Below are 57311 nucleotides of genomic sequence, written 5' to 3'. Positions count from 1 at the left end.
GTTCGTTCTCCGTGTTCAGCACGTCCAGCAAGGTCCGTTGGCCCAGGCCGAATTGCTTCTTGTACGCCTGTACGGTGTCATAGCTGGCGTCCACGTGCTCTTTGAGGAAGACTTTTTGCTTGGCCAGCGACTCTTTGGCGTTCCAGGCGAGGCGGGTCCCCTCTTCCACCTGACGGAAGGCATTCATGTGAATGTCTTTGGCCTGGGAATAGAGCGCTGAGGTTGCCTTACTTTCTGCCAGATCGGACCCACCGCGGAACAGGTTGTAACGCATCCGGACCATGGCGGTGAGATCGTCGTTACGGCCTTTGACCGCATCGATGTCCTCGTTCCAGTTCTGATCCACTTCAAAGGCTACGTTCGGGTAGAACCCTGACTTGGAGCCTTCATGCTGGTACTTCGCCTCTTCGATGTCCTGCAGGGATGACAGCAGGGTCGGGTGAACCTCTGTTGCCGTCTTCAGCGCATCTTCCAGTGTTGCGGGCAGGAGCTGGGTGTTCGGTACTGGCTGAACGAGATCCTTGGGCACTTCATTGACGACACGGATAAACTCGCTCTCGGCATCCCGATAGTTGTTCTCCGCTGCCGCCTGATTGGAGTAAGCCCGAGCCACACGACCGTCGATCTGGGTCTGGTCAGCGGTCGACCCAAGACCGGAGTCGGTCCGTTTCTGGATGTCACTGCGGATCTGCTCGTGGGTTTCAAGGTTCTGCTTGGACAGCTCCAGGATCTCCTGCTGACGCAGCATGTTGAGATAGACCTCGGCCACGCGCAGGGCCGTGTTCTCCGCCTCGGAGATCATCGCCAGGCGCTGGGCCTGGGCGGCGGCATCGGTCCGTGCCACGTTGCTGCTGACATCAAAGCCGTCAAACAGCATCTGGCGAAGGCTGATCCCGGCCTCCTTGCGCGTCATGGAGTCATCGATCGTCTGTGAATTGGGACCTGCGGCACGGGTCGAGGGACTGTCAGTCTTCTCGTAACCGACGCCACCACGCAGATCAATGGTGGGGTAATAGCCGCCCTTGGCTCCATCATGCTGATACAGTCGTGCCTGATAGAGATCAAAAGCTTCCTTGATTTTCGGATGGGTAGCCAGTGACTGCGCCACTGACTGTTCCAGCGTCTGTGCCTGGCTCAGGCCCGGGAACAGTATGGTGCCACTAACCAGCATGGCAACAATCGTCTTCTTCATGGTATCTCCAGTCATGTTGTTTTTAGATTGTTGGCTTATCGTTCTCTCAGTGCCGACTGCTTAGCCCTCAAGATGGGTTTCAGCAAGTAGTCTAGGACACTTTTTTTACCAGTAATAATATCTGCACTGGCTAACATACCGGGGATGATGGGAAGTGCGTTAAGCTCATCGCCCAGATAACTCTTCTCGGTTCGTACTCGCACCAGATAGAAGGAATTACCCTCCTCATCCTGGATTGAGTCGGCACTTATCTGTTCAACCTTGCCATGTAAACCTCCATAAATAGTGAAATCATAGGCAGTTATCTTGACCACGGCCTCCAGTCCGGGTCTGAGGAACGCGATGTCCTTTGGCGACACCTTGGCTTCAACCAGCAGGGTGTCTTCCAGCGGCACTATCTCCATCAGGTCCATGCCCGGCTGAACGACCCCACCCAGCGTATTAATCTTCAGCTTTTTGATGGTCCCCTTGAGAGGCGCGATCACACTGGTACGATCGACTCTGTCCCTGAGGCCGACCTGACCCTCCGACAACTGGCTCAACTTGCCTTGACGTTCGTTTAGCTCGGTCTGGGAGTCCGCCCGGAATTTCAGGGCGATATCATTTCGCTTCGAGATGGTCTCCCGCAGTACCGAGTTGAGCTTGGGCACCAGCAGGCGGTTCGCCTCCAGCTCCCCTTGCATTTCGTTGACCTGCCGCTCCAGTTTAATTAGCTCCACTTGAGGAACTATACCCTCTTTTGCGAGAGGACGGCTGATGTTCAGCTCCTGACGAGCCAGATCAACGCTGCGGCCCACGGTCCGGATCTTGGCATTGAGCTCTATGGTCTCCTGCTCTTTCTGCTCGATCTGCTGTCCCAAGATGTAGAGCTGGTTCTTGAGGTTGTTTAACCGCGCCTCCTGCACCGATCTTTCACGGGCGGCATATTCGGCAAATACATTCTCGTACCCTTCGGGGAACTCGATGGCTTGTTTGTCGATGGCTACCTGTTCGCGCCAGCCCAGATTGGGCTCGTTCTTGACCACCACGCTGCGAATTTCGGCGCGCAGGCGGGCGATATCCCCCTTGAGGGTGACCAGCTCCTGCTCCCGTTCGCGAAAATCCGACTTGAAGCGGGTATCGTCGATGCGCAGCAGTGGCTGTCCCTTCTCGACGATGTCCCCCTCCTTGACGAAGATCTCCTTGACGATCCCCCCTTCCAGGTTCTGGATCACCTGCAATTGGCGCGACGGTATCACCTTGCCCTGGCCGACGGTCACTTCATCCAGCTCTGCCCAGGCTGCCCAGACGATGGCGCTGACAAAAAACAGGAAGCAGGCCCACAGCAGGACTCTGGCACGGGTGGGTGTCGTCAGCAGCACGGCGGCGGCGCCGTCATCCACGTACTCGAGATGCTCGGGTGCAGGCAAGACCGTATCTGAGGGCGTTTTCTTGAACCAGTGGTTAGCCATTCGCCGTCTCCTGCACCCGCACCTTGCCTTCCTTCAATTGCTGCAACACCACCTCTTTGGGACCGTCCGCCACTATCTTCCCCTGCTCCACGACGATGACCCGGGAAGCGACATCCAGCATGGAGGTCTTGTGAGTGATGAGGATAAGGGTGGTTTCGGGGCCGAGCCGTGCCAGCTCCTGCTTCACGTGCATCTCTGACTGGTTGTCCATGTTGGAGGTCGGCTCGTCCATCACCAGAATGGGGGGATCGTTGAGCAAGGCGCGAGCCAGCAGGATGGACTGACGCTGGCCACCGGAGAGCTGACGTCCCCCTTCACCTATCTGTCTGTCGAGACCGTTGGGATCCCGGTTGGTAAAGTTGGTGACCCCGGCCCGCTTGGCGGCGCGCAAGACACGGGCATCGTCCACCAGGGGATTACCCAGCATGATGTTGTCCCGCACGGAACCAAAGAAGAGGGTCACATCTTGCGGCACACAGCCGATGTTGCGGCGAATGATGGTCGGCGGCAGTTGGTCCAGCTCAAAGCCGTCCAGACGCACCAGGCCGTCAGTCGGGCGATAGAGGCCCATCAGCAATTTCTCCAGCGTGGTTTTACCCGCACCGATGCGTCCGATGATGGCCACCTTCTCACCCGGCTCGATGCGCAGGTTGATGTTGTGCAGGGTACTGCTCTCCATGCCCGGATACTTGAAGGAGACATTTTCAAACTCGATGCGCCCCTGGATGACCGGATGGTGGATGTACTGCCTGCCCTCCTCCTGCTCACCCGGCGTCATCATGATCTTCTCCAGGATCTCGAGCGCCGACTTGGCCTGGTTGTAGCGGGTGGAGAGTACCGAGAGCTGCACCATGGGGGCGATGGCCCGGCTCGACAGCATCACGGCCGCTATCATGCCCCCCATGGTCACCAACCCTTCCGAGATCTGGTAAACACCGACGATCACCAGTCCCACTGTCACCACCTGCTGGATGTAGCTCGCCAGAGAAGACATGGAGTTGGTGATGCGCCGGGTCTGCACGCCCCAGGTCGAGATATGGGACACCGCCTGCTCCCAGCGGTGCTGGAACATACTCTCGGCCCCGAAAATCTTCACGGTCTCAAGGCCCGAGATGCTTTCGATCAGATTGGCGTTCTTCTGGGAGGCGAGTCGGGAGCCCTCCTCGATGGATTGCTTCAGCGGTGCCTGAATGTAGAAGCTGTAGGCCACCAGGATCAGGATGGCGATGATGGGCACCACCACCATCACACCGGCGAAAATCCAGATGATGAAGAGGAAGAAGATGGCAAACGGCAGATCGATCAGGGTGGAGACGGTGGCCGACGTGAAAAACTCGCGCACCGATTCAAACTCCTGCAAGTGCTTGGCAAAGGCACCGGTCGACGCAGGCCTGGACTCCATCTTCATGCCCATCACCTTGGCAAAGATTTTGGCCGACAAGAGCACGTCGGATTTCTTGCCTGCAATATCGATGAAGTAGCTGCGCAGCTGGCGCATCACGAAGTCGAAGGTGAACACCACCATGGCTCCAACCGCCAGCACCCAGAGGGAGTCGAATGCCAGGTTGGGCACAATCTTGTCATAGACGTTCATGGTGAACAGGGGGCTGGCGATGGCAAACAGGTTGATAAGGATCGAGGCCACCAGCACATCCCGATAGATACCGCGGGACTCGAACAAGGTGCTCCAGAACCAGTGACCATCACGGGTCTCCAGCACTTTGGGCGAGCGCTCATCAAACTTGAACTGCCGCTTGACGTAGAACAGACGACCATTGTACTCGTCACCAAGCTGGGCAAGACTGACCCATTGGGCCGCGTCTCCGGCCTGGGGAAAGATGACCCTCGCCTGGGTCCGTTCTTCATTCCATTCAAGCAAGATGCAGGCGCCGCCATTGCGCGTCTGCAAGACGCAGGGCAGCAGCAGGGAGGAGATCTGTTCAAGGGGCTGGATCACTTCGCGGGCAGAGAGACCGCCCCGCTCGGCGGCACGACTGAAGAGCGCCGTGCTGAGACGCCCGGAGACCAGTGGCAAGCCGGTGGTGAGAGCATCCTGACTGTTGGGCACCCCGTAAAAGCGGGTCAAAAAGACCAGGCACTCCAACAGTTCATCTATATGGCTGGTTTCTGCTTGCATAGCATCCCATCAAACATGATTCAGAAGGTTGTCTCGGGGCCGAATATCCAAAGCCCGGCGGCGATCCGGAAAAACAGAACAGACCTCGCCACCCAGACCCACAACCCGATTAGCGCACAGAGCCGGGACACTGCATGTCTCGCCTCCCTCACAGATTTTCATGCCGGAAACGGAGGGGACATGCCGGGCACCTGATGTTGCCAAGAAATATGCCACCCGGTATGAAGAAAGCCCGCCCGGTATACAAACTGCAAAGAGTTATTGATAACTATATCTTTTTTCAAGCCGACCATCTTATCAAGGTGACTTGAACGAAACTATACTCCAAAGACTGAATTTCATCTAATAACCCACTGTTTTTTTTGACGAAATTAGAGTTGGCACTCGCCTGTGGAAGGGAGAGAAAAAGGGCGTCCCAGGCAGTGTCCCTGAGGGCCTGAGCGTGCCAGCGCCGCGGCAATGGCGGTCATGGCGCTCCAGCGATTCTCGCACCAGGCGGGGGCCAGCAGGGTCGGGCGGCGCGCCGACGCCGAGACCCTGTGATAGACCACCTCGGGAGGCGTGTACTGGATCATGGCGACCGCCGCCGCCACATACTGCTCCATCGTCAACACATCCAGCCGTCCCGCCTGCCACGCCTTGCCAAGAGTGCTCCCCTCCACCACATGCAGTGGGTGAAGCTTGATCCCCTCGACGCCGGTCTCCACGATACGGTGCAGGGTTTCCAGGCTGTTCATCGGCGCCTCGCCGGGCAGGCCGACGATGAGGTGGGCACACACCTTGATGCCCCGCAGATGGGCTCGGGCAACGGCATCGGCATAAGCGGCATAGCCGTGGCCCCGATTGATGCGTTGCAACGTCTTGTCGTTGGCGCTCTGCAGCCCGAGCTCCAGCCACACCTCATAACCTCTGGCCTGATAACCTGCCAGCAGATCCAGCACCGCATCGGGTACACAATCAGGGCGAGTTCCGACGCAGAGCCCCACCATGTCGCTCACCGACAAGGCTTCTTCATACATGCGCTGAAGGTACTCCACTTCGGCATAGGTGCTGGTATAGGCCTGAAAGTAGGCCAGATAGCGCCTGGCCCGGGTCACCTCGTCCCGGCGTGCCAGCAGTTGCTGCACCACGGAGAGTTGCTGGGCCGACTCGTCGGCAAAGGAGGAGACATTGCAGAAAGTGCAGCCACCCCGGCCCAGGGTGCCGTCCCGGTTGGGGCAGGTAAAGGCCCCGTGGATGGAGAGCTTGTGGATCTTCTGGCCGTGGCGCTGCTTGAGATCCTGGCCAAATGTATTGATGAGTTCGTGTAACTGCATGACACCTCCGAAATGAGGTGTCATTCTAGCGACGCAGCCCGGCGGGCAGGCTGCGCTGGATCAATCCCGCTCTCTACCCAAAAATCATATAAATATTCACGTTAGATGCGATAAATACCCAACAGTCAGCATTCACGGTCACTTTTGACAACCTGTCACTCCTGCCACCTGGAGAAAAGTGTCATAACCTCTCGCCCATAACCGGCTGTAACTACTGAAAAAATCCTGTTTAGTCTGCTTATGGACAAATGCAAGACGCAGGATCCTGAAATGTGATCCCCGCCAAGCACACCAGAGATGACTTTGTAAAATTACTACAGTTTCCCGCCACCATGCAGTCAACCACTAAACCGTCCATAACCAGAATATAAATCCAACAAATAAATAAAAAGCAGTTATAAATACACAAAAATGCTGATTGAGTCTCAAAAACCCACATTTTGTTATGGCGATGTAACATTGCAAACAAGCGGGATGTCCAATTGACCTTGCCCGAAAATCCCATTAGTTTGGAGATTCGCCACCTCAGGCGGACGGAACCACAAGAGCCAATCGCAATTTATGCAGTCTGTTGATGACAGTGCGATGGAAGGCCGAGCAAGGGAGAAATGCAATGTCACTATATGATCCAAAGCTGGAGAGGGATAACTGTGGCTTCGGCCTGTTGGCCCACATGGAAGGGGAAGCCAGCCACAAGCTTGTCCGTCTCGCGATGTCAGCCTTGGCTCGCATGCAGCACCGCGGCGGTATCTCCGCCGATGGCAAGACCGGCGACGGCTGCGGCCTGTTGCTGCAAAAACCCGACAGCTTCTTCAGAGCTGTCGCCGAAGAGAAGGGATGGCACCTGGGCCGCAACTACGCGGTCGGCATGCTGTTCCTCAACCCGGACCCCATCCTGGCCCAGGCCACGCGCGACATCATCGACGAGGAGCTGGAAAGAGAGACCCTGAGTCTGGTCGGCTGGCGCAAGGTGCCCATCGATACCAACGTACTCGGTTCCATCGCCAAGGCGTCCCTGCCCAGTATTGAACAGGTCTTTGTCAACGCGCCTCCGGGCTGGGTCGACAAGGATCTCGAGCGCCGCCTCTATATCGTGCGCCGCCGCATCGAGAAGCGCATCAGCGACGACTACTTCTATGTGGTCAGCCTTTCCAACCTGGTCACCGTCTACAAGGGACTGTGCATGCCGGTGGATTTGCCGCGCTTCTATCTGGATCTGGCCGACATCCGCATGCAGGCCGCCATCTGCGTGTTCCACCAGCGTTTCTCCACCAACACCAGCCCACGCTGGCCGCTGGCACAGCCGTTCCGCTACCTCGCCCACAACGGCGAGATCAACACCATTGCCGGCAACCGCCAGTGGGCCAAGGCGCGCAGCTACAAGTTCGCCACCCCGCTGATCCCGGATCTGCAAGAGGCCGCCCCCTTCGTCAACACCACGGGGTCGGATTCCTCCAGCCTCGACAACATGCTGGATCTCTTCCTGGCCGGCGGCATGGACCTGTTCCGTGCCATGCGCCTGCTGATCCCGCCTGCGTGGCAGAAGCACCCGAACATGGATGACGACCTGCGCGCCTTCTACGACTTCAACTCCATGCACATGGAGCCCTGGGACGGCCCGGCCGGCATCGTCATGACCGACGGTCGCTACGCCACCTGCGCACTCGACAGAAACGGTCTGCGTCCGGCACGTTACGTCATCACCAAGGACAAGTTCATCACGCTGGCCTCCGAAGTGGGCACCTGGGACTACACCCCGGACGAAGTGCTGGAGAAGGGCCGTGTCGGCCCGGGGGAGCTGTTCGTGGTCGATACCAGCAACGGCAAGATCTGGACCAGCTTCGAAATTGATGACGATCTCAAGAGCCGTCACACCTACAAGCAGTGGATGGACAAGCACTGCAAGCGCTTGGTGCCCTTCGAGCAGATGGACGATGCCAGCACGGGGTCGCGGGAATTCCCGGATGACCGGCTCAAGACTTACCAGAAGCTGTTCGGCTACTCCTTTGAAGAGCTGGATCAGGTGATCCGCGTGCTCGGCGAGAATGGCCAGGAGGCAGTGGGCTCCATGGGGGATGACACCCCGATGGCGGTGCTCTCCTCCAGCCAGCGTACCCTGTACGACTACTTCCGCCAGATGTTCGCCCAGGTGACCAACCCGCCCATCGATCCCCTGCGGGAAAATCACGTCATGTCCCTGGCCACCTGTATCGGCCGCGAGCAAAACGTGTTCAACGAGACCTTCGGTCACGCCCACCGGGTGCTGTTCCAGTCGCCGATCCTGCTCTACTCCGACTTCCATCAGTTGCTGGCCCTGGAAGGTGAGCACTACCGCCATGCGGTGCTGAGCCTCAACTACCAGCCCGAAGAGGGGCTGCAGGCTGCCCTCGAGCGCCTCTGCCACGAGGCAGCTGAAGCGGCCCGCAGCGGCGCGGTGCTGCTGGTCCTGTCAGACCGGGACATCAGCCCGGATACCCTGCCCATCCCGGCCGCCATGGCGGTGGGTGCGGTGCAGCGTACCCTGGTGGACAACAACCTGCGCTGCGACGCCAATATCCTGGTGGAGACCGCGAGCGTGCGCGACCCGCACCACTTCGCCGTGCTGCTGGGCTTTGGCGCCACCGCCATCTACCCCTACCTCGCCTACGAGACCCTCGCCAAGCAGGTAGAGGAAGGCGTGCTCAAGATGAGCCTGCGCCAGGCCATGCTCAACTACCGCAACGGCATCAACAAGGGCCTCTACAAGGTGATGTCCAAGATGGGCATCAGCACGGTGGCAAGCTACCGCTGCTCCCAGCTGTTTGAGGCGGTGGGCCTCTCCAAGGCTGTTGTCGAGCTCTGCTTCCGCGGCGTATCGAGCCGCATCCAGGGTGCCGACTTTGCCGACATCCAGCAGGATCAGATCAATCTGTCCCGTCTGGCCTGGCTCGGCCGCAAGCCGCTGACCCAGGGCGGCCTCTTGAAATTCGTCCACGGTGGCGAGTACCACACCTACAACCCGGACGTGGTGCAGACCCTGCAAGTGGCGGTGCGCTCCGGCAACTACGCCGATTACAAGGAGTATGCCCGTCTGGTGAACGAGCGGCCGGTCGCCACCCTGCGGGATCTGCTGTCGCTCAAACAGGGCACCACCCCGGTGGCGCTGGATCAGGTGGAGCCAGCCGCCAGGCTGTTCCCCCGCTTCGACTCCGCGGCCATGTCCATCGGCGCCCTCGGCCCTGAAGCCCACGAGGCCCTGGCCATCGCCATGAACCGCCTCGGCGGTCAGAGCAACTCCGGTGAAGGTGGCGAGGATCCCAAACGCTTCGGTACCGAGAAGAACTCTCGCATCAAACAGGTGGCTTCCGGTCGCTTTGGCGTCACCCCGCACTACCTGATGAACGCGGACGTGGTGCAGATAAAAGTCGCCCAGGGCGCCAAGCCCGGCGAAGGGGGCCAGCTGCCCGGTGACAAGGTCACCGCGCAAATCGCCCAACTGCGCTACTCGGTGCCCGGCGTGACCCTGATCTCCCCGCCGCCGCACCACGACATCTACTCCATCGAGGATCTGGCCCAGCTCATCTTCGACATCAAGCAGATCAACCCGAACTGCCTGGTGTCGGTGAAACTGGTGTCCGAACCTGGCGTCGGTACCATCGCCTGCGGCGTGGCCAAGGCCTATGCGGACTTCATCACCGTCTCCGGCTACGACGGCGGCACTGGCGCCAGCCCGCTCACCTCGGTCAAATACGCTGGCTCCCCCTGGGAGCTGGGCCTGGCCGAAACCCAGCAGGCGCTGGTGGCCAACGGCCTGCGCCACAAGGTGCGCCTGCAGGTGGATGGCGGTCTCAAGACCGGTCTCGACATCATCAAGGCGGCCATCCTCGGCGCCGAGAGCTTCGGCTTCGGTACCGGCCCCATGGTGGCGCTCGGTTGCAAATACCTGCGTATCTGCCACCTGAACAACTGCGCCACCGGCGTCGCCACCCAGGATGAGAAGCTGCGCCGCGAACACTTCACCGGCCTGCCGGAGATGGTGATGAACTACTTCAAGTTCATCGCCGAGGAGACCCGCGAGCTGATGGCTGAGCTTGGCGTCACCCAGCTCACCGACCTCATCGGTCGTACCGACCTGCTGGAAGCCCTGCCCGGCCTCACCGCCCGTCAGGCCAAGCTGGACTTGTCCGGCATCCTGGCGGCCCCGGTTGCACCGGCAGGCTCCAGTCTGTTCAGCCAGCAGCACAACCCCACCTTCGACAAGGGGCCCTTGAACCTCAAGATGGTGGAAGACCTGCTGGACGCGGTGGAAAACATGAGTGGCGGCGAGTTCCGCTACGACATCCGCAACACCGACCGCTCCGTGGGTGCACGTCTGTCCGGCGAAATCGTCAAGCGCCACGGCAACCAGGGTATGGCGGCCGATCCGGTCAAGGTGCACTTCAACGGCACCGCCGGCCAGAGCTTCGGCGTCTGGAACGCCGGTGGCCTTGAGATGATCCTCACCGGGGATGCCAACGACTACGTGGGCAAGGGGATGACCGGCGGCAAGCTGGTGATCAAACCCCACGTCGGCGTGGCGTTCAAATCCCACGAGGCGGCCATCATCGGCAACACCTGCCTCTATGGCGCCACCGGCGGCAAGCTCTATGCCGCAGGGACCGCAGGCGAGCGGTTCGCGGTGCGCAACTCAGGGGCCTTGGCGGTGGTCGAGGGGATTGGCGACAACGGCTGTGAATACATGACAGGCGGCATCGTCACCGTGCTCGGCAAGACCGGTGTCAACTTCGCGGCGGGCATGACAGGCGGTTTCGCCTACGTGCTCGACGAGTGCGGCAACTTTGCCAAGCGCACCAACCCCGAGCTGGTCGAACTGCTGGAGGTGGCGGATCTGGCCATCCACCAGGAGCACCTGCGCGGTATCATCACGGCGCACCTCAACGAGACAGGCAGCTCGCGTGCCGAGGAGATCCTGGCCAACTTCGACTCCTATGTGCCCAAGTTCAGGCTGATCAAACCCAAGTCCAGCGACGTCAAATCGCTGCTTGGCCACACCAGCCGTTCCAGTGCAGAACTCAGAATCCAGGCGCAATAAGGAGGGAACCCTATGAGCCAGAACGTATTCCAGTTTATCGATGTCCAGCGGGTCGACCCGCCCAAGAAGCCGCTCAAGATCCGCAAGATCCAGTTCGTGGAGATCTACGAGCCCTTCAACCAGGCCCAGGTCGGCATGCAGGCGGATCGCTGCCTCGACTGCGGCAACCCCTATTGCGAGTGGAAGTGCCCGGTACACAACTACATCCCCAACTGGCTGAAGCTGGCCAACGAGGGACGCATTCTGGAGGCGGTGGAGCTCTCCCACCAGACCAACAGCCTGCCGGAGGTATGTGGCCGCGTCTGCCCGCAAGACAGACTGTGTGAGGGTGCTTGCACCCTCAACGACAGATTCGGCGCCGTGACCATCGGCAACATCGAAAAATACATCACCGACAAGGCGTTCGAGATGGGCTGGCGCCCGGATCTCTCCAAGGTGGTCAAGACCGGCAAGCGGGTCGCCGTCATTGGCGCGGGCCCCGCGGGCCTTGCCTGTGCCGACGTGCTGGCACGCAATGGCGTCACCCCTGTGGTGTTCGACAAGTACCCGGAGATCGGCGGCCTGCTCACCTTCGGTATCCCCTCCTTCAAGCTGGAGAAAGAGGTGATGCAACGCCGCCGCGAGATCTTCGAGGGGATGGGGGTGGAGTTTCGCCTCGAGACCGAAGTGGGCCGTGACGTCACCTTCGCCGACCTGCTCGGCGAGTTCGATGCGGTCTTCCTCGGGGTCGGCACCTACAAGTACATGAAGGGCGGCTTTGCCAACGAAGAGGCGCCGGGGGTCTACGACGCCCTGCCCTACCTCATCTCCAACGCCAATCGCTTGCTGGGCTTTGAGAAGGCGCAAGCCGATTACATCGACTTCGCCGGCAAGCAGGTAGTGGTGCTGGGGGGCGGCGACACCGCCATGGACTGCGTGCGCACCGCCATCCGCCAGGGGGCCGATCGGGTGATCTGCGCCTACCGCCGGGATGCCGAGAACATGCCGGGCTCCAAGCGGGAGGTGAAAAACGCCCAGGAGGAAGGGGTGGAATTCATGTTCAACCTGCAACCTGTCGGGGTCGAACTGGACGCCCACGGCCGCACCTGCGGCATCAAGGTGGTGAGCACCGAGCTCGGCGCCCCCGATGCCAATGGCCGCCGCAATCCTGTGGTCATTGAAGGCTCCGAGCAGGTGCTGCCCGCCGATGCGGTGGTGATGGCGTTCGGCTTCCAGCCCAACCCCCAGCCCTGGATGGCAGAGCACGGCGTCGAGCTCGACGGCCGGGATCGCATCAAGGCGCCCGAGAAGGCCGAGTACGCCTTCCAGACCAGCAACCCCAAGGTGTTCGCCGGTGGTGACGCGGTGCGCGGCTCGGATCTGGTGGTGACCGCCATCTATGAGGGTCGCAAGGCGGCCGAAGGGATCATGGACTACCTGGCCGTGTGATCTGCCGCCATAACCAAGCAGCCATGCAAACAGCCCCGCTCGTGTGGGGCTGTTTCTTTATCTCGCCTTCGTGGGCAGTCGCGGCTAGATGCTCCAGTTCTCCGGCTGCCGTTCGGTCAGGGTGGAGATGTACTCGAAGGTACGGGCCCGCCTGGGGGTCGTGAACATCTGGCGCGCGCTGCCCGCCTCCACCACCTCCCCCCCTTCCAGAAAGATCACCTGCTGGGCTATCTGGGCCGCGAGGCGCAGGTCGTGGGTGGCGATCAGCATGGTGGTACCTTCGCGCGCCAGCTGGCGCAGCACGGCCAGCACCTCCAGCGCCAGCTCGGGATCCAGCGCCGAGGTGGGCTCGTCGCAGAGCAGCACCTTGGGGGATGGCGCCAGCGCCCGGGCAATGGCGACCCGCTGCTGCTGGCCGCCGGAGAGGGTGGCGGGCAACACGCCGGCCTTGTGGCCGAGCCCCACCTTGTCCAGCAGCGCCAGGCCCCTCGCCCTCGCCTTCTCCCTGGGCCACTTCAAGACGGTCACCAGCCCCTCCATCACGTTCTCCAGCACCGTCATGTGCGGGAACAGCTGAAAGTTCTGGAACACCATGCCGGTCTGCTGGCGCAGGGTCAGCACCTGCTGCCGTGACAGGTGATGGGAGAAGTCGAGCTCGCTTCCCCCCAGCACCAGCTGTCCCGCATCGGGTCGCTCCAGCAGGTTCACGCAGCGCAGCAAGGTACTCTTGCCGCTGCCGGAGGGACCGATCAGGGCGGTGACGCTGCCCGCGGCCATCGCCAGCCCCACCCCCTTGAGCACGGGCCTGCCACCAAACTGCTTCTCGATACCGCTCAACCGGATCATAGGGCGACCTCCCGGGTCTCTTTGTGGGTCAATCTGCGCTCCAGCCGATCTTGCAACAGGCTGAGCACAGAGCTGAACATCAGGTAGATGAGGGCCGTCTCGATATAGAGGATGAGCGGCTCATAGGTGACGGAGGCGAGGCGCTGGGCCGCCTGGAACAGCTCGGGCACGGTCACCGCCGCCGCCAGCGAGGTGTCTTTGACCAGGGAGATGAAGGTGTTGGAGAGGGGCGGTACAGCGATGCGCGCCGCCTGGGGCAGGATCACCCGTCCCATGGCCTGGGGCCAGTTCATGCCGATGGCGTGGGCCGCCTCCCACTGCCCTCTGGGGATCGCCGCCAGGGTGGCGCGGATGGTCTCCGAGCTGTAGGCGCCGATGTTGAGGGTGAAGCCGATGACGGCGGCGGTGAAGGCATCCAGCACTATGCCGGCGCTCGGCAAGCCGTAGAAGATGAGAAAGAGCTGCACCAGCAGCGGCGTGCCCCGAACAAGCCACACATAGAAGCGAGCCAGGGCCACCAGGGGAGACGGGCCATAGAGCCTGGCCAGGGCCACCAGCAAGCCGAGCAATATTCCCAGCACGAAGGTGATAAGGGTGAGTGGCACGGTAAAAATAAGCCCCGCACTGAGCAGGGGCCAAAAAGAGTCGATCATTAACTGCAACCAGGCCGGCACGTTAATATCCTCAGTTGTTATTATATTGTCGCGATATTATTGCGAGACGTCGGTACCGAAATATTTCTGCGATATTTTCTGATATTCGCCATCCTGCTTGGCATTGCGCAGCGCCTGATTGATGGCAGCCAGCAACTCGGGTTGCCCCTTGGCGAGCAGGGCGGCAGATTGATCCCCCTTGGCCTCGCTGGCCGCCACCTTCAATTTGGCGTCCGGCTTCTGTTTCTTGAAGTCGAGGAACGAGAGGCTGTCGTTGATGGTGGCATCCACCCGCCCGGTCAGCACCAGTTCGAGTGACTGGTTGAATCCCTCGGTGGCCACCACCTCGGCGCCCGATGATTTCGCCAGCTGGGCGAAGTTGCTGGTCAGGGACTGGGAGGATTTCTTGCCCTTCAGATCGGCAAAACTCTTGATGCTTTGGTTGTCGCTGTGCACCACGATCACCGCCTTGGAGGTGATGTAGGGATCTGAAAAATCATATTTTTTCAGCCGTTCAGGGGTGATGGCCACTTCGTTGAGCACCAGGTCGTAGCGCTTGGCGTCCACCCCGGCGATGAGCCCGTCCCACTTGCCCTCGACGAACTGCGGCTTCACGCCCAGACCGCTTGCAATCAGCTCGCCTATCTCCACGTCAAAGCCCACCAGCTTACCGCTCTTGTCGTGGTAGGTGAAAGGAGGATAGGTCCCTTCGGTGCCGATCTTGATCACTCCGGCCCGCTGGATCTCGGCCAGGCTTGACTGTGCCTGTACCGATGTCATCAGTACCAGCGGAAGTGCCGCCATTAAAAACAGGGAGTGCCGTTTTTTCATTATTCACCTCGTTATATTTATGAACATCCAGAGCGCTTGCCAACCACCACAAAATAAAACCAGCCGGTTATCATGTTTAATTTAAATTAATTATCGGTAGAGATAACCTTCATAGTGCTTGCTGGCGGTATGGATGAAACATAACGTGGCTCATGGCATGACCCAACCATGAAATACGGGGATATTTAGCGAAATAATGGATAACGAAAAAATAATGGCCGGGCTGGCCGAGGAATTGCCCCGCTGGCGGCGCTCCGTCAGCGGAAACCATATCAGGCGGGTTGCAGCTCCCGCGGGATGGCAGTGGCCCAATCACGACACAACGTATCAATCGGGCCAAAATTCAGTCTGATGGCAAATGGGATTGCCACGCACCACGTGGAAGGTAAAGGCGCGATGGCGCGCGCCTTGACGTCACCGTCAGTGATCACCCCTTCGGTCACCACCTCCCGCCCTGCTACAGCAGGCGGACGATGTCGACATTCCAGGGCCCGGCCGCCGGGTAGCGCCGATGGATCTCGACGAAGTTGACCCGCCCCGCGCGCCGCTCCCCCAACGTTGGCCAGTCACAGAGAAAGTCATCGCTCAGCCACCTGGGGGTCTTGACGAAATCGTTGCTTTGCATGGCCTGCCAGTAGGCCTCCACAACTGCTTTTGGTTCCATGGTCTTGTTTTCCATGCCTTTCCCCTACAACCGCACCACCAGCCACTCCCCCTTGCCCACCGGCACCAGGGAAGTCAGGAAATCGGGGTCACGCCGCACCTGTGCCATCCACTCCCTCATCTCGTCTTCATGGGAGATGGCATTGTCCACCACCAGCAGGCCACGAGGGGCAAGCAGGCGCTGGATCTCGGGCCACCAGGCCTGGTAGTGGCGGCGATCGGAGTCCAGAAAAATGAGCTGATAGCCCGCCGTCGGCAGGCAGGGCAACAGGCTGCCGGCCTCCCCCGCCAACTGCTCAATCCAGGGAGTGAGCCCGGCCCGCTCAAAGTTGGTCGCCGCCATGGTCCGTTTGCCCTCGTCCAGCTCGATGGTGGTGACCCGGCCCCCCAGCCGTTTCACTGCCTCGGCCAGCCAGAGGGTGGAGTAACCGTTGGAGGTGCCGATCTCCAGCACAGCCTGCGCCCCCCTCGTCTGCACCAGCATCGCCAGCAGTTCGCCGGTGTCGCGGGTAATGTTGAGCATCTTGCTGCCACGGGAGTGTTGCGCGCCGTCATTCTGCTCGCCAAAGCGCTCCAGCTCCCGTTTCAGTTGTTCCAGTGCCATGTCTCCTCCTTGACGGTGTAAACGAGTCGGCCCGGTGCATGGCATGGCTGGACCGCCCCTCATGTTCATCATTTTGCTATCGACCCACTCGGTGGCCCATCCCCTGCGTCATCCGGATAAAGACGATACCCTGGATGACCATGTGATCACGCTGGTGCACTGCTGCTGGCGGGAAAGCCAATCTTCACGCGGTCTGGCGGTGGCCCCCCGCGCCGTCGGGCTGCTGGATACCAAGGGCAAGCCGCAGATCGCCTAGGGGGCCACCCGGGTAAAGTCGACGGCGGGGCAGCTGGGCGCCACGCCCTTGGTCAGCGTCAAGGGCTGGGCACGATAGCTGAGCCGGTAGCGGCCCGGTTGGGACAGGTCGTAGGCCTGCGCCAGGTCCGCATCGGCCTGGCTCTGCTCCCCCGCCCCCAGGTGCAGGAAGTCGCCGTCCCCGGGGGTACCTCGCTTGGCAAGCGGCCCTCGATAGTCCAGCGGCTGCCCATCGCGGGTCAGGTCGATGGCATCGGCAAACCACCCCTCGAAGGGGGTGAACCAGGTCAATACCTCGAGGGGCGTCTCCCCCCGGTTGGTCAGGGTCATCACCAGGGGCAGGGGTTCGTTCACCCCGCTCTCTGCGCTGACCGACAGCTCGCACTGCAAGGGCGCCAGTGCCAGGGTGGTAAGCAAGAGTGTCATCATGGTGCCTCCGTCAAAAAAAGGGGCCATCCGGCCCCTGTTTGCAACTCAATTTTCGCTCGGGGTATTCTCGGCGAAATATTCGTGGTTGTCGGCATTGTTCAGGGCCTTCTGGGGATCCGTGCTCGCCAGATTGCGCGCATTGGCCTGACCGTATCCCAGATCGTCGGTGCCCGCCACCACGTTGAAGTGGCTCAGCTCGTGGACAATGGTGCCGGCGCGGGAATCGGTCCCGGTGACCGGCGCAGTCCAGAAGCTCTTGCACAGATAGACCTTGTAGGGCTGGTCCGGATAGACATAGGCAAAGTAACTCTGCTTGCAACCGCAGTCGAAGGTGAGCGGCTTGTTGTCGATGGCATCCTTGATCTTGCTGAAGTTGGTCTCGGCCTGGTTCCAGCGGGTGGCGTCATAGGCGCCAAACCAGCTGCGGTAGCGCTGTCCATTCGGCTTGTCCACCGCGAGGTAGCTGCTGGAGTTGTTGGCGATGCCACTCGCGGCATCGAGCGCAGCCAGGATGTCGCTCTTCTGGGTGTTGGTGCAACGGCCGCTGAAGCTGACCGAGGCGCTCACCGCCTGGGGCTCGGCCACCGCCGCCTTGGCCAGCACCCGCTCGTCGCTCACCCCGTCCACCCAGAGGGTCACGGCATTGGACTCGCTCGCCTGGGCCTGTTTGGCCTTGGCCGCTTTCCCCTCCTGCGCCACGGTCGGCAGCAGGTAACGGATGCTGTACTGGCCCTGGGCACTCATGTCGTAGAGACCGGAGACCTCCGCCTGCACTGTCAGGCTCTGGCCCGCCTTGAGCAGTTGGTAGTCCTTGTCACTCGGGGCGGCCCGCTTGATCAGGGCCCCTTCGTAATCCACCGGCTGGCCGTCACGCTCCACCTGGAACAGGGGAGCATCCTCGCTGCCCGGCAGTTGCCATTTGAGCAGACGAACCGGCTTCTCCCCGGTGTTGGTCAGGGTCAGGTTGACGCGCACATCGTCTGTGCTGCCCTCCACCAGGGTGAGCCGGGCATCGAGTCCGGCGGCGCAGAGCGGGGACGCCAGCACGCCGGCCAGCAACAGGGCAATTGGAGTCGCTTTCATCATGTTTCCTCATTCATTGAGTGTCGCCTTGTCAGGCGGTCTGCTTCCTTTAAGGCCCTCTTTGGGGCCCATCCACCCTAGAGCAGAAGCACCACCCCACCATCCCTCCATATGGGGGACGCCCCCCATCAGAGGGGGAGCCCCTTGGCTGCGACAAAGATTGCCCGCCCGGCCCGAGCGTGCAGGTAACCCCGTGGGGTGCATTTGCCATAAAAAAACCCGGCGCAAGGCCGGGTGACGGGATGAGAAGGCGGGATCAGGAGGACAGCAGCGCCAGGGCAGGCTGCGCGTTGCCCGGCATCAGCCGATAGGCCTTGTGGTGCTTGACCAGGGTGGTTTTCTTGTTGCCCTGGCTCAGCAGCAGGCCCCAGGCAAATGCCGCCTCGGCCAGTACCTGCTCGTCCCCGCGCACATAGAGGGTGAGGGGCTTGACCAGCTCACCCCCCTCGATATGGCCCTGATACTCGCTGGCCGAGATGATCAGGCTGGATTGCCCCTGGCTCAGCAGCCGCTGCCGGGTGTTCAGTTCGCTGTCGGTGAACACCAGCCAGCCCGCCCCCTCCAGCGCCAAAAGCAGATCGGCCAGGCGCGCCCCCAGCTGTACCGGCTCATGCATGGCACGCTCATACTGGCGCTGCACCCGCTCAAGCAGCCCCTTGAGATCGGCCCCCGCCCCCAGCGTCCGCCCCAGTTGCACCCAGGTCTTGAGATCCTCCATCACCAGCCGGGAGAAGCGTTTTTCCTTGAGAGAATCCGCCATCCAGGTACAGAGAAAGTGGCTCTCCTGAGCGGGGGTGCGTTTGCCCGTTTTCTGGGCGGCGGTGCGCTCCAGCTCCGCCAGGCTCTGGCGGGCCATCTCGAGCAGGGCCTGATTGTAAGCAGGAAGGGTCATCTCGGATCCTCTGAAACGGGGCGGCCAGGGGCCGCGTCATCGACAGCACAAAGGCGCCAGTGGCGCCTTTGGAGAGTAAACGCCCCTCCCCGACCGGGAGGGTGCGACGTTGCCTTATTTCGGCTGACGGGGCTTCTTGGCCGCCGCCAGACGCTTGAGGCGCTGGCCTTGCAGTTTCGCCTCGGCCATGGCCTGGGCGGCGGCATTGTCTTCACGCTGCGGGCGTTTGCCGAAGCGGCGGCGCTCCTGCAACTGCTTGATAAGGTCGTCACGGCTGCTCACCTCGTAACCCGGCACCATGATGCGGCGGATTTTCTGGCCGATGAGGGCTTCGATCTCCAGCAGGGTGCGCTCCTCCTCGCGACTGACGAAGGAGATGGCCATGCCGCTCTTGCCAGCGCGACCGGTTCGGCCTATACGGTGCACGTAATCTTCCGCGAGGAACGGCAGATCATAGTTGACCACGTATTCCAGGCTCGGAATGTCCAGGCCGCGGGCGGCCACCTCGGTGGCCACCAGCACCCGCAGCTTGCCTTCGGTGAATTCACGCAAGGCGCGGCGACGGCTCCCCTGGGCCTTGTCACCGTGCACCACGGCAGACTTGATGCCGTCGAGGTTGAGCTCCTCCACCAGTTCATCGCAGCTCTCGCGGGTGCTGGCAAACACCAGCACCTGCTGCCAGTTCTGCTTGCCGATAAGCTCGGAGAGCAGCTCGCGCTTGCGCTTCTGTTCCACCGGATAAACGGTATGGCTCACGGTGTCGGCAGTGGAGTTCTGCTTGTCGACGGCCACCACCTGGGGTTTGTCCAGCATGAGGTTGGCCAGCTTTTTCACCGCCTCGGAGAAGGTGGCAGAGAAGAGCAGGTTCTGGCGGGTCTTGTTGACCGCCTGCAGGATCTGCTGCACATCGGCGCTAAAGCCCATGTCGAGGATGCGATCCGCCTCGTCCAGCACCAGGGTCTCGACCCCGGAGAGGCTCAGGTTGCAGGCGGTGAGGTGCTCGAGCAGACGGCCAGGGGTGGCCACTATGATGTGTGCGCCCGCTTTGAGCTTCTTGGCCTGCACATCCTGTTTGCCACCACCCACGATGGTGAGGGTAGTGATATCAAGATACTTGGCGAAATCGTTGATATTGCTCGCCACCTGGGCCGCCAGCTCGCGGGTCGGGGTCAGGATCAGCACGCGGGCATTGGAAGGCTGCACCGGCGCCGGGTTGTCTACCAGACGTTGCAGGAGGGGCAACGCAAAGGCGGCTGTCTTGCCGGTACCGGTCTGGGCACTGGCCAGCACATCGCGGCCACGGCGAATGGCCGGGATGGCCTGGCTCTGCACAGGGGTCATCTCCTGATAACCGCAATCTGAGATGGCGCGCAAAATCTCGGGGGCAAAATCGAACGATTCAAATCTCATGTTGGGTTCCTGTGTTCCAGCGGAGCTGTAGTTGGCGTGGGTGGCCTGGGCCGGCGTGTGGCCTGGCATCGGCGAGGCGTGGAGCCAAGGACGGCTGGGTCTGACATCAGATCAGAAGATGAGCCGGAAAATGGCGGGCGCGAAGTGTAACAGATAGGCGACAGGAATGCCGCCTCAAATGGCCTGTATTTTTCCGGGGGCTGCGCTCTCCAGACGCGGCAGCAGGCGCAGCCCGGGCAGTGAGATCAGCGCACCCGCTTGCTCGGACGCTTGAGCAGCCGCATGCCGATGGCCGCCACCGCGATGACGAACAACCCGAAAGAGGTGACAAGCAGGCACTTGGTCAGCAGCTCCTGATGATGGGCAAAGACCGGGGTCGCCATCACCATCTTGCCGGCCATGCTCAGCACCAGGGACCAGAGGAAGGCGCTGGCAAAACTCGCCACGGCCACCCGCAGCAGGTGCAGGCGGGAGACTCCCATCAACATGGGGGTCAACACTCTCACGAAGGGGATGAAACGGGACACGAACATGGCCCAGAAACCGTAACGATCCAGCAGTCGGGAGGCCCTGGGCAGGCTCCCTTCCGGGATCATTCGATCCACATGGCCCATGAAACGGGTGCCATGCAGTGCCTGCCCCTGCCAGTAGGCGAGCACGCTCCCTATCCCGGCCGCGAGCGGCAGATAGAGCAAGGTCACCTCGGGTCCCAGCACCCCCATGCCCACCAGACCGCCCGCCAGCAGCACCAGGCTGTCACCGGGCAGGGGCAGAAAGACGAAGCTCGATTCAAGGAAGAGGATCACCACCAGACAGGTGACGAGCAGACCGATTGCCTGCATTTGTATAAGCTGATCAAAATCCTGATGCCATATGGCAAGCAGCATGTCCTGCATCTGGTGTGACTCCCATCAACGTAATGCGCATTCGTCATGATGACCCGAAGGCCCCGTCTGGTAATCCATCCCTGCTACCACCCCAATGTTCGTATGGGAGGCCTCTTATACACCCGGGGAACTGAACAATAAATTAATGTCTGTGTTTTCTGCCCAGCGGTTCCCCCTTCTCGCCCCCCCCTGCCCCTGCCAAAGCGAGGGCAACCTGGCCCATCAGACCAGTGTGCATGCCCCCAAAACAGGACGGGTCGGCCCTTGCCAGGCTGCCAAGCCAGATGAAACCCGTTACAGTGTGAACATGCCCCGATGGACGGGGTACTCATGGAGCCAGGTATGGCAAGACAGCTCTCTTCTCACACACTTTCCTTGCTGGCGGTGCTTGCCGGCGTCTCTGCCGGTCTTGTGACAAAGGCCCGTGCCAGCGACGAGAGCCTGGTGCAACAGCGCGCCAACGCCGTCGTCTCCCTCATGAGCTACGCCGTGGTGCCGGATATCACCGCCAGCAACCTGAATATCGGCAGCGGCACCAACGACACCTCCGCCCTCACCATCACCCAGCTCGGGGGTGGCGCCACCCTGAGCGAGGATGTTCCCCTCTATCTGGAGGGCACCCTGGGCTACAGCCGCTACGATCCCCAGTTCGTGTTCACTGATGGCAACGAGACCCGCACCATTCCCACCAAATGGAACAGCCTGAGCGCCACCGGCGGCATCGGCTGGGATATCGGCGTCCACCGGGATCGCTTTGGTGGCAATCTGGTGCTGCGGCCCATCGCCAATGTCACCCTGGGCACGGTGGCCAGCGACCTTCGCATCGGGGCCGCCCTGCTCGAGCACAGGAGCGGCCAGAATCTGGACTTCCTCGACGGCGGCACCCTCAATGTCTATGGCCTCGGCGGCTCATTGATGCTGGACTATGAGCTCTTCTCCGCCGCCCAGGATATCGATGCCGAGCTGCGCTACTCCTACCAGCATCTGCAAAGCTTCACCGGCACCGCCGAGAGCGTCAGCGGTCAGGCCGATGCGGAAAACCTCGGACTTTACCTGCGCCGCCGCGCCCCCCTGTGGCACTGGACCCTGCTGGACAGGCCCCTTCGCTACGTGCTGGAAGGAGCCAGAACCGAATACCTGGGGCAGCAACGGGGGCTGCTCGGTTTCAACAGCCTCAACTCCCTGGGACTTGGCCTCGAACTCGACAGCAGCAAGTACGACATCTTCATCACCCGCACCCGGCTGGTGGCCCGCTATATGTTCAGCAACAGTACCAGCGGCTACTCCATCGGACTGGCGATGAGTTTTTAGCGCAGCAAGGCGACATGAACCGTCCCCATCACCAAATCTCTGACTGAACGCACATTTGACTCCATTGCCGCTATGAGGTCCCACCTGTATCTCCTAGCATGGGGATACGGACGGTGGGTGAAGACGTGAAGCAGAACCACGCCGGGGATTGTGGTCAGGCTGACTGCCTACTGTTGAGCAGAGAACACATGACATTTCCAGGGACAGGGAGCTTGTTATGGCCAAATTTCTGAATACCAGCGCAACCAACTATTTCCTCGAAGAGCTGATAAAGGATGCCAAGGAGCGGTTAATCCTGATCAGCCCCTTTCTCAAACTCAATGACAGGATCAAGGAGCTGCTGACCGACAAGAACCGGCTCAAGATCGATGTGCGGATCGTCTATGGCAAGAGCGAACTCCAACCGGAAGAGATCAGCTGGCTCAAGGAGCTCACCTATATCCGCACCAGCTTTTGCAAAAATCTCCATGCCAAGTGCTACCTCAATGAGGAGATGTGCATTGTCACCAGCCTGAACCTCTACGAATTCAGCCAGGTGAACAACAACGAGATGGGGGTGTTGATCCGGCGGGCGGATGACAGTGAGCTGTACCGCGATGCCTACGATGAAGCTCAGCGCATTATTCGGGTGAGCGAGGAGGTGCGCATCACGTTGGAGCGCGTCGCAAGCGACAGTGACCCGCAGGACAACGTGGCCGCCCATGCAGGTACAGCACCGGTTTGTCCAAAATGCGGCACAACCATGGTACTGAGGACCAGCAAACGGGGAGATACCAAGGGTAACAGCTTCTGGGGCTGCCCCGAATACCCCAAGTGTCGCAGCATCATCCCCATCGAGACCCATCCCTGACCGGGATCTGTGAAGGCTAAATCACATGGATATCACTGCTGCCATAGCGCCGCTGCTGACTCAGCTCTGGTTTCTCCTGCCACTGCTGTTGATTGCCACCCTGCTCAAAACGGCCTGGTTCAAAGGGATGGTCGGGGAGTGGTTTATCAATCTCTGTATTCGGCTATTTCTCGACAAGCGGGAATATCGCCTGCTCAAGGACGTGACCCTGCCCACCCCCCAGGGCAGCACTCAGATCGATCACGTGATCGTCTCTCGCTTCGGGCTATTCGTGATTGAGACCAAGAACATGAAGGGCTGGATATTCGGCAACCCGACCCAGAAAAGCTGGACCCAGCAGATCTATCGCCGCAAGCACAGCTTCCAGAACCCGCTGCATCAGAACCACCTGCACATGATGACCCTCAAATCCCTGCTGGGGCTCTCAGACAACCAGCTTCACTCCGTCATCTTCTTTATCGGCGACTGCACCTTCAAGACCCCTATGCCGCAGAACGTGATGAACCGCGGGCTCATTCGCTACGTCAAGGGTATAACCACGCCGGTATTGGCCGAGAGCGAGGTCGCTCACGTTGTCGACACCATTCAACAAGGGCGACTTGCCGCCAACTGGCAGACTCACAGACAGCATGTCACCCAGCTCAAGACTCGTCATGCCGACCCATCCGCCAACCATGTTTCCACCCGCGAACCTGTCAGGCAATCAGTTGCAAACCCACCCTCACAGAGCGTATCGCCACCGGACAATCCACCCCCGATCTGCCCCAGATGTGGCAGCACCATGGTATTGCGCACTGCCGGTAGAGGTGACAACAAGGGAAAACCGTTCTGGGGATGCCATGAATTCCCCACATGCAGGGGGACCAGAGCGCTGATGAAGTAGATGGGAAGGCTGAACGACGGAGGCATAAAACAAAGGCGGCCAATTGGCCGCCTTTGTTATTTCAGCAAATCAGCGGATCGTTGCCATCTTCTGCACGCAGCGCTGCTCGCGCTCATCCACCCGCTTGGCAAACCAGGCGGTGGTGAGGTTGCGGGTGATCTTGGGGCTCTTTAGCTGGATACCGGGCAAGATGGCGCGGGGTTGCCGTGTCCCGGCCTGTTTGTCGGCCAGGGCGAAGACCCTGTGGTAGAGATCGCTTTTGGCAAAGTCGCTGCTGTCCCCGAGCTTCAGGCTCTGGTGAATGGCCTGCTTGCTCATGTTGACGCGGCTGGCGATGCTGTGGACCGCGAGTTCGGTCTTGCCGGGCAAATCCGAGTCGTAACGGATGAGATCCCCGTCCAGGGCCAGGGGCTTGCCACTCACCCGGCTTACCGCCGCCTGGAAGGCCGCATTGCGGCTCGCGTACCAGCCCGCATTGAAGTCGGCGAAGCGATAGAGGGTATCCGGGTAGTCGGCGGGATAGCCGAAGATGTGTTTGGTGCCAAACCAGATGCCGCCGCGACGAGTGAACACCTCGTGGCGAATGGACTCCTTCACGGGATAGGGGTAGCCACGGGCGTTGGCCTCAGCAAAGGCGACGCTCACCTGCATGGGGCCGCCGGTGCGTACCGGGTTGAGATTGCCAAAGAGCTGCTTGCCCATGGGGACGCTGCCTATCATGTCTTCGAAGATCTCGCTCATCTCCCGCTCGGTGCGAAGTTTGTCGATGCGCTCGGCATAGCTCTTGCCGGTGGGGGATTGGATGGAGAGGGCCGTGCGCACCATGAACTCGGGGATGAGCAGCTTGCCGGCCCGGGCATTGATCTCCTTCCAGGCAATCTTGTTGAGGTTGGGCACCACGGGGTCCGCCTGATAGGTCGCCTCCTGCTCCGCCACCGCCAGCACGCTGCAGACGTTGTGATCGCTCACCGTCAGCCCCTGGGTGGTGAGCGCCGTCACCACGTCATTGGCCCAGCCTGGCTTGTCCACCACGCTGCGCGGCAGGAAGCGCACGATGCGGCTCTTCATGTCGGCCGGTTTTTGCGGCTGCATCGCCTTGGGAATGGGGCGCCCCGCCGGCGTCGCCGGGCTGGTCGGGGCGGGAGGCTCGCTGGCACAACCCGACAGCAGGGCAAGGGAAAGCAGTGACAGCCAGCGCCAATGGGCATCAAACAAGGAGTGAGAGGGGATCATGAAGGCTTCCTGAAGAGCGGGACCTGCCCCTCATCGCGAATGAGAGGGCTCGAATGCATGGAGGCGGACATTGTAGGGAACAAGTCTGACAAGATGAAGGCGGATGAACCGGCTGGCCCGCTGGCTGCGGCATTCCCTGGCGTCATCACGCCAGCTCCACCCGGTTGCGTCCCAGGTGCTTGGCCTGATAGAGGGCGAGATCGGTGCGCTGGAGCAGAGCATCCACCCCCTCCCCGCTCTGGCTGATACCCAGGGCAAGGCTCACGGTGAATCTTACCCCGTCACCTGAGACCAGCTCTTCGGTCGCGCACCTTATCTGCTCCGCCAGCGCACGGGCCTTGTCGCCCGTCATGCCGGGCAGCCAGATGGCAAACTCCTCTCCCCCAAGGCGTGCCACCACCCCATCCAATGGGCAGAGCTGGCGCAGCAGGGTGCTGAATTCACGCAGTACATTGTCGCCAATCGCGTGGCCATAGCGATCGTTGATCAGCTTGAAGTGATCGAGATCCAGCAGCAGGAGCGGCGTCCCCTCCTCTCCGTGCGCCTCCAGCACGGCGCGAAACGCCCGGCGATTGGAGAGCCCGGTCAGCTCGTCTGACATGGCGAGGGAGGAGAGCCGCATCTGGGTGCCATACATCTGCTGCACCATCAGCAGCACACCCCAGGCCGAGGCCAGCATGCCGACCGTGCGCAGGCTATCTTCCACCGTGGAGAGCCACCAGGGCTGGAAATAGGCCTCATCCATCAGATCGATGACGCCGGAGACGAGCCAGAGGGTCAGCCCGCCTGTGAGGGAGAGATAGGTTTTCAAGGTGATCTGGGCACACTGCACCACCCAGAACATGAACAGCAGGGTCAACACGTTGAGCGCTTCGGCCAGAGCCCCGACGGTATAGAGGTTGTGCTCTGCCAGGGGATCAAAGCTGACCCCGGCCAGGATCCCCGTCAGCAGCAGCAGACAGGGCAGGCTCACCAGCACGAAACGACGGCAGGGAGGGAGCGAGAAGAACCGGGCGGGGTGAACGGATAACCTGAGGGGAGTCTTCATCATGTTTTGGGCTCCAAGCGCGCATGTCTTCTATCCCGAATGGCAGCCGTTGGCTGCCATCGCCAGCGAACCCCGACGGCATTCCTGGTGGCAAATCACTGATATTGTGGGCCGATTTTTCCATAAAAAACAATCCCCTCACCATATGGGTCAGGGGATTGTTGCAACGGGGACGGCGCGATCTGCCGTGACATCGGGGTGGGCGGCCCTTCCCTGCTCGCCCTCACGGCAAGCGGGCCGTGCCGCCTCAGGCGCTCTGGCGCAGGGCCTGATGCTGGGCGGCGCCGTTGATCACCGCCTGCAGGGAGGCGTTGACCACGTCGCGACCGACGGCGACGCCACACATCCGGGTGCCCTCGACGCTCAGCAGCACATAAGCGGCGGCGCGGGATTCGGTGCCGGCGGTGAGCGCATGCTCGGAGTAATCCAGCACATCGATGTGCATGCCGGTCTGACGCTGCCAGCCGTTGACCAGGGCCGTGATGGCACCCTCCCCTTCACCGCACAATTGCAGGGTGCCGTGGGGGGTCTGCAACTCCAGGCGCAGGCTCTCCTGACTGTCATGACCGAGCTGGAAGCGCCCGATGCGATAGCCGTGGGCCGGCTCAAGATAGTGCTGCTCGAACAGGGTGCGGATCTGCTCCGGGCTGATTTCGCTGCTGCTCGCCTCAGCCTCGGCCTGCACCCGGCGGCTGAAGTCGATTTGCAGCCAGCGCGGCAGTTGCAGACCGAGGTCACGCTCCAGCAGATAGGTCACCCCTCCCTTGCCGGACTGGCTGTTGATGCGGATCACCGCCTCGTAGCTGCGACCGAGATCGGCAGGATCGATGGGCAGGTAAGCCACGTCCCAGTAGTGATCCGGTTTTTCTGCCGCGAGAGACTTGCGGATGGCGTCCTGGTGGCTGCCGGAAAACGCCGTGTAGACCAGCTCGCCGGCATAGGGGTGGCGCGGGTGCAGGGCAATCTGGGTGCAGGCCCCCACGGTGGCGACGATGGCATCCATGTCAGACAGGTCCAGCTCGGGGTCAATCCCCTGGCTGTAGAGGTTCATGGCCATGGTGACGATGTCCATGTTGCCGGTGCGCTCCCCGTTGCCGAGCAGGGTGCCCTCGATGCGATCCGCCCCCGCCAGCACCGCCAGCTCGGCGGCGGCCACCCCGCAGCCTCTGTCGTTGTGGGTGTGGATGGAGATGCTCACCTCGGGTCGCGCCTTGAGGTGTCGGCAGAACCACTCCACCTGATCCGCAAACACGTTGGGGGTGCTCACCTCCACCGTGGCGGGGAGGTTCAGGATCATGGGACGGGCAGCGGCACGCCACTCGTCGATGACGGCGTCACACACCTCGACGGCGAACTCCACCTCGGTGCTGCTGAAGCTCTCCGGAGAATACTGGAAACTCCACTCGGTGCCCGGATTGCGGGCCGCATACTCCCGCACCCAGCGCGCCCCCTGCACGGCGATGGCCTTGACCCCGTCCTTGCCTGAGTTGAACACATAGTTGCGCTGGGTCGGGTTGACCGAGTTGTAGACATGGACGATGGCGCGCTTGGCCCCCTTGAGCGCCTCGAAGGTGCGGGCGATGAGATCTTCCCGGGCCTGCACCAGCACCTGGATGGTGACGTCGTCCGGGATGAGATCGCGCTCGATAAGCTCGCGTACGAAGTCGAAGTCCGGCTGGGAGGCCGCCGGGAAGCCCACCTCGATGTGCTTGAAACCGATGTGGGTCATCAGCGCCCACATTTGCAGCTTCTGGGCCACCGTCATGGGCTCGACCAGCGCCTGGTTGCCATCGCGCAGGTCCACGGCGCACCAGAGCGGTGCCCGCTCCAGTACCCGGTTGGGCCACTGGCGATCCGCCAGGTTGATCACGGGGGCACGGCGGTATTTGCGATGATCGAAGCTCATATTCAGATTCCCTTGACGGATGGGCGAGGCGCCGGACGACCGGGCCGACAGGCGGGTGGGGCAAGGAGGGGAAGCGGGTTGGTGCGGTAACACCGTCCCTGACGAGTCGCGCGGCGGTAACCCCGCGACCGGTTTTCCTGCGGCCCCCGTCGGTCACCGGGGCCGGCCACGGCAGCCGGATCGGGCTGCGGGCGCTGATCCTCTCGCACGCCACCTTTTGGTGTGTCGGCGCAGACGACCTTGTTTGTATGAGCACCCAGTATAGGGAGGTCGTGGGGGCGAGAGATTGCGAAGATTGCACCATTTCATGTCAATTAAGCAATATGGATGCAGTTAATGCCCAATAACGGGGTGAGTATCACCACTCCTGATGGATTATTCGCCATCTCACCCATCTTCCTTGCTGGCGCCCCCCCGGAAGTGGCAGGGCGCAGGCAATAAAAAACCCCGCCATTGCTGGCGGGGTTTGCGTGCATCGAGCGGGCAGTGTGCTGCCGGTGCTCTTAGCGGTTGTTCACCTTCTCGTGCAGCTCCTGCACCGAGTTCACATTGGCGGTGGCATCGACACTGATGGCCATGCAGGTGGCGAAGGCCGCGTGCAGCGTGGTGGTGTAGGCCACCTTGTGCTGCAGGGCGCCACGGCGCAGCTGCTTGGAGTCCTCGATGGCCTGACGACCCTCGGCGGTGTTGACGATGTAGGTGTACTCGCCATTCTTGATGCGATCCAGAATGTGCGGACGCCCCTCGTGCACCTTGTTGACCAGACGCGGGTTGATGCTCGCCTCGCCCAAGGTCACGGCGGTGCCGTGGGTGGCGTCGAGGTCATAACCCAGCTCCAGCAGCTTGGCGGCCAGGTTCACCACCCGCTCCTTGTCGCCGTGGCGCACGGACAAGAGGGCGCGACCTTCGCTCGGTACCTGGTGACCGGCACCCAGCTGCGCCTTGGCATAGGCCTCGGCGAAGCTGCTGCCCACCCCCATGACTTCACCGGTGGAGCGCATTTCCGGCCCCAGCAGCGGGTCCACACCCGGGAACTTGGCGAACGGCAGTACCACTTCCTTCACCGAGTAGTAGGGCGGGATGATCTCGGTGGTGAAGCCCTGTTCTTTCAGGCTCTGACCGGCCATGACGCGGGCGGCGATCTTCGCCAGCGGGGCACCGGTGGCCTTGGAGACAAACGGCACGGTACGGGCGGCACGGGGGTTCACCTCGATGAGGTAGATCTCGTTGTCTTTCACCGCGAACTGCACGTTCATCAAGCCCACCACACCGAGTTCCAGCGCCAGCTTGCGCACCTGCTCGCGCATCTCGTCCTGGATGGACTTGGACAGGGTGTAGGGCGGCAGGGAGCAGGCGGAGTCACCGGAGTGGATACCGGCCTGTTCGATGTGCTCCATGATGCCGCCGATAACCACATCGGTACCGTCGCAGATAGCGTCCACATCCACCTCGGTGGCGTCGTCCAGGAAGCGGTCCAGCAGTACCGGCGACTCGTTGGAGACGCTCACTGCCTCGGCGAAGTAGCGGCGCAGGTCCTGCTCGTCATAGACGATTTCCATGGCGCGGCCACCCAGCACGTAGGAGGGGCGAACCACCAGCGGGTAGGTGATGCGCGTGGCCAGTTGCACGGCCTGCTCCAGGGCGGTGACGGTGCCGTTTTCCGGCTGCTTGAGCCCCAGGCGCTCGACGGCGGACTGGAAGCGCTCGCGATCTTCCGCGCGGTCGATGGCATCCGGGCTGGTACCAATCACTGGCACGCCGTTGGCTTCCAATGCCCGCGCCAGTTTCAGCGGAGTCTGGCCACCGTACTGGACGATGACGCCCTTGGGCTGCTCGACCCGCACGATTTCCAGCACGTCTTCCAGGGTGACCGGCTCGAAGTAGAGGCGGTCGGAGGTGTCGTAGTCGGTGGAGACGGTTTCCGGGTTGCAGTTGACCATGATGGTCTCGTAACCGTCTTCGCGCAGGGCCAGGGCCGCGTGTACGCAGCAGTAGTCGAACTCGATGCCCTGACCGATACGGTTCGGGCCGCCACCGATGACCATGATCTTGTCGCGGTTGGTGGGGTTGGCCTCGCACTCTTCGTCGTAGCTGGAGTACATGTAGGCGGTGTTGGTGGCGAACTCGGCCGCGCAGGTATCGACCCGCTTGTAGACCGGGAAGATGTTGTGGCGGGCACGCAATTTACGCACTTCACCTTCGGCCACGCCTAGGATCTTGGCCAGACGGGCGTCGGCAAAGCCTTTGCGCTTGAGGGCGCGCAGGAAGTCGGCATCGAGACCGGCCATGCCGCGCTCTTTCACCTGCTCTTCCAGTTTCACCAGCTCTTCAATCTGCACCAGGAACCAGGGGTCAATCTTGGTCAGCTTGAACACGCCATCCATGGAGAGGCCGGCGCGGAAGGCGTCGGCGATGTAGAAGATGCGCTCGGCACCAGCATCCTGCAGCTCGTGACGGATGCGGGTCAGGGAGTCGGGGGCGTTCAGGTCAACCATGGGGTCGAAGCCGGTCTTGCCGGTCTCGAGACCACGCAGGGCCTTGTGCAGGGACTCCTGGAAGTTGCGGCCGATGGCCATCACTTCACCCACGGACTTCATCTGGGTGGTCAGACGGTCGTTGGCGCCGGCAAACTTCTCGAAGTTGAAGCGCGGTACCTTGGTGACCACGTAGTCGATGGCCGGCTCGAAGGAGGCCGGGGTACGACCGCCGGTGATGTCGTTCATCAGTTCGTCCAGGGTGTAACCGATGGCGAGCTTGGCGGCGATCTTGGCGATGGGGAAGCCGGTCGCCTTGGAGGCCAGCGCAGAGGAGCGCGACACCCGCGGGTTCATCTCGATGATGACCATGCGGCCGTCTTTGGGGTTGATGCCGAACTGGACGTTGGAGCCACCGGTCTCGACACCGATCTCGCGCAGCACCGCCATGGAGGCGTTGCGCATGATCTGGTACTCCTTGTCGGTCAGCGTTTGGGCTGGCGCGACCGTGATGGAGTCACCGGTGTGGATGCCCATGGGGTCGAAGTTTTCGATGGCGCAGACGATGATGCAGTTGTCGTTGCGATCCCGCACCACTTCCATCTCGTACTCTTTCCAGCCGATGAGCGACTCGTCGATGAGCAGCTCCTTGGTCGGGGAGAGATCCAGACCGCGCTCGCAGATCTCCACGAACTCTTCGGTGTTGTAGGCGATGCCGCCGCCCGAGCCACCCATGGTAAAGGAAGGACGGATGATGCAGGGGAAGCCCACCATCTGCTGCACGCCCCAGGCCTCTTCCATGTTGTGGGCGATGCCGGCACGGGGGCACTCGAGACCGATGCTGCGCATGGCCTTGTCAAAGCGGGAGCGATCCTCGGCCTTGTCGATGGCGTCGGCGGTGGCGCCGATCATCTCGACACCGAACTCCTTGAGCACGCCATGCTGCTCCAGCGCCAGGGCGCAGTTCAGCGCAGTTTGACCACCCATGGTGGGCAGGATGGCGTCCGGGCGCTCTTTCTTGATGATCTCGCGCACCACTTCCCAGGTGATGGGCTCGATGTAGGTGGCGTCGGCCATCTCCGGGTCGGTCATGATGGTGGCCGGGTTGGAGTTCACCAGGATGACGCGGTAGCCCTCTTCTTTCAGGGCCTTGCACGCCTGGGCGCCGGAGTAGTCGAATTCGCAGGCCTGACCGATGACGATGGGGCCGGCGCCGAGGATCAGGATGCTCTGTAGGTCGTTACGTTTTGGCATGGCTCTCTTTATCCTCTTAGGCGCGATACTGCTTGATCAATTCAATAAAGTGGTCGAACAGACCGGCACAATCGTGCGGGCCCGGGCTCGCTTCGGGGTGACCCTGGAAGCTGAAGGCCGGACGGTCGGTGCGATGGATGCCCTGGAGCGATCCATCGAACAGGGAGACGTGGGTGGCACGCAGGCACTCGGGCAGGGTCTGCTCGTCCACCGCAAAGCCGTGGTTCTGGGCGGTGATCATCACGGTGTTGTCGTCCAGACTCTTCACCGGGTGGTTGGCACCGTGGTGGCCGAACTTCATCTTGATGGTCTTGGCGCCGGAGGCCAGGCCCAGCAACTGGTGGCCCAGGCAGATACCGAACACCGGGGTGCTGGTATCAAGGAAAGCCTTGATAGCTTCGATGGCGTAGTCGCACGGCTCGGGGTCGCCGGGGCCGTTGGAGAGGAAGATGCCATCCGGGTTCATCGCCAGTACCTCGGCGGCCGGGGTCTTGGCCGGCACCACGGTCAGGCGGCAGCCACGGTCCACCAGCATGCGCAGGATGTTGCGCTTCACGCCGAAGTCGTAGGCCACCACGTGGTATTTCAGCTCATCGGCCACCGGGGTGACGTGCCCCTTGCCGAGCTGCCAGCTGCCTTCAGTCCAGCTGTAGGATTCGCTCACGGTCACTTCTTTGGCCAGGTCCATCCCCTTCAAACCGGGGAAGGCGCGGGCCTGTTCGAGGGCATGGGCTTCATCGAGCTGCTTGCCGGCCAGAATGCAACCGGCCTGAGCGCCTTTTTCACGCAGGATGCGGGTCAGCTTGCGGGTGTCGATGTCGGCGATGCCAACGATGTTGTGAGACTTGAGGTAATCGGAGAGGGATTGCTGATTGCGGAAGTTGGAGGCCAGTATCGGAAGGTCCCGGATGATGAGGCCCTGAGCATGGACCTGACTGGACTCTTCATCTTCGCTGTTGGTGCCGGTGTTGCCTATATGGGGGTAAGTGAGGGTAACGATCTGACGGGAATAGGAGGGATCTGTGAGGATTTCCTGATAACCCGTCATCGACGTGTTGAAAACCACTTCACCAACGGAACATCCCTCGGCGCCTATCGACACGCCTTTGAACACAGTTCCATCTTCCAGCACTAGCAATGCAGTGTGATTCAAGACAACCTCCCGTTATTTAGCTTTAAATTCAGCAATTTACCTGGGTGTTGCGGGCTCGGTTCCGGTCTTTGACAGGACTCGAACCCGGCAGATTTCTGGCAAATTGGGCGCATTCTACTTAAAAACGATCTCATTTCAACGTCTTTTCTCGTTTGAAATGCATCTAAATTCAATAAACAAGCAACATTACCCATTATCTATGCACTCACTCGCTTTGCAACCCCCTCTTCAAAAAGAAAAGCCAAACACAGACAACAAAGCGGCACCCGATGCCATGCAACGTACAAAAAACCAAATTTACCACTTAATAAACAGCAAGATAGAAAATTAAAAAACAAACAACACAACAGCAAAAACACCATTTGAAGCCAGAAAAGTGAACACCAAGAATAGAAAACGTTTTTCTTGGATTGCATTTTTAGTCTATTTCACATCAAGGCGAAATGCCCCCCGCAGGGGAATATTGAGACCCAAACCCGTTACCCCTTGATGACATTTTTGTCGCAAGAGGGTGGCAAGCTTGTAAGAATGGCAGGATTTAGCGAGGTTCACTCAAAAAGTGATGATTAAGGCTCATTTCTACAAAAAAGTGACAAAAAACCCCGGCGGACCGGGGTTTGGCAACCAGTACGGGAGTCTGCACTCCCCCTGAAGACGGTTTATTTCAGACCGAGCACATCCTGCATATCATAGAGACCGGCCCCTTGCTGGCCGAGCCACTTGCCCGCCCGCACTGCACCGTTGGCGAAGGTCAGACGGCTGGAAGCCTTGTGGCTGATCTCGACCCGCTCGCCGATGTCGGCGAACATGACGGTGTGCTCCCCCACCAGATCTCCGGCGCGGATGGTGGCAAAGCCGATGGTGTTGCGATCCCGCTCACCGGTGATCCCCTCACGGCCATAGACGGCGCACTCTTTGAGATCCCGGCCCAGGGTTTTCGCCACCACTTCCCCCATGGAGAGCGCGGTGCCGGACGGAGCATCCACCTTGTGTCTGTGGTGCCCCTCGATGATCTCGATGTCGGTGTACTCCCCCATCACCCTGGCTGCCTGCTCCAGCAGCTTGAACACCAGGTTGACACCGACCGAGTAGTTGGAGGCGAAGACGATGCCGATCTGCTTGCCCGCCTCGTGCAGGGCCGCCTTGCCCGCCTCGTCAAAGCCGGTGGTGCCGATCACCATCTGCTTGCCATGAGCCAGTGCAAAGGCGAGGTTCGCCAGGGTCACCTCGGGGCGGGTGAAGTCGATGATGAGATCGAACTCGTCCTTCACCTTCTCCAGACTGTCGCTGATGATGACGCCAAGGCGCCCCAGGCCGTTGAGTTCACCCGCATCCAGACCGATCACGGCAGAGCCCGGTCGTTCCAGCGCCGCTCCCACCACCACGCCCTCGGTGTTGGCGATAGCCTCCAGCAGCACCTTGCCCATACGACCATTACAGCCCATCACGGCCACACGGATCGGATTGTCCATCTCCACCCTCTCATCTCTTTATTATGGAAAGAGACCGTTTTACCAGCCCGCGTCCCCTTTGAAAAGCCCGATCTGGCCCGCCAAACAACCCCGACATTTAAACGATAAATTCAATAAAAACAGAATAAATGACGGAATAACCAGACAAGTCAGAATCACGAAGCAAAAAGCCCTATCCATCTGGACGGCTATCTTGACCCGGGCGGGCCGACTCACTACTGTTGGCCCCCCATGGTGGCAGGATGCCCGCCCTGTGCCCGCCCCGGAGGCGCCACAGGCAACGACAGGAGGTCATTGTTCAAGTTTCGAGGAACACATGATCCAGACCCAACCCCGTGCCAGAGCCCTGCTGCCCCTTCTGGTCTTTCTTGCCCTCTTCATCGGTACCGGTACCTGGCTGACCCTGCAGGGGGTCGAGTTCGCCTTCTACCAGCTCCCCGCCCCCGTTGCCGCCCTGCCTGCCGTCATGCTGGCCCTGCTGATGGGACGCGAGGGGTTCAACAAGAACCTCGAGACCTTCTTCAAGGGGGTGGGCGAGAGCAACATCATGGCCATGTGCCTCATCTATTTGCTGGCGGGCGCCTTCGCCACCGTGGCCAAGGCCACCGGCGGGGTTGATGCCACGGTCGCCCTCGGCCTATCCCTCATTCCGGGCTGGTGCCTGCTGCCGGGGCTCTTCCTCATCTCTGCCTTCATTGCCACCGCCATGGGTACCTCCATGGGCACCATCGGCGCCGTGGCACCGGTGGCGCTGGGCGTCGCCCAGGCCGCCGGCATCGATCCGATGCTGATGGCGGGGACCATCCTCTCCGGCGCCATGTTCGGGGACAACCTCTCCATCATCTCCGACACCACCATCGCCGCCACCCGCAGCCAGGGCTGCGAGATGAAGGACAAGTTTCGCGAGAACATCAAGATTGCCGCCCCCGCCGCCGTGCTGGTGATCCTGTTCTATCTGGTGCTGGGCTCCACCGGTGAAGCGCCGGCCCCCACCGCCGAGGCGGACTTGCTCAAGGTCGCCCCCTATCTGCTGATCCTGGTGCTTGCCCTCTCTGGCATGAACGTCTTCATGGTACTGGGGCTCGGCATCCTGGCGGCCGGTGGCGTGGGGCTGCTTGATAGCTACTCCCTCGGCCAGTTCAGCAAGGACATTTACCAGGGCTTTACCAGCATGCAGGAGATCTTCCTGCTCTCCATGCTCATCGGCGGTCTGGGTGCCCTGATGGAACGCCAGGGGGGGCTCGCATGGATAAGTGAGCGCATCGCCGCCCTGATTGCCCGCTTCACCCGCCACCACGATGGCGAGCAGAACGAGAAGGCGGCCGAGCTCGGCATCGCCGGTGTGGTGAGCCTCACCAACCTGTGCACCGCCAACAACACCGTGGCCATCATAGTCGCGAGCAAGGTGGCCAGGGATCTGGCGGACCATCACGGGGTCACCCCGCGCCGCGCCGCCTCCATGCTGGACATCTTCTCCTGCGTGGTACAGGGGCTCATCCCCTGGGGCGCCCAGGCGCTGCTGCTGGGTTCCATCTTCGCCCTCTCGCCGATCCTGGTCGTGAGCATGAGCTTCTACCCCATGGCGCTGGCACTGGCCGCCATCGTGGCCGTCTTCCTCAAGCACCAGATGGGCGCAGTGGCTCCCGCCCCCCACCGCTCCTGACGCCCGACCTCAGGGGCCGCCCGGCTGGCGGCCCCGCCATCGGCTTTTCATCCCATCGGCCCCTTGCTAAGGTAGCGCCAGCCCACCTTTGCCCAGGAGTCCCCATGCCGGATACCCAACCCGAACGCCAGAACCTGCGCCAGCTCATTCGCCAGCGCAGAAAAAGCCTGAGCCAGGCCGAGCAGCAGGCGGCGGCCCAACAGCTGGTCGAGCGCTTCCAGGAACACCCCGGCATCCTCGCGGCCAGGCGCATCGCCCTCTATCTGGCCAACGACGGGGAGCTCGATCCCCTGCCCGCCATCCACTGGCTGTGGGCCCGGCAAAAGGAGGTCTACCTGCCGGTGCTGCACCCCTTCACCCCGGGTCACCTGCTCTTCTTGCGCTACACCGCCACCACCCCCATGACCCGCAACCGCTACGGCATCGCCGAGCCCGAGCTCGACGTGCAGCAGGTGCTGCCCCACAGCATGCTGGACATCATCTGCACCCCGCTGGTGGCCTTCGATGAGGCTGGCAACCGCCTCGGCATGGGGGGCGGCTACTACGATCGCACCCTCGCCTGCTGGCACGAGCACCAGCTCGGCCCAAGACCCCTGGGGCTCGCCCACGATTGCCAGCAGGTTGATGCCGTCCCCCGGGAGCAGTGGGACGTGCCGCTCCCCCAGATCATCACCCCCAGCCGCAGCTGGCACTTTGCCTGATGAGGCGGGGGCGCCCCCTTCGGTTCAATAAACAGGCAAACGATTTACATCTTGGGGATTTTTGCGCCGGAACGTGAGCACCATGGTCGCTCTGGGGGGGATGCTTGGATATAATGCGCCCGCTTTTTCCATAAGGATCCATCATGACTCAAGATGAAATGAAGAAGGCGGCCGGTTGGGCTGCGCTCAAATACGTGGTACCCGGCACCATCGTCGGGGTGGGCACCGGCTCTACCGTCAATCACTTCATCGACGCACTGGCGACCATGAAAGACCAGATCAAGGGCGCGGTGTCGAGCTCCATCGCCTCCACCGAGCGTCTCAAGGGTCTCGGCATCCCGGTGTTTGACCTCAACGACATCGATGCCCTCTCCGTCTACGTGGATGGTGCCGACGAGATCAACGCCAGCCGCGACATGATCAAGGGGGGCGGCGCCGCCCTGACCCGCGAGAAGATCGTCGCCGCCGTGGCCGACCAGTTCATCTGCATCATCGACAACACCAAGACCGTCGACGTGCTGGGCACCTTCCCCCTGCCGGTGGAAGTGATCCCCATGGCCCGCGAATACGTGGCCCGCGAGATCCGCGCCCTTGGCGGCAACCCGGTGTGGCGTGAAGGGGTGGTGACCGACAACGGCAACATCATCCTGGACGTCAAGGGCATGGCCATCACCGATGCCAAGGCTCTGGAAACCCGCCTCAACAGCATCGTGGGCGTGGTCACCAACGGCCTGTTCGCCCACCGTGGCGCCGACGTTGTGCTGATCGGCACCCCCGAGGGTGTGATCACCAACTAAGGCCCGCTCCCCGGACCTCCCCCTCCGGGCAAGCCCCCGCCCGGGTCAGTCAATCTGACTGCCCCAAATGGACAACGGCGCCTCATGGCGCCGTTTCTGGTTATCCCTCAATGGGTTGTAGCAGCACATCTGCAACAATCGTTGATAACTTCAAAGAATTTGACTTTCGTCACAAATATTCCCTCTCCCAAACGTTTTTGCTACTTTACGGTTTTCTTCACACTGCAAGCCTGAACGCATTTTTCAAAACAATAGAGGGAACGTCATGACAGCCAAGTTTTCGCTGGACAAGGATAAGATCAAGGTACTGCTGCTGGAGGGAGTCCATCCCAACACGGTGGAGACCTTTCGGGCAGCCGGCTACACCAATGTGGAATATCTGAAGAGGTCCCTGTCGGAAGAGGAGTTGATCGAGCGCATTCGTGACGTGCATTTTGTGGGCCTGCGTTCACGTACCCAGATCACCGAGAAGGTGCTGGATGCCGCCACCAAGCTGGTGGCCATCGGCTGCTTCTGCATCGGCACCAACCAGGTCTCCCTCGACGCCGCCCACGTGCGCGGCATCCCCGTCTTCAACGCCCCCTTCTCCAACACCCGCTCCGTGGCCGAACTGGTACTGGGGGAGATCCTGCTGCTGCTGCGCGGCATTCCCGAGAAGAACGCCAAGTGCCATCGCGGCGTCTGGGAGAAGCTGGCCAACCGCAGCGTCGAAGCCCGCGGCAAGAAGCTCGGCATCATCGGCTACGGCCACATCGGCACCCAGCTTGGCATCATCGCCGAGATGATCGGCATGAAGGTCTACTACTACGACATCGAGAACAAACTCTCCCTTGGCAACGCCATCCAGGTGCCGAACCTGGTGGAGCTGCTCAACATGTCTGACGTCATCAGCCTGCACGTACCGGAAACCGCCTCCACCAAGGATCTCATCGGTGCAGAGCAACTGCGCATGATGAAACCGGGCGCCATCTTCATCAACGCCTCCCGCGGCACCGTGGTGGACATCGACGCCCTGGCCGACGTCATCAAGAGCGGCCACCTCTCCGGCGCCGCCATCGACGTCTTCCCGGTGGAGCCCAAATCCAACGACGAGGAGTTCCTCACCCCGCTGCGCGGCCTGGACAACGTGATCCTGACCCCCCACATCGGCGGCTCCACCCAGGAAGCCCAGGAGAACATCGGTCTGGAAGTGGCCAACAAGCTGGTCAAATACTCCGACAACGGCTCCACCCTCTCCGCGGTCAACTTCCCGGAAGTCTCCCTGCCCGGCCACAAGGGCTCCAGCCGCCTGCTGCACATTCACCGCAACCAGCCCGGCGTGATGAACCAGATCAACCAGATCTTCGCCGACGAGGGGATCAACATCGCCGGTCAATACCTGCAGACCAGCAGCGAGATCGGTTACGTGGTCATCGACGTCGAAACCGAGCACAGCGAGAAGGCCCTGGCCCGTCTCAAAGAGATCAATGGCACCATCCGTGCCCGGATCCTGCACTGATAAGCCCTTATCTGCGCAGCAAAAAGCCCGTCGTGATGACGGGCTTTTTTATGTCAGGAGAAAGGCTGCTCTCGCAACCTACCACCAGCCCAGCAGGTTGCGGCCCACCAGGGCTCCCCACACCAGGGCATTGAGGGCCAGGGCGATGAAGACGGCGGCGGAGCCCAGATCCTTGGCGCGGCCCGAGAGTTCGTGATGCTCGGAGCCGATGCGATCCACCACCGCCTCCACGGCGGAGTTGAGTACCTCGACGATCACCACCAGCCAGCTGATACAGACGAGCAGCAGGATCTCGTTGAGGGAGTCACCTATCCAGAATGCCAGCGGCATCAGCAGCAAGATGAGCAGCAGCTCCTGACGGAAGGCGGCCTCGTTGATCCAGGCCGATTTGAGACCTTTCATGCTGTAACCGGTTGCGTTGATGATGCGGGTGATCCCGGTCGCGCCTGGCTTTGCCACGATAACTACCTCATTTGAAATGGCTTTTGGGTTCACATCCTATCAGAGCCGCCCAAGGTTTCCATCGGGTGACTTTTGCTTTATTTTATCCCCTTGCATTTTGGCATCCCGCCCACCTTATCCACTCGAGAATTGAGTCGTATGTCCATTCACACCGATGAATTGCGCACCCGTCGCCTGGAGGCCCTGATCACCCCCAGCGAGCTGGCGCACGCCTTCCCGTTAACCGACACCATCGCCCAGAACCTGCTGGATGCCCGCCGCCAAGTGGAAGCCATTCTGTCCGGTGAGGATCAGCGCCTGCTGGTCATCGTCGGCCCCTGCTCCATCCACGATCCCGCCGCCGCCCACGAATACGCTCTGCGTCTGAACACCCTGCGTGAAGAGTACAAAGAGAGCCTGTGCATCGTGATGCGCACCTACTTCGAGAAGCCACGTACCATCGTCGGCTGGAAGGGGCTCATCAATGATCCGCGCCTGGACGGCAGTTTCGACGTCAATGAAGGGCTGAAACTGGCCCGCAAACTGCTGGTGGACATCAACGAGACCGGCATGCCCACCGCCACCGAGTTCCTCGACATGGTGACCGGCCAGTACATCAGCGATCTCATCACCTGGGGCGCCATCGGCGCGCGCACCACCGAGTCCCAGGTTCACCGGGAGATGGCCTCCGCCCTCTCCTGCCCGGTGGGGTTCAAGAACGGCACCGACGGCAACACCCGCATCGCCATCGATGCGGTGCGCGCCGCCCGTCACAGCCACATCTTCTACTCCCCGGACAAGGACGGCAAGATGACCATCTACCGCACCGCCGGCAACCCCTACGGCCACGTGATCCTGCGCGGCGGCCACCGTCCCAACTACGACACCGCCAGCATCGACGAGGCGTGCGAGGCTCTGGCCCAGGTGGGCCTGCCGGAGCGCCTGGTGGTGGACTTCAGCCACGGCAACAGCATGAAGGATCACCGCCGCCAACTGCTGGTGGCCCAGGATATCTGCGATCAGCTGCGCCGCGGCCGCACCGGCATTGCCGGCATCATGGCCGAGAGCTTCCTGGTGGAAGGGCGTCAGGACGTGGAGAACGGCTGTGCCGCCACCTTCGGCCAGAGCATCACCGATGCCTGTCTGTCGTGGAGTGACACCGAAACCCTGCTGGCCATGCTGGCAGAAGCCGCCCAGGTGCGGCTGAACAAGCAGAAAGCCTGAGCAACCGCTCAACGCTCTCTCTACCAAAAGAGCCAGGCATCACGGATGCCTGGCTCTTTTCATTTCCACAGTGATTCACTCGCCCCCTTGGCTTCACTCAGCCTCTGCAGGTTTTCAATACTGTATCCGTAGTCGACAGAGCGGCTCCCTTCTCCCACTTGTTTTAAAAGAATGGGAGAAGGGCGGGGATGAGGGGGCAGCCCGCCTCACAGGCTCGGCATAAACCAGATGCGGCCGGCCGCCTCGATGCGATCGGTGCGGATCTGGAACACCCGCTCCAGCAGCGCCTCGTCGATGATCCCGACGTCCCCTTCCCCCACCACGCGGCCCTGTTGCAGGCAGAGCACGCGATCCGCCCAGTCGATGGCCAGATTGATGTCGTGGATGGCCACCACCACCAGCAATCCCTGTGTAGCCAGTTGCTTGAGCAGCCGCAGCAGCGCCATCTGGTGATGCAGATCCAGCCCCGCCAGGGGTTCGTCCAGCAGCAGCACCCGCCCGGTCGGATTGAGGCTTGGCCACAGTTGCAGCAGGGTGCGGGCGATCAGCACCCGCTGCTGCTCCCCCCCGGACAATCGGCTGAAGTCCCGTGCCAGCAGAGGTGCCAGTTCCAGGGCGTCGCACACATCCGCCACCGCCTGCGCCTGAGCATCGGGGCCCCCCTCCTCCAGCCCCAGGCTCAGCACCTGGAACACCGGGATGTGGAACAGCTGGGGCTGGCGCTGGGGCAGCATGGCGCGCCGCATTGCAAGCTCGGGCCAGCTCAGGGTCGTGATGGCCTCTCCCCCCAGCAAGACGGCGCCATCGGCGGGCAGCAGGCCCGCCAGGGCCCCGAGCAGGGAGGACTTGCCGCTGCCGTTGGGGCCGAGCAGGGCCACCAGCTGACCACCGGACCAGGCCAGATCCAGGGGGGCGAGGCGATGGGGGATGGCCAGGGCGCGGGCCTCCAGCCGCCAGGGGGCGGGATCAGCGGGACACATCGGCATCTTGCCTCAGCAGCAGATAGATAAAGAGCGGGGCGCCCACCGAGGCGGTGATGACCCCGATGGGCAGTTCACCGGCGTGCAGCGCCGAGCGGGCCACCAGATCGGCCCCGAGCAGCAGGGCGCCCCCCCCCAGCGCCGAGGCGGGCAGCAGGAAGCGCTGATCGCTGCCACCGCACAGGCGCAGCAGGTGAGGCACTACCAGGCCGACGAAACCGATGACGCCGCACAGTGAGACCGCCACCCCGGTGAGCAGGCAGACCGCCAGCACCAGGCGTACCCGCATGCTGTCCACGTTCAACCCCATAAGGCGGGCCTGGGTCTCCCCCAGCAGCAGTTGTTGCAGTGCCCGCCCCTGCCAGCAGAGCCAGCCGAGGGTGAGGGGCAGCACCAGCCACCACCAGGCGAGCTGCTGGCTGCCGTAGGCGAGGCTGCCCATCATCCAGAACATGAATTCCCGCAAGGCCCCGTCGTCGGCGAAATACATCAGCCAGGTCATGGCCGCATTGGTGAGGATGCCGATGGCGACTCCGAACAGCAGCAGCCGCCCATGGCCGAGCCGTGCCCGGCGTGCGAGACGGATGAGCAGCATGGTCACCACCAGGGCGCCGCCAAAGGCCGCCAGCGACAGCCCCCAGCCCGGCAGATAGAGCCCGAGCCCCTTGGCCACCGCCATCGCCACCATGGCGGCCAACCCCGCGCCGCTCGAGACGCCGAGCAGGCCGGGTTCCGCCACCGGGTTGTGCAGCATCACCTGGAGCACGGCACCGCCGCAGGCAAGGGAGGCCCCCGCCAGCAGAGCCAGCAGGGCGCGCGGCAGGCGCAGCTCCAGCAGGATGCGCAGCTCCAGATCCCCCAGCGGCTGCCAGGGCAGCAGCACGAACTCCCCGAGGGCGAGGGAGAGCAGGAACAGGGCCAGGGTCAGCAGCGACAGCAGGAGCAGCCAGCGGCGCTGCCAGCGCTGCTGGCGACGGATGAGGGCGAGATACACGGGATCCCCAAGAAGTGAGGCCCGCCGGGGGGCAGGCAGGAAAGCTGCATGATAACAGCGCGTTACCACCCAAGGTCAAGGCTGGTAGGGCTTGGCCAGCGCCGCTATCTCGCCGCTCTCCACCATGGCTTGCAACGCCTGCGCCAGCTTGGGGCCCAGCTCGTGGTGGGGTGAGTGCTTGCTCATCCCGAGGTAGAGCACCACCGGGTTGGGGGGCTGGAAGGGTGCCTTGACGAGGCCGGCGTCGTTGCGCTGGCTCAGGGCGTAATCCACCTGGCAGTCGGTCCCTATCATCAGGGGCAGGTGGCCCCGCTCCACCATGCGCTGCAACTGGTCTTCGGTGGGGACCCCGTGCTTGTCTAGCTGGGTGTCGCCATCGAAGGGGGGGAAGTAGGCGGAGTTGAGCACATAGCCAATCTCGCGGCCTCGCAGATCCTCGTAACGCCTGAGACCTGCCACGGCGGCGGGCTTGCCATAGAAGGCAGGCCGGCACTGGTAATAGGACGGCTGCAGGTAGTCGATGAAGGCGGCCCGCTCCTCGGTGTGAGCCAGCCCTATCATCAGATCCACCTGACCGGTCTGCATCTGTTTGAGTGCCCGTCCCCAGGGCACCCGTTTGAGGGTGAGCACAATGCCGCTGCGTGCCTGCAACTGGCGCAGAATGTCGATATCCAGCCCCTGGAAGTCGTCGTTCTCTGCCAGCATGCGAAACGGCGGCCAGACATCGGTGGCCACCGTCAGGGTCGGCGCACCTTGCGCCCAGCAGGCAAAAAACAGACAAAGCGCACCCCAGCTTGTCTTGCCCATCCAGCTTTCGCCTTCTTTTGTTACATCCTTGTGAGCTAAAAATACCCTCAAGCACCACTTATGAAAACCCATGGAGTCGAGATAAAATGCATTGATTTAAAAGGAGAACCTAATGAACCCCATCATGACCAGTATCGGCCTGCTCATCTGCAGCAACGTCTTCATGACGTTTGCCTGGTACGCCCATCTCAAGAGCATGAATCACAAACCCTGGATCATCGCCGCCCTGGTGAGCTGGGGGATAGCCCTGTTCGAATACCTGTTGCAGGTGCCCGCCAACCGCATCGGCCACACCGTGCTCTCCGTCGGCCAGCTCAAGATCCTGCAGGAGGTGATCACCCTCACCGTGTTCGTTCCCTTCTCCATCTTCTATCTGAAAGAAGATCTGAAGTGGGACTACCTCTGGGCGGGTCTGTGCATCCTGGGCGCGGTCTTTTTTGTGTTCCGCGAAAAACTGACCGGCGCCTGAGGCTGTACACTCAAGCCATTCATCATCCCCCAGCCCTTTGAGCGACGAGGCCCCTCATGGAATTGAGAGACATGCTGCAGATCCTGGCCAAACAGGACGGTTCCGATCTCTATCTCTCCACCGGCGCCCCCCCCTGCGCCAAGTTCAACGGCGCCCTGCGCCCCCTCACCCAAGAGCCCCTGGGGCCGGGCGAGGTGGCCCGCATCGCCTACGACATCATGGATCTCGAGCAGAAACAGCAGTTCGAGAAAGAGCTGGAGATGAACCTCGCCATCTCCCTGCCCCAGATAGGCCGTTTTCGGGTCAACATCTTCAAGCAGCGCAATGAAGTCTCCCTGGTGGCGCGCAACATCAAGACCGAGATCCCCCGCTTCGAGGATCTCAAACTCCCTCCGGTGCTCCTCGACACCATCATGGAGAAGCGGGGTCTGGTGCTCTTCGTCGGCGGCACGGGGTCCGGCAAGTCCACGTCGCTCGCGGCCCTCATCGATCATCGCAACCGCAACAGCGGCGGCCACATCATCACCATCGAGGATCCGGTGGAGTTCGTCCATCGCCACCAGAAGAGCATCATCAACCAGCGGGAGGTGGGGGTGGATACCCGCAGCTTCCACGCGGCCCTGAAGAACACCCTGCGCCAGGCGCCGGACGTCATCCTCATCGGTGAAATCCGCGATCGGGAGACCATGGAGCATGCCCTCGCCTTCTCGGAGACCGGGCATCTGGCCATCTCCACCCTGCACGCCAACAACGCCAACCAGGCGCTGGATCGCATCATCAACTTCTTCCCGGAAGAGCGCAGACCCCAGCTGCTCAACGACCTTGGCAACAACCTCAAGGCCTTTGTCTCCCAGCGGCTGGTGAAGACCACGGACGGCGGGCGCCGGGCGGCGGTGGAGGTAATGCTAGGAACCCACACGGTGCGCGATCTCATCAAGCGCGGCGAGTTTGGCGGCCTCAAGGAGATCATGGAAAAATCCAGGGCCCTTGGCATGGTGACCTTCGACAGCACTCTGTTCGATCTGGTGGTCGAGGGGGTGATCGACGAGGAGGAGGCGGTGAAGAACGCGGACTCCCAGAACAACCTGCGCCTCAAGATCAAACTCTGGCGGGAGAAGGGCCAGATTGGCAACAGCGCGGCGGCGAGCGGCTGGAGCCTGGAGCCCACCAAGGACGAGGGCGACCTCTTCTGAGACGGGCCCGGCGGCCACGAAAAAGGGAACCCTCGGGTTCCCTTTTGCATGTGGGCAGGCATCACCCCTTCTGGATCAGCCCTATCTGGCCGGGCTCGCACCACTCGAACGTCACCTCTTCGTGCTTGCCGCAGCAGGAGCCGCCACACAGGCGGCTCTCCCGCTTGGCGACGTGCCCCTTGCGCATCCAGACCCCGAGCATGGCCTCTACCGCATCCTCGGAGGTGTGAAAGTGGCGGGCCAGCGCCCGCCGGCTCACCTTCTTGTGAAGGGCCAGATAGTCCCCCAGTTCACGCAGGATCACAGAATACCCTCCCTCTCGGCGCACTCGCCCCTGACCATGAGCCCCTTCACAGGGTCACCACCTTGCGGGCGACGATGTCGCCGTGACGACGCCCCAGCCACCAGAGCAGCACCAGGGAGAACAGATAGCTCAGGCTCCAGACCAGGCTCTGCGCCGGGTGGGCGGCGAAGGTCGCCAGTTGATAGAAGAGAGTGGCGCACAGGAAGGCGACGTAGTTGCACCAGGCGGCGGTGAACAGGGCCCACTGGCGACCGGTCTCTCGCACCAGAGCCCCCATGGCGGCGGCACAGGGCATGTAGAGCAGCACGAACAGCAGGTAGGCAAAGGCTCCGGCCACGCCGTCGAAGTGGGTCTGCATGTTGCCGTAGGTGGAGGTGTCCACCTCCTGGGCCTCGGCTGCCGCCTGCTTGTCCTCCAGATCCCCCACCTTGAGCCCCATGGGATCGGCGGGGTCGATGTCCGCCAGGTTGGCGGGAATGGTGGCCAGCGCCGCTTTCAGGCTGCCCAGCAGGGAGTATTCACTCTCCTCCTCATCACCGGCGCCGCCGGCGTAGAGGCTGTTGAGGGTAGCGACCACCGCCTCCTTGGCAAAGATGCCGGTGAGGATGCCCACCGTGGCCTGCCAGTTGTCGTCCCGCACGCCTATGGGATGCAGCACCGGGGTCACGGACTGGCTCAGCTTGCTCAGCACCGAGTTCTCCTGATCCTGGTTGCCGAAGCTGCCGTCGGTGCCCAGCGAATTGAGCACGCTCAGCACCGCCACCATCAGGACGATGGTCTTGCCCGCGCCGAAGATGAAGCCCTTGAGTTTCTGCCAGGTGCGCAGCCCCACGTCCACCGGACGGGGCCACTCGTAATCGGGCATCTCCATCACCATGGAGTCGCTCTTGCCCGGCAGCAGGGTGCTGCGCAGGAAGAGGCCGGTGAGCACCGCCACCAGGATGCCGAACAGATAGAGACCGAACACCAGGTTCTGCCCCGACTCGGGGAAGAAGGCCACCGCGAACAGGGCGTAGACCGGCAGACGGGCACCGCAGGACATGAAGGGTGCCATGGCCGAGGTCATCAGCCGCTCGCGCTCCGATCCCAGGGTGCGAGTCGCCATCACCGCGGGCACGGTGCAGCCAAAGCCCATCAGCATGGGGACGAAGGCCTTGCCGGGCAGGCCGAGGCGACGCATCAGGGCATCCACCACGAAGGCGGCGCGGGCCAGATAGCCGGAGCTCTCCAGCACCGCGAGGAAGAGAAAGAGGCAGCCCACCACGGGGATGAAGGTCGCCACCGTCTGCAAACCGGCACCCACGCCGTCCGCGAGCACGGCCCCCAGCCAGTCGGGGGCACTCATCAGCCCCAGCAGGTGGTGCACTCCGTCCACGAATAGGGCCCCCCCGAGGATGTCGAAAAAGTCGATGAAGGCGCTGCCCACCTTGATGGCGAACATGAACATCAGGTACATCACCAGCAGGAAGAAGGGGATGCCCACCCAGCGGTTGAGCAGCACCCTGTCCAGCCGTTCGCTCTGGGCGACGGTGAGCTTGTCCTGATGACGGCACGCCTGCTGGCACCAGTGGTGGATATGGCCGTAGCGCAAATCAGCGAGTTGCAGGTCGATGTCCTGGGCGTGGTGGGCGCGGCTCACCACGTTGTCCGCCGCCGCCTGCTGCCCCGCCGCCAGGGTCTCCTGCATGGCGATGTCTTCCTCCAGCAGGCGCAGGGCGCGACCACGGCGATGCAGATGATGGGGGGCGAGCAGAGTCTCCAGCTCGGCGATGTCTCCCTCGAGGGGCTGACCGTAGTCGAGCACCAGGGCGGGCTGGGACTGGCCGATATACTGGTGGATCCCCTCTTTGAAGGCCGCCACCTGCTGGCGATTGTGGGCCGAGAGTGACACCACGGGGCACCCCAGCGCCTTGGCGAGCAAGGCCTCGTCGATGGTGATGCGCCGCTTTTGCAGCAGATCCATCTTGTTGAGCACCACCACCATGGGCAGCCCCAGCTCCCGCAGTTGCAGGGTAAGGTAGAGGGAGCGCTCCAGGTTGGCGGCATCGATGACGTTGAGCAGCAGATCCGGCTGCTGGCGCTGGACGAAGCGGCTGGCGATCTGCTCGTCCAGGCTCGCCTCCTGGTTGGCCAGGGCATAGATGCCGGGCAGGTCCACCAGGGTGTATTCCTGCCCGCGGGCAGCAAAGGCCCCCATCTTCTTGTCGACGGTGACCCCGCTCCAGTTCCCCACCTGCTGGCGGGAGCCGGTCAGGGCGTTGAACAGGGAGGTCTTGCCGCTGTTGGGATTGCCCACTGTGACCAGGTTGTAGCTCATACCGGCTCCACCTCGATTTGCTGGGCCAGACTCCGCTGCATGGAGAGGCAGATGCCCTGGCACTGGATCTGGAGCGGGTCCCCCAGGGGGGCGGCCCGCAGATAGAGGATCTCGGTCTGGGGCAGCAGCCCCATCACCATCAGCTTGCGCCGCAAGGCGCGGCCAAGGTGGTTCATGTGCGTGATGCGAGCGCTCTGTCCCGGCGACAGCTCTGTGAGTACCATGACGGGCTCCTGAAGTTAAACAAGAATAATTCGCTTTTAATGGGGGGATTATAAGCTGTGCCCTCAACATTTATTTGCGTAAAATCAAACTCCGCTTAGCTAACCGACAAAGTATTGCCATGAGTCACGACAACAACAGCCGCCTGGTCTACAGCACGGACGGCGGCATGATCAAGGAATCCGCCCCCGCCCAGCACGCCTCCCCCTTCCCCGCCGACGGGGTCGTGCGCATCCGCCGCGAGACCAAGGGACGCAAGGGAGCCGGGGTCATCAGCATCCACGGCGTTCCCGCCGACCAGCAGAAGGCCCTCGCCACCCTGCTCAAGAAGAAGTGCGGTACCGGCGGCGGTCTCAAGGAGGGGATCATCGAGATCCAGGGGGACAAACGGGATCTTATCAGGGCCGAACTGGAGAAGGCCGGCTTTCAGGTCAAGCTGGTGGGGGGATAATTCCCCATCCCGCGCCTTGCCTCACCGGGGGTTTTTCCCTAGAATGCCCGCTCCCATCGAGGGGGAGTAGTCTCGCCACGGACCCGTTCCGTGCGCGATCCTGATCAACATACTTGGTGCCAACTCACCATGGTCAGGGTGATCCGGGCAATGCCGGATTTGACAAGACCTTTGACGGGCCAGTGCCAAAACCGGGGACGGATGGCGCAGGCTTGTCTTTGGTTTATAACAATTCCGTCCCCCGGTCATTTTTATGGAAGCCTTGTTAACCTCCACCATCAGCGTTGCCATCGCCGAGATCGGCGACAAGACACAGCTGCTGGCCCTGTTGCTCATCTGTCGTTTTCGCAAACCCTGGCCCATCATCGCCGGCATGCTGGCTGCCACCCTGCTCAACCACGCGGGTGCCGCCTGGATAGGGGAATTCATCAGTCGCTGGATGGATCCCAAGGTGATGACCTGGCTGGTCGCTGGCGCCTTCATCGCCATGGCCGCCTGGATCCTGGTGCCGGACAAGATGGACGATGAAGAGAGTTCCCTGGACAAGTACGGCCCCTTCATGGCCACCTTCGTGCTCTTCTTCATCGCCGAGATCGGTGACAAGACCCAGATAGCCACCGTGCTGCTGGCAGCCAAGTACGACTCCCTGATCCAGGTGATCACCGGCACCACCCTCGGCATGATGCTGGCCAACGTGCCCGTGGTGCTGCTCGGCAAGCTCGGGGCCGACAAGCTCCCCCTCAAGGGGATCCGCATTGCCTGCGCCATCCTCTTTGCGGGGCTTGGCATCTCCACCCTGATCTTCGCCTGACCTCCATAGAAGCCGGCGGGGGATCAGCGTGAGCACTGATCGCCACCGCCGCCCCGGATGTCCTTCAGGCCCCCTCCTCACGGCGGGGGCCTTTTTAGTGCAAAGACATGGCCCCGTGCCGCGACCTGTGTCGCAGCGCCGACGGCGCCCCTGCCCCGAGACGCGGCGCCGTGCCATAATGCCTTATCTTTCAGGCATCATGGCTTCAGGAGCCCCCATGCACCTCACCTCAAGACAGACCCTGCTCGACTGGGTCAGGCGCGGCCGCCTGCCACGGGCCTCGCTGCCTGCCGCCCTGGCCCTGTGCGATCTGCCCCCCGGCCCTGCCCGCTGGCAGTGGCTGTTCGACAGGCTGCTGCTCTGGCTCGGCTGCCTCTGCCTTGGCGCCGGCCTCGTCTTCTTCGTCGCCTTCAACTGGCAGGCCCTGGGGCGCCTCTCACGTCTCGCCCTGCTGGAGCTGCCGTTGCTCGCCATGCTCCTGGTGCTCTGGCGCAAACCCATGAGTGACACCCCGCGCCAGGCCCTGCTGCTGGCCCTGGCCCTCAACCTCGGCGCCCTGCTCGCCCTGGTGGGCCAGACCTACCAGACCGGCGCCGACCCCTGGCAGCTCTTCGCCACCTGGGCCCTGATGCTGCTGCCGCTGGCGGCCCTTGGCAGAAGCCCGCTGCTCTGGACCCTGGCCTGGCTGCTCGGTCAGCTCGCCCTGGTGCTCTACTGGCGGCTCGGCCTTCTCGATCTCTTCTTCTCCTTCAACGAGGAGGCCCTCGGCTGGTGCCTGACGCTGCTCAACGCCGCCCTCTGGGGTCTGCTCATCCTGGTGCCCGCCCGCTACGCCCTGATGCCCTCCTGGCTCGCGGGGCTGGCCGCGGGGCTCGGCATCACCCTGCTTACCCTGCTGGCCCTGTTCGATGCCGCCTCTCCCTGGGTCTGGCCTGCCTGGCTCGCCTGGCTCGGCGCCGCCTACCTGCGCTGGCACCACAGGTTCATCGCCGGGCTCGCCATGGGGTGCCTGAGCCTTATCGCCGTGATCCTCGCGGCCCTTGGCAAGTGGATGGAGCCGGACATGAACGGCTTTTTGCTGCTGGCTCTCATCGCCATCGGCCTGTCGGTGATGGCCAGCCGCTGGCTGCAAGAACAACGGAGGCAGCATGTCTGATCTCACCCCCTGGGAGCGCCTGCGTGCTGCTCAACTTGTGGAAGGGGATGCCCCCCGGGATGAACAGCCCCACTGGTCGGGCCGTTTTCTGCTCGGCATGGTGGGCTGGATAGCCGCCCTCTTCCTGCTCTTCTTCCTCTTCATGGCCTTCGAGCAGCTGACCCGCGACCCCAACAACGCCCTCACCATGGGGATGGTGCTGATGGCCGCCGCCCTCGGTCTCAACCGCATGGCGACCCGCAGCGATCTCTGGGATCAGTTCGTGCTGGCGCTGGCGCTGGCGGCAGATGCCTGGCTGCTCTACGGCCTGCTGGACAGGCTGGATCTGAACGTCGCGTGGCTCTGGTTCGGTCTGACCGCCTTCTCCCTCGGGGTGGCCGCCCTGTTCGAGCACTGGCTGATCAGGCTGTTCCACAGCTTCGCCGCCGCCATCCTGCTCACCCTCGCCCTCGCCTGCCTCGGCCTGCACCTGCTGGCCCTGCCGCTGGTGATGGGCGCCGTCGCCCTGTGCTGGCTGCAGGCGGAGCGCGATCCCGCCCGCCATCTGCTCTATGAATCCCTCACCCTGGGGCTGGCACTCTCCCTGCTGGTGCTGGGACGGCTGCACCACCCCCTGTGGGAGGGAGGCACCAGCGTGCTCAATGAGCTCGGCAGCTCCCGCCTGCCCCTCTGGCTCAATCCCCTGCTCTGCGCCGCCCTGCTGCTCGCGGTCATGGTTCGCCTCAGGCTGCCGCTGCGCTACGGGCTGCCGCTGGTGGTGATCAGCGCCATCATTCCCGGCATGGGGGCTGGCGCCCTGGTGCTGGTGCTCGGCTTCTACGCCGGCAGCCTGGCCCTGATGACCCTGGCAGGCCTGCTGCTGCTCGGCTTTGGCTCCCTCTATTACTACGATCTGGGGCTGACCCTGATGACCAAGTCCTGGCTGCTGCTCGCCTCGGGGGCCCTGCTGCTCGGTACCCGTCAGTGGCTCAAGCACCTTCACAACGGGAGCCCCTCATGAGACGCCTCGCCTTTTTGCTGACCGGTCTTGCCCTGCTCGCCGGCATCAACGCCGCCGTCTGGCGCTTCGAGCACGCCATGAGCCAGGGGGAGGTGGTGCTGATCGAGCTGGCACCGGTCGACCCCCGCTCCCTGATGCAGGGGGACTACATGCGCCTGAACTACGCCCTCGCCCGCCAGCTGGCGGGCCGCCAGGCCGCCGTCGGCCCCCACACCCTGGTCGTTCGCCTGGATGAACATCAGGTGGTGCACTGGGTGGAAGGGGGCAAGCCCGAGGCCCCTGGCCCGGGGGAGCGTCTGCTCAAGGTGCGCCAGCGCGACGGCCAGTGGTTTATCGGGCCTGACGCCTTCTTCTTCGAAGAGGGCACGGGAGATCAATATGAGTCGGCCCGCTACGGCGAGTTTCGCCTGCAAGAGGATGGCAACACCCTGCTGGTGGGGCTGAGGGACGAGGCGTTCACCCCCCTGGGTCACACCCGCCCGGCCTGGTAAAAAGGGGGCGCCGACCTGGTTGTGAGTGGCAAGATGATGACGGCCCCCGGCGGATAACGTCTGCGCCGGGTGGCGAAACGCCGTGACTTGGCAACACTTGAAACTGGGCACTCGGCAGCAGGACGGTCAGGATGAACATAGACATTGCAGTCCTCCTTCGCGGACTGGTCGCCTGCGCCGCCCTCGCGGCCATGGTCTGGGGCACTCCCGTGACCCAGGCCAGCCCGGCGCTCGCCAGCCTGCACTACCTCACCGAAGAGTACAAACCCTACAACTTCACCGGGGAGGATGGCGCCCCGACCGGCTTTGCCATCGACCTGCTGCACCTGGTGTGGCAAAAGACCGGCACCCCTGTCCAGCCCGTCAGCATCCTCCCCTGGGCCAGGGGTTACTACCTGCTGACCCAGAAACCCAATGTGGTACTCTTCTCCACCGCCCGCACCGAGGCGCGCAATCCCCTGTTCAAGTGGGCCTGCCCCATCGGCTATGCCGAGATAGTGTTGATGGGGCTCGCCAGTCGCCCCCTGACCTTGACCCGTCTGGAAGAGGCCCAGCGCTACACCATAGGCGCCGTGCGATCCGATGTGGGGGAGCAACTGCTGCTCAACGCCGGCTTCGACGAGCAGAAGATCATGACCGCCAACCGCCTCTCCCAGGTCCTGCGCATGCTCACCTCGGGCCGGGTCGAGCTGATCTCCAGCAACAAGTCCACCCTGCTGGATCTCATCAAGACCCAGCAGCTGGATCCCGCCCAGTTCGAGGTGCGCTGGATGTTGAGCTCCGAGCAGTACTGCTTCGCCTTCAGCCACCCGGTGGACGATGCCCTGGTCAGGGAGTTCCAGCTCGGCCTGACCCAGGTGCTGGCCAGCAGCGACTTCCAGCAGCTCCAGCACAAATACTTCCCCACCCCCTGACCTCTTCCCCCGCCGGTGCCGCCAAGGCCCCGGCCCGCCTTTGAGCCAGCGCACGAAACCCGTTTAATGTTCACCACTTGCAACGACAAGGGGTGACGCAGACCGTCCCGGGTCCGTAATATAGGGCGCAGGAGCCTGTTGGCCCCTTTTTCACGGCAAGGGGCAGGGCGCACGGTGGCAGCGACAGTCAGGGGCGGCAGCGTGCCCGCCGACCGCCTTCATCGGGCAGCGCCGCGCTCACGCCCTTCCCCGCCATCTCTCCGATCTCTTGGGAACACACATGCACAACACAGCGAAATGGTTGATGAGTCTCTCGGTCTGCGCCCTTCTGATGGCCTGCGGCGGTGACAAGACCACCGGCAAGGCCTGTCTCGGGTCAAACAACGACACCCTGGTGGAGGGGATGCAGGACAAGTGCAAGGCGGGGGACATTGTCGCCACCAAGCACCCGGCCTATTTCTGCGATTTCAACTACGCGGTCACCTTCAACAGCTACAACTCCGCGATTTGCGTCTACTCCGGCGGTCTGAAACCGGAGAGAACCACGGAAAAATCATAACTGGCGACCCATTTGCCCCGTCTGACACGAAGAGGGCGGCAGGATATGTGGTCAACACCCGGGCGGCGGTGCCGCCCAGGCCATCCGGGGGCGGCTTCGCCCCTATTTCACCCGCATCAGACGGTGATGCTGCCCGGCGCACTCGAGCTGGAGCACCTGGGATCGGGCCATGGCCTCCACCCTGGCCAGCATCTCGGCGCTGTAGCCCTTGCGGCGCATCCATTGCAAGGGCTCCTCAAAGCCCCCTTCGTTGACCACGAAGGTATCTGTGTAGGACTCCTTGACGATGCTGACCACCCAGATGCGCTGCTGAAACTCGCAGAGTCCGGCCACCAGGGTGGCCGCCCGCCCGGCAAGGGCGCGCACACGGCGGACAAGAAGATGAACCATGGTATGGGCTCCGAACTGATAAAAGGGAAAACAGACTGGCACCCGGGTGGACGCGCCCCCTGTGCCCTCTCAACCCGCCCCGCTCCTATCGCGGGGCAGACACCTGACTGGAAGGGGGCGGGTTACCGCCCTCCCCTGCGGCCCGGCGCTGGCGCTTGACCGCATACATGCTCGCATCGGCCCGGTTCAGCGCCTCCTCGACGCTGACCTCGGCTGGCATCACGGCCACCGCCCCCACGCTGGCACCGGGATAATGGATCACCTTATCCCCCACCGGCAGTGACAGCACGCTGTGCTCGAACAGGCGCTGGCGAAACGCCGCCACCGCCCCGTCCAGCGTGTCGGCGTCCGGGAAAGGCCCCATGCCCACGGCCACGAACTCGTCTCCCCCAAAGCGGGCCAGCAGATCGCCGCCACGCAGGGTCTCCCCCAGTTGCCGCGCCATGGCGGTGAGCAGCCTGTCCCCCGCCTCGTGGCCATGCTCGTCGTTGATGGCCTTGAAGCCATCGAGATCCACAAAGGCGATGAGCACCGGATGCCCCGCCCGCTCCGACAACGAGAAGAGGCGGGTGAGCTCCAGCATCAGGGCGCGGCGGTTGGGGAGCCCGGTGAGGGGATCGGAGAGGGCCAGGCGCGAGAGCTCGTCGTTGGCCTGCTGCAATTGCCGCAGCAGTTGCTCCCGCTCCACCTGTTCGGCAATCAGGTGCGCGAAGAAGGCGATGAGCTGCTGCGCACCCGCCACCGCGGGTTTTTGTTCGGTACTGGCGCCGCACAGGGTGCCATAGAGGGAGCCGGTCGAGGTGCGCACCGGGCTGCTCAGATAGGAGCGAATGCCGAGCTCGCTGGCCGCCTGGGAGTCCCCCCACAGAGCGGCGACGTCATCGGTGTAACCAATCTCTTCGTCGATGGCACGGCGACACAGGGTATCGCTCCACTCCACCGTCATCCCCTCGGGGATCTGCAGCCCGGCCACATTGCGGGCATAACGGACATGCTGGGTGCTTTGCCCGAGGTCAATCTCGGTGAGATAGGTCGACTCCAGCCCGGTCACCGACGCCAGCATCTCCAGCAAGGGGCGGGTCAGGCTCTCCAGATCCCGCGCGTTTATCATCTGCTCCGAGAGCGCCAGCAAAATTTTATCCATGCCTACCTCCACTACTGCGTGCATCTGATGGGCGACTACCTTAGCCAACTCGGGGCGGGCCCGACAAGCGGCAGACCGCGATTGACCGGGGGAAAGATCGATTTGTTCACATTTTGGCATAACCGGACCCCAAGCGGCGTCGCCATGCGAAACACAGGGGCACAACCCTGCCCTCGCCCCTGGGTGCCGGGTCGATTCCCGCCGCGTATTCGCCCACGGTCACCATCCCCTCTCCCCTTGAGGGAGAGGGTCAGGGTGGGGGTCACTCGCCGTCATTTGGCATTGCTACGCCTGTAGGGTCGATTGGCGAAGCATCATCGTCCGCGGTAACCGTCCCCTCTCCCCTTGGGGGAGAGGGTTAGGGTGAGGGGCCGGTAACCTCATTGCCTGGTGCAATGCCGCCCCACGCCTCAATGGCACGGCTTCGCCGCGCAGGACACGAGGACGCCGTCCTCGATGGGGTTTCGCCCGCGAGCCTCGGCGACTTCGGTTTGATCCCCTCTTCCCTTAGGGGAGAGGGTCAGGGTGAGGGGTCGGTAACGGCATTGCCTGGTGCAATGCCGCCCCACGCCTCAATGGCACGGCTTCGCCATGCAGGACGCGAGGACTCCGTCCTCGATGGGGTTTCGCCCGCGAGCCTCGGCGACTTCGGTTTGATCCCCTCTTCCCTTGGGGGAGAGGGTTAGGGTGAGGGGGCGGTAACATCATTGCATGGCGAATGCCGCCCCACGCCTCAATGGCACGGCTTCGCCGTGCAGGACACGAGGGCGCGGCCCTCGACGGGGTTTCGCCCGCCAGCCTCGGAGACTTCGGTTTGCTCCCCTCTCCCCTTGGGGGAGAGGGTTAGGGTGAGGGGTCGGTAACATCATTGCATGGCGAATGCCGCCCCACGCCTCAATGGCACGGCTTCGCCGTGCAGGACACGAGGGCGCGGCCCTCGACAGGGTTCCGCCCGCCAGCCTCGGCGACTTCGGTTTGATCCCCTCTCCCTTTCGAGAGAGGGCTAGGGTGAGGGGTCGGTAACGGCATTGCCGGGTGCAATGTCGTCCCACGCCTCCATGGCATGGCTTCGCCGTGCAGGACACGAGGGCACTGCCCTCGATGGGGTTTCGGCTTTGTCCCCTCTCCCCTTGCGGGAGAGGGCTAGGGTGAGGGGTGGGTAACGGCATTGCCTGGCGAATGCTGCCCCACGCCTCAATGGCACGGCTTCGCCGCGCAGGACACGAGGACTCCGTCCTCGATGGGGTTTCGCCGCCGCTGCGCGGCTTGGCGAGTGACTTTTCTTTGCGTGGCCAAAGAAAAGTCACCAAAAGAAAGGCCACCCCCACTTGTTCGCCCTCCTGCGTCGGGTTCCCTCGGTTCAGGCAAAAGGTCTGGCGGAACGACGCAGACGGTACATCCCTGTACCGCCTGCGTCTGCGCCGTCGTCCATGACGGCGCCCCTGACCTTGTGCCCTCACCTCGGCGAACAACAGGGGGGCAACACCCAACCCGCAGCACCGAGGCCAGTTAATTGACCATGACCTTGTGTTTGCGGGGTCAGGGTCGGGAGGGCTGTTCTCTCAGAGCCAATCCCTCGCCCACCCCATGACGAGATCAGATTGTCGCACCTATGCAACAGACCTCATCAAGATAGTTGCATTGGTGAAAAAATCATAGTGAATGCAACAGCAAGCGGCAGATATCTCTATCGAGAAACGGCTTTATATTGAAGGCCCGATAGTGAATATTTCACTGTAATAAAACCTTATTTCTCGAATGTCCGATTACGCTTCGCTAATCGAACCTACAACACTAATCAAGCATATATATTTTGGACATGAGTTTTAACATTGGAGGTATTGTGATAACGGATGATAAAGAATGGGGATGCAAACATAATAGGCTTCCAACAAGTGGAAATATAAAATCATGTTTAATAACTGTAAACGATCTAAGATGCATAGCCCAAAAACTAAGGAAGGTGCGAACAAGTCCCTGATATGAGATCATGTTTGTCATCTGGAGCCATGGAACAGGGTTCATCATGAGTCATCAACTTACCTTCGCCGAC

Annotated in this window: 49 protein-coding genes (1 of these 49 running past the window's edge); 20 read left to right on the top strand and 29 right to left on the bottom strand. The window is 62.2% G+C overall.

Going from position 1 to position 57311, the window contains the following annotated elements:
• The 4 genes from AB5Y50_RS01140 to AB5Y50_RS01125 all read right to left on the bottom strand — a co-directional run.
• Positions 1-1192, bottom strand: partial view of a TolC family outer membrane protein gene (locus AB5Y50_RS01140; protein ID WP_010675164.1) — the 5' portion only. Its footprint begins 140 nt before the window's first position; the window shows 1192 of its 1332 coding nt (coding positions 1-1192); it begins with the start codon at positions 1190-1192; the stop codon falls past the left edge of the window.
• Positions 1193-1227: 35 nt separating this feature from the next.
• Positions 1228-2643 (bottom strand): HlyD family type I secretion periplasmic adaptor subunit, encoded by a 1416-nt coding sequence (locus AB5Y50_RS01135; protein ID WP_010675165.1) that lies wholly within the window; start codon positions 2641-2643, stop codon positions 1228-1230.
• Positions 2636-4780, bottom strand: a complete 2145-nt coding sequence (locus AB5Y50_RS01130; protein WP_039040368.1) for a type I secretion system permease/ATPase — start codon at positions 4778-4780, stop codon at positions 2636-2638. The genes AB5Y50_RS01135 and AB5Y50_RS01130 overlap by 8 nt, the downstream gene beginning before the upstream one ends.
• Before the next feature lie 371 nt (positions 4781-5151).
• Positions 5152-6096: a TIGR01212 family radical SAM protein gene (locus AB5Y50_RS01125; protein WP_368162386.1), complete on the bottom strand. Its 945-nt coding sequence runs from the start codon at positions 6094-6096 to the stop codon at positions 5152-5154.
• Between the two features lie 613 nt (positions 6097-6709).
• Here AB5Y50_RS01125 and gltB point away from each other — a divergent pair.
• Both gltB and AB5Y50_RS01115 read left to right on the top strand, forming a co-directional pair.
• On the top strand, positions 6710-11167 hold the full coding sequence (gene gltB, locus AB5Y50_RS01120) for a glutamate synthase large subunit (RefSeq protein ID WP_171865009.1): 4458 nt from the start codon (positions 6710-6712) through the stop codon (positions 11165-11167).
• Positions 11168-11179: 12 nt separating this feature from the next.
• Positions 11180-12595, top strand: a complete 1416-nt coding sequence (locus AB5Y50_RS01115) for an FAD-dependent oxidoreductase (RefSeq protein ID WP_039040371.1) — start codon at positions 11180-11182, stop codon at positions 12593-12595.
• Between the two features lie 84 nt (positions 12596-12679).
• Here the strand turns inward: AB5Y50_RS01115 and AB5Y50_RS01110 are convergent, their stop codons facing one another.
• The 5 genes from AB5Y50_RS01110 to AB5Y50_RS01090 form a co-directional block, all read right to left on the bottom strand.
• The gene (locus AB5Y50_RS01110) at positions 12680-13441 is read right to left on the bottom strand and encodes an amino acid ABC transporter ATP-binding protein (RefSeq protein WP_368162385.1); all 762 of its coding nucleotides are present in this window, start codon (positions 13439-13441) and stop codon (positions 12680-12682) included.
• On the bottom strand, positions 13438-14094 hold the full coding sequence (locus AB5Y50_RS01105) for an amino acid ABC transporter permease (protein WP_368162384.1): 657 nt from the start codon (positions 14092-14094) through the stop codon (positions 13438-13440). Before AB5Y50_RS01105 ends, AB5Y50_RS01110 begins: the two co-directional genes overlap by 4 nt.
• A gap of 57 nt (positions 14095-14151) precedes the next feature.
• Complete coding sequence (locus AB5Y50_RS01100) at positions 14152-14925, bottom strand: amino acid ABC transporter substrate-binding protein (RefSeq protein WP_368162383.1); 774 nt, start codon at positions 14923-14925, stop codon at positions 14152-14154.
• 457 nt (positions 14926-15382) lie between these two features.
• On the bottom strand, positions 15383-15589 hold the full coding sequence (locus AB5Y50_RS01095) for a hypothetical protein (protein ID WP_368162382.1): 207 nt from the start codon (positions 15587-15589) through the stop codon (positions 15383-15385).
• 24 nt (positions 15590-15613) lie between these two features.
• The gene (locus AB5Y50_RS01090) at positions 15614-16192 is read right to left on the bottom strand and encodes an O-methyltransferase (protein WP_202016455.1); all 579 of its coding nucleotides are present in this window, start codon (positions 16190-16192) and stop codon (positions 15614-15616) included.
• A gap of 61 nt (positions 16193-16253) precedes the next feature.
• Here AB5Y50_RS01090 and AB5Y50_RS01085 point away from each other — a divergent pair, with 61 nt between their 5' ends.
• A complete protein-coding gene (locus AB5Y50_RS01085; RefSeq protein ID WP_216987157.1) occupies positions 16254-16448 on the top strand; it encodes a hypothetical protein in 195 nt (64 codons plus the stop codon).
• Here the strand turns inward: AB5Y50_RS01085 and AB5Y50_RS01080 are convergent.
• The 5 genes from AB5Y50_RS01080 to AB5Y50_RS01060 form a co-directional block, all read right to left on the bottom strand.
• On the bottom strand, positions 16445-16876 hold the full coding sequence (locus tag AB5Y50_RS01080; protein WP_029314737.1) for a hypothetical protein: 432 nt from the start codon (positions 16874-16876) through the stop codon (positions 16445-16447). The genes AB5Y50_RS01085 and AB5Y50_RS01080 overlap by 4 nt on opposite strands.
• A 45-nt stretch (positions 16877-16921) precedes the next feature.
• Positions 16922-17962 carry a M35 family metallo-endopeptidase gene (locus AB5Y50_RS01075; protein WP_041213093.1) on the bottom strand — a complete coding sequence of 347 codons (1041 nt, stop codon included), beginning with the start codon at positions 17960-17962 and terminating at the stop codon, positions 16922-16924.
• A 253-nt stretch (positions 17963-18215) separates the two neighbouring features.
• The gene (locus tag AB5Y50_RS01070) at positions 18216-18851 is read right to left on the bottom strand and encodes a DUF2913 family protein (RefSeq protein WP_227262866.1); all 636 of its coding nucleotides are present in this window, start codon (positions 18849-18851) and stop codon (positions 18216-18218) included.
• 114 nt (positions 18852-18965) lie between these two features.
• The gene (locus AB5Y50_RS01065) at positions 18966-20261 is read right to left on the bottom strand and encodes a DEAD/DEAH box helicase (RefSeq protein ID WP_227262867.1); all 1296 of its coding nucleotides are present in this window, start codon (positions 20259-20261) and stop codon (positions 18966-18968) included.
• Between the two features lie 245 nt (positions 20262-20506).
• Positions 20507-21157 (bottom strand): DedA family protein, encoded by a 651-nt coding sequence (locus tag AB5Y50_RS01060; protein ID WP_336576024.1) that lies wholly within the window; start codon positions 21155-21157, stop codon positions 20507-20509.
• A 333-nt stretch (positions 21158-21490) separates the two neighbouring features.
• Between AB5Y50_RS01060 and AB5Y50_RS01055 the strand changes: the two genes are divergently transcribed.
• The 3 genes from AB5Y50_RS01055 to AB5Y50_RS01045 all read left to right on the top strand — a co-directional run bounded on the left by AB5Y50_RS01055 (position 21491) and on the right by AB5Y50_RS01045 (position 24192).
• Positions 21491-22459, top strand: coding sequence for a hypothetical protein (locus AB5Y50_RS01055; RefSeq protein WP_323903251.1), 969 nt, complete (start codon positions 21491-21493; stop codon positions 22457-22459).
• A gap of 217 nt (positions 22460-22676) precedes the next feature.
• Positions 22677-23309, top strand: a complete 633-nt coding sequence (locus tag AB5Y50_RS01050; RefSeq protein WP_052816477.1) for a topoisomerase DNA-binding C4 zinc finger domain-containing protein — start codon at positions 22677-22679, stop codon at positions 23307-23309.
• 25 nt (positions 23310-23334) lie between these two features.
• Positions 23335-24192, top strand: a complete 858-nt coding sequence (locus AB5Y50_RS01045) for a nuclease-related domain-containing protein (protein ID WP_103858272.1) — start codon at positions 23335-23337, stop codon at positions 24190-24192.
• 69 nt (positions 24193-24261) lie between these two features.
• Here AB5Y50_RS01045 and AB5Y50_RS01040 read toward each other — a convergent pair whose 3' ends face one another.
• The 6 genes from AB5Y50_RS01040 to dapB form a co-directional block, all read right to left on the bottom strand.
• The gene (locus AB5Y50_RS01040; RefSeq protein ID WP_315627817.1) at positions 24262-25425 is read right to left on the bottom strand and encodes a DUF1615 domain-containing protein; all 1164 of its coding nucleotides are present in this window, start codon (positions 25423-25425) and stop codon (positions 24262-24264) included.
• A gap of 145 nt (positions 25426-25570) precedes the next feature.
• Complete coding sequence (locus tag AB5Y50_RS01035; protein ID WP_336576092.1) at positions 25571-26476, bottom strand: GGDEF domain-containing protein; 906 nt, start codon at positions 26474-26476, stop codon at positions 25571-25573.
• Positions 26477-26720: 244 nt separating this feature from the next.
• Positions 26721-28379 (bottom strand): 2-isopropylmalate synthase, encoded by a 1659-nt coding sequence (gene leuA / locus AB5Y50_RS01030; protein WP_336576091.1) that lies wholly within the window; start codon positions 28377-28379, stop codon positions 26721-26723.
• A 503-nt stretch (positions 28380-28882) separates the two neighbouring features.
• Positions 28883-32107 (bottom strand): carbamoyl-phosphate synthase large subunit, encoded by a 3225-nt coding sequence (gene carB / locus AB5Y50_RS01025; RefSeq protein WP_103260345.1) that lies wholly within the window; start codon positions 32105-32107, stop codon positions 28883-28885.
• 16 nt (positions 32108-32123) lie between these two features.
• Positions 32124-33260, bottom strand: a complete 1137-nt coding sequence (carA, locus tag AB5Y50_RS01020; RefSeq protein WP_323885836.1) for a glutamine-hydrolyzing carbamoyl-phosphate synthase small subunit — start codon at positions 33258-33260, stop codon at positions 32124-32126.
• A gap of 659 nt (positions 33261-33919) precedes the next feature.
• Positions 33920-34732, bottom strand: coding sequence for a 4-hydroxy-tetrahydrodipicolinate reductase (dapB, locus tag AB5Y50_RS01015; protein ID WP_336576089.1), 813 nt, complete (start codon positions 34730-34732; stop codon positions 33920-33922).
• Between the two features lie 316 nt (positions 34733-35048).
• On the opposite strand from dapB, the gene AB5Y50_RS01010 reads away from it, so the two are divergent.
• From AB5Y50_RS01010 to serA, 4 genes are all read left to right on the top strand, one after another.
• Entirely contained in the window at positions 35049-36395 is a 1347-nt protein-coding gene (locus AB5Y50_RS01010; protein WP_052816483.1) for a Na+/H+ antiporter NhaC family protein, read from the top strand.
• 104 nt (positions 36396-36499) lie between these two features.
• A complete protein-coding gene (locus AB5Y50_RS01005) occupies positions 36500-37096 on the top strand; it encodes a 5-formyltetrahydrofolate cyclo-ligase (RefSeq protein ID WP_039040382.1) in 597 nt (198 codons plus the stop codon).
• A gap of 143 nt (positions 37097-37239) precedes the next feature.
• Complete coding sequence (gene rpiA / locus AB5Y50_RS01000) at positions 37240-37893, top strand: ribose-5-phosphate isomerase RpiA (RefSeq protein WP_039040383.1); 654 nt, start codon at positions 37240-37242, stop codon at positions 37891-37893.
• Positions 37894-38158: 265 nt separating this feature from the next.
• On the top strand, positions 38159-39391 hold the full coding sequence (serA, locus tag AB5Y50_RS00995; protein ID WP_319886550.1) for a phosphoglycerate dehydrogenase: 1233 nt from the start codon (positions 38159-38161) through the stop codon (positions 39389-39391).
• Between the two features lie 78 nt (positions 39392-39469).
• Here serA and AB5Y50_RS00990 read toward each other — a convergent pair whose 3' ends face one another.
• Positions 39470-39850: a diacylglycerol kinase gene (locus tag AB5Y50_RS00990; protein ID WP_039040385.1), complete on the bottom strand. Its 381-nt coding sequence runs from the start codon at positions 39848-39850 to the stop codon at positions 39470-39472.
• 141 nt (positions 39851-39991) lie between these two features.
• On the opposite strand from AB5Y50_RS00990, the gene AB5Y50_RS00985 reads away from it, so the two are divergent.
• On the top strand, positions 39992-41056 hold the full coding sequence (locus AB5Y50_RS00985; protein ID WP_042014687.1) for a 3-deoxy-7-phosphoheptulonate synthase: 1065 nt from the start codon (positions 39992-39994) through the stop codon (positions 41054-41056).
• 206 nt (positions 41057-41262) lie between these two features.
• Here AB5Y50_RS00985 and AB5Y50_RS00980 read toward each other — a convergent pair whose 3' ends face one another.
• From AB5Y50_RS00980 to AB5Y50_RS00970, 3 genes are all read right to left on the bottom strand, one after another.
• Complete coding sequence (locus AB5Y50_RS00980; protein ID WP_319886552.1) at positions 41263-42036, bottom strand: ATP-binding cassette domain-containing protein; 774 nt, start codon at positions 42034-42036, stop codon at positions 41263-41265.
• On the bottom strand, positions 42023-43030 hold the full coding sequence (gene btuC, locus AB5Y50_RS00975) for a vitamin B12 ABC transporter permease BtuC (protein WP_039041213.1): 1008 nt from the start codon (positions 43028-43030) through the stop codon (positions 42023-42025). The genes AB5Y50_RS00980 and btuC overlap by 14 nt, the downstream gene beginning before the upstream one ends.
• A gap of 75 nt (positions 43031-43105) precedes the next feature.
• Entirely contained in the window at positions 43106-43837 is a 732-nt protein-coding gene (locus AB5Y50_RS00970) for a transporter substrate-binding domain-containing protein (protein ID WP_319886549.1), read from the bottom strand.
• Positions 43838-43949: 112 nt separating this feature from the next.
• On the opposite strand from AB5Y50_RS00970, the gene AB5Y50_RS00965 reads away from it, so the two are divergent.
• Together AB5Y50_RS00965 and tapW are read left to right on the top strand one after the other, a co-directional pair.
• The gene (locus tag AB5Y50_RS00965) at positions 43950-44306 is read left to right on the top strand and encodes a DMT family protein (protein ID WP_010675200.1); all 357 of its coding nucleotides are present in this window, start codon (positions 43950-43952) and stop codon (positions 44304-44306) included.
• A 56-nt stretch (positions 44307-44362) separates the two neighbouring features.
• Positions 44363-45499, top strand: coding sequence for a type IVa pilus ATPase TapW (tapW, locus tag AB5Y50_RS00960; RefSeq protein WP_029314740.1), 1137 nt, complete (start codon positions 44363-44365; stop codon positions 45497-45499).
• Positions 45500-45560: 61 nt separating this feature from the next.
• Here the strand turns inward: tapW and AB5Y50_RS00955 are convergent, their stop codons facing one another.
• The 3 genes from AB5Y50_RS00955 to AB5Y50_RS00945 are packed head-to-tail and all read right to left on the bottom strand — an operon-like array spanning position 45561 to position 48344.
• Positions 45561-45803, bottom strand: coding sequence for a FeoC-like transcriptional regulator (locus AB5Y50_RS00955; protein WP_069785239.1), 243 nt, complete (start codon positions 45801-45803; stop codon positions 45561-45563).
• Positions 45804-45849: 46 nt separating this feature from the next.
• The gene (gene feoB, locus AB5Y50_RS00950; protein WP_069785240.1) at positions 45850-48120 is read right to left on the bottom strand and encodes a Fe(2+) transporter permease subunit FeoB; all 2271 of its coding nucleotides are present in this window, start codon (positions 48118-48120) and stop codon (positions 45850-45852) included.
• Positions 48117-48344, bottom strand: coding sequence for a FeoA family protein (locus AB5Y50_RS00945; RefSeq protein WP_010675204.1), 228 nt, complete (start codon positions 48342-48344; stop codon positions 48117-48119). The genes feoB and AB5Y50_RS00945 overlap by 4 nt, the downstream gene beginning before the upstream one ends.
• A gap of 119 nt (positions 48345-48463) precedes the next feature.
• On the opposite strand from AB5Y50_RS00945, the gene AB5Y50_RS00940 reads away from it, so the two are divergent.
• From AB5Y50_RS00940 to AB5Y50_RS00910, 7 genes are all read left to right on the top strand, one after another.
• Entirely contained in the window at positions 48464-48793 is a 330-nt protein-coding gene (locus AB5Y50_RS00940; protein ID WP_069785241.1) for a translation initiation factor, read from the top strand.
• A 253-nt stretch (positions 48794-49046) separates the two neighbouring features.
• Entirely contained in the window at positions 49047-49604 is a 558-nt protein-coding gene (locus AB5Y50_RS00935; protein ID WP_010675206.1) for a TMEM165/GDT1 family protein, read from the top strand.
• 217 nt (positions 49605-49821) lie between these two features.
• Positions 49822-50760 carry a DUF2157 domain-containing protein gene (locus AB5Y50_RS00930; protein WP_069785242.1) on the top strand — a complete coding sequence of 313 codons (939 nt, stop codon included), beginning with the start codon at positions 49822-49824 and terminating at the stop codon, positions 50758-50760.
• A complete protein-coding gene (locus AB5Y50_RS00925) occupies positions 50753-51760 on the top strand; it encodes a DUF4401 domain-containing protein (protein ID WP_042014995.1) in 1008 nt (335 codons plus the stop codon). Before AB5Y50_RS00930 ends, AB5Y50_RS00925 begins: the two co-directional genes overlap by 8 nt.
• Positions 51757-52251, top strand: a complete 495-nt coding sequence (locus AB5Y50_RS00920; protein ID WP_161647983.1) for a GDYXXLXY domain-containing protein — start codon at positions 51757-51759, stop codon at positions 52249-52251. The genes AB5Y50_RS00925 and AB5Y50_RS00920 overlap by 4 nt, the downstream gene beginning before the upstream one ends.
• 191 nt (positions 52252-52442) lie before the next feature.
• On the top strand, positions 52443-53165 hold the full coding sequence (locus AB5Y50_RS00915; RefSeq protein WP_266110026.1) for an ABC transporter substrate-binding protein: 723 nt from the start codon (positions 52443-52445) through the stop codon (positions 53163-53165).
• Between the two features lie 280 nt (positions 53166-53445).
• Positions 53446-53724, top strand: coding sequence for a hypothetical protein (locus AB5Y50_RS00910; protein WP_029314742.1), 279 nt, complete (start codon positions 53446-53448; stop codon positions 53722-53724).
• Between the two features lie 102 nt (positions 53725-53826).
• On the opposite strand, the gene AB5Y50_RS00905 is transcribed toward AB5Y50_RS00910, so the two are convergent.
• The gene (locus tag AB5Y50_RS00905) at positions 53827-54114 is read right to left on the bottom strand and encodes a hypothetical protein (protein ID WP_042864058.1); all 288 of its coding nucleotides are present in this window, start codon (positions 54112-54114) and stop codon (positions 53827-53829) included.
• An 85-nt stretch (positions 54115-54199) separates the two neighbouring features.
• A complete protein-coding gene (locus AB5Y50_RS00900) occupies positions 54200-55258 on the bottom strand; it encodes a sensor domain-containing diguanylate cyclase (protein WP_319886547.1) in 1059 nt (352 codons plus the stop codon).
• Positions 55259-57311: the final 2053 nt, after the last annotated feature.

Origin of the sequence: Aeromonas sp. s6 (genome assembly GCF_040907815.1) — a bacterium.
In the GTDB taxonomy this organism is placed as follows: Bacteria; Pseudomonadota; Gammaproteobacteria; order Enterobacterales; family Aeromonadaceae; genus Aeromonas; species Aeromonas caviae.
The sequence above is the reverse complement of the archived record's forward strand: the minus strand, read 5'-3'. Positions and strand labels throughout refer to the sequence as shown.

Coding starts and splice junctions, on each gene's coding strand:
- AB5Y50_RS01135 (WP_010675165.1), bottom strand. CDS start 2,643: ATGGCTAACCACTGGTTCAAGAAAACGCCCTCAGATACGGTCTTGCCT.
- AB5Y50_RS01130 (WP_039040368.1), bottom strand. CDS start 4,780: ATGCAAGCAGAAACCAGCCATATAGATGAACTGTTGGAGTGCCTGGTC.
- AB5Y50_RS01125 (WP_368162386.1), bottom strand. CDS start 6,096: ATGCAGTTACACGAACTCATCAATACATTTGGCCAGGATCTCAAGCAG.
- gltB (WP_171865009.1), top strand. CDS start 6,710: ATGTCACTATATGATCCAAAGCTGGAGAGGGATAACTGTGGCTTCGGC.
- AB5Y50_RS01115 (WP_039040371.1), top strand. CDS start 11,180: ATGAGCCAGAACGTATTCCAGTTTATCGATGTCCAGCGGGTCGACCCG.
- AB5Y50_RS01110 (WP_368162385.1), bottom strand. CDS start 13,441: ATGATCCGGTTGAGCGGTATCGAGAAGCAGTTTGGTGGCAGGCCCGTG.
- AB5Y50_RS01105 (WP_368162384.1), bottom strand. CDS start 14,094: ATGATCGACTCTTTTTGGCCCCTGCTCAGTGCGGGGCTTATTTTTACC.
- AB5Y50_RS01100 (WP_368162383.1), bottom strand. CDS start 14,925: ATGAAAAAACGGCACTCCCTGTTTTTAATGGCGGCACTTCCGCTGGTA.
- AB5Y50_RS01095 (WP_368162382.1), bottom strand. CDS start 15,589: ATGGAACCAAAAGCAGTTGTGGAGGCCTACTGGCAGGCCATGCAAAGC.
- AB5Y50_RS01090 (WP_202016455.1), bottom strand. CDS start 16,192: ATGGCACTGGAACAACTGAAACGGGAGCTGGAGCGCTTTGGCGAGCAG.
- AB5Y50_RS01085 (WP_216987157.1), top strand. CDS start 16,254: ATGTTCATCATTTTGCTATCGACCCACTCGGTGGCCCATCCCCTGCGT.
- AB5Y50_RS01080 (WP_029314737.1), bottom strand. CDS start 16,876: ATGATGACACTCTTGCTTACCACCCTGGCACTGGCGCCCTTGCAGTGC.
- AB5Y50_RS01075 (WP_041213093.1), bottom strand. CDS start 17,962: ATGATGAAAGCGACTCCAATTGCCCTGTTGCTGGCCGGCGTGCTGGCG.
- AB5Y50_RS01070 (WP_227262866.1), bottom strand. CDS start 18,851: ATGACCCTTCCTGCTTACAATCAGGCCCTGCTCGAGATGGCCCGCCAG.
- AB5Y50_RS01065 (WP_227262867.1), bottom strand. CDS start 20,261: ATGAGATTTGAATCGTTCGATTTTGCCCCCGAGATTTTGCGCGCCATC.
- AB5Y50_RS01060 (WP_336576024.1), bottom strand. CDS start 21,157: ATGCAGGACATGCTGCTTGCCATATGGCATCAGGATTTTGATCAGCTT.
- AB5Y50_RS01055 (WP_323903251.1), top strand. CDS start 21,491: ATGGCAAGACAGCTCTCTTCTCACACACTTTCCTTGCTGGCGGTGCTT.
- AB5Y50_RS01050 (WP_052816477.1), top strand. CDS start 22,677: ATGGCCAAATTTCTGAATACCAGCGCAACCAACTATTTCCTCGAAGAG.
- AB5Y50_RS01045 (WP_103858272.1), top strand. CDS start 23,335: ATGGATATCACTGCTGCCATAGCGCCGCTGCTGACTCAGCTCTGGTTT.
- AB5Y50_RS01040 (WP_315627817.1), bottom strand. CDS start 25,425: ATGATCCCCTCTCACTCCTTGTTTGATGCCCATTGGCGCTGGCTGTCA.
- AB5Y50_RS01035 (WP_336576092.1), bottom strand. CDS start 26,476: ATGATGAAGACTCCCCTCAGGTTATCCGTTCACCCCGCCCGGTTCTTC.
- leuA (WP_336576091.1), bottom strand. CDS start 28,379: ATGAGCTTCGATCATCGCAAATACCGCCGTGCCCCCGTGATCAACCTG.
- carB (WP_103260345.1), bottom strand. CDS start 32,107: ATGCCAAAACGTAACGACCTACAGAGCATCCTGATCCTCGGCGCCGGC.
- dapB (WP_336576089.1), bottom strand. CDS start 34,732: ATGGACAATCCGATCCGTGTGGCCGTGATGGGCTGTAATGGTCGTATG.
- AB5Y50_RS01010 (WP_052816483.1), top strand. CDS start 35,049: ATGATCCAGACCCAACCCCGTGCCAGAGCCCTGCTGCCCCTTCTGGTC.
- AB5Y50_RS01005 (WP_039040382.1), top strand. CDS start 36,500: ATGCCGGATACCCAACCCGAACGCCAGAACCTGCGCCAGCTCATTCGC.
- rpiA (WP_039040383.1), top strand. CDS start 37,240: ATGACTCAAGATGAAATGAAGAAGGCGGCCGGTTGGGCTGCGCTCAAA.
- serA (WP_319886550.1), top strand. CDS start 38,159: ATGACAGCCAAGTTTTCGCTGGACAAGGATAAGATCAAGGTACTGCTG.
- AB5Y50_RS00985 (WP_042014687.1), top strand. CDS start 39,992: ATGTCCATTCACACCGATGAATTGCGCACCCGTCGCCTGGAGGCCCTG.
- AB5Y50_RS00980 (WP_319886552.1), bottom strand. CDS start 42,036: ATGTGTCCCGCTGATCCCGCCCCCTGGCGGCTGGAGGCCCGCGCCCTG.
- AB5Y50_RS00970 (WP_319886549.1), bottom strand. CDS start 43,837: ATGGGCAAGACAAGCTGGGGTGCGCTTTGTCTGTTTTTTGCCTGCTGG.
- AB5Y50_RS00965 (WP_010675200.1), top strand. CDS start 43,950: ATGAACCCCATCATGACCAGTATCGGCCTGCTCATCTGCAGCAACGTC.
- tapW (WP_029314740.1), top strand. CDS start 44,363: ATGGAATTGAGAGACATGCTGCAGATCCTGGCCAAACAGGACGGTTCC.
- feoB (WP_069785240.1), bottom strand. CDS start 48,120: ATGAGCTACAACCTGGTCACAGTGGGCAATCCCAACAGCGGCAAGACC.
- AB5Y50_RS00945 (WP_010675204.1), bottom strand. CDS start 48,344: ATGGTACTCACAGAGCTGTCGCCGGGACAGAGCGCTCGCATCACGCAC.
- AB5Y50_RS00940 (WP_069785241.1), top strand. CDS start 48,464: ATGAGTCACGACAACAACAGCCGCCTGGTCTACAGCACGGACGGCGGC.
- AB5Y50_RS00935 (WP_010675206.1), top strand. CDS start 49,047: ATGGAAGCCTTGTTAACCTCCACCATCAGCGTTGCCATCGCCGAGATC.
- AB5Y50_RS00930 (WP_069785242.1), top strand. CDS start 49,822: ATGCACCTCACCTCAAGACAGACCCTGCTCGACTGGGTCAGGCGCGGC.
- AB5Y50_RS00925 (WP_042014995.1), top strand. CDS start 50,753: ATGTCTGATCTCACCCCCTGGGAGCGCCTGCGTGCTGCTCAACTTGTG.
- AB5Y50_RS00920 (WP_161647983.1), top strand. CDS start 51,757: ATGAGACGCCTCGCCTTTTTGCTGACCGGTCTTGCCCTGCTCGCCGGC.
- AB5Y50_RS00915 (WP_266110026.1), top strand. CDS start 52,443: ATGGTCTGGGGCACTCCCGTGACCCAGGCCAGCCCGGCGCTCGCCAGC.
- AB5Y50_RS00910 (WP_029314742.1), top strand. CDS start 53,446: ATGCACAACACAGCGAAATGGTTGATGAGTCTCTCGGTCTGCGCCCTT.
- AB5Y50_RS00905 (WP_042864058.1), bottom strand. CDS start 54,114: ATGGTTCATCTTCTTGTCCGCCGTGTGCGCGCCCTTGCCGGGCGGGCG.
- AB5Y50_RS00900 (WP_319886547.1), bottom strand. CDS start 55,258: ATGGATAAAATTTTGCTGGCGCTCTCGGAGCAGATGATAAACGCGCGG.